Source organism: Desulfothermus naphthae, assembly GCF_054657475.1.
The window spans coordinates 920,687-978,357 of the sequence record NZ_BAAHYQ010000001.1; the positions used below are offsets into that span (position 1 = coordinate 920,687).

A 57,671-nucleotide genomic window follows, 5' to 3' on the forward strand; every position below is an offset into this window, starting at 1 on the left:
TAATGGGACTTCCTGGAACGTAGTCCTGGAATCCCAGGATAAATTTCAGGATATAGAAGTTTCTCCTTTCACATCTGGAACTGTATATGCCCTGGATGGAGGACATCTATACAAGTCCACAGACTATGGAAAAACTTGGGAAACCTTGGCTGAATTACCAAGTAGAGCAGTATCCCTTGCACTGGATAATAAAAATCCCAATATAATGATTCTAGCTGTTTCACCCTATCCTTACACAAAAATAGATGTCTATATTACCTATAATGAGGGAAAAACTTGGGAAAAATTGACTGCTTCGTCATTTAATGCATATGATTACATCAATGCTGGACAAATACTGTCCGTGGTTTCCTATAGTAAATCTGATCGGATAGTTTATCTGGCCCTTGCTCCTAATGGATTTCTACATTTATACTGGTATGGAATTGCAGAAGTTGACGAGCCTGAAGCTCTTCAAGAACAAGATAATGTACACCTATCGTGGCAGAATCCAAAAGATCCTTTTTTTGCTGGTGTCAAGATCTATTATTCAGACAATGGCGAAGACTTTAGTTTTATAGTTGACCTCAATAATGGTGAAACAGAATACACAGCAGAGTCTCACTCTTATTTTAAACTCACTTGTTATGATAAAGGAGGTAATGAATCTAAAGGAAAAATTGTTTCAACCTGGCAAGATATTACTGAAGGGGTTCAGGTAAAACGCTCTCGCACCCTTTTTGACCGGATACATCACTGCTTCTTTGTGTACCTCACACTTACCAACAACTCTGGGAAGGACTTTGATGGTCCGGTTCGCATGACACTTGCCTCAAGCACAATCCCGCTGAAAAACGATGATTCAAGCCCTGGGCTTGAGCCAGATGGCTATACCAGTGATGGGAAATCCTATTTCATTATAGTGCCAGAAGAGCAGATATGGAAGGCTGGCCAGACCCTTGAAAGGATAAGACTTGATTTTCAGTTAATGAGAAAACGGCTTGATTTTACGTTTAAATTTGAAAACCAGAGCATGCTTCAATAATGAGATAAAAAAGGGGACTTTCTAGGTCCCCTTTTGTTAAATAACAGGCCTTATGCATTTGAATGACTTTATTTGCCTCGTATGTTTAATCCCATTTTTTCTTTAAATCAGTTTACACTAATTTAGTCGATGCTTAAAAAATATATAATTTACTGAAAATACTTTACAAAATGTTTGTTATAATGTAATATAAACGACCAGAAAATGTTTAAAACAGGTAAAAAGGTGGTAGAAAAGAATAAAAAAATGGAAGGGAAATTATATGCAGACATGTATGCCAAAGCGTAGAATACCACATTTGATATGTGGAGATTTATTAGATTTTATTAATCCTGATGATCCTTTGATAATTTTATCTAAAAAAATTCCATGGAAAGAATTTGATAAAGCATTTGCGAGTAAATATAGTAAGCGGGGTCGTCCTGCCAAATCTACTAGATTGATGGTTGGACTTTTAATGTTAAAACACTTGTATAATTTAAGTGACGCAAAAGTAGTGCAGATGTGGACACAGAATCCATATTTTCAATTTTTTTGTGAAGAAAGTAGATTAAGATGGTCTTCTCCATGTGCTCCATCAAAGCTTACACATTTCCGAAAACGTATAGGAGAAGATGGTGTAAAGAAAATATTTGAAATATCTGCTCAATTACATAAAGACAAAATTCAGCAAAAAGAGATAGTTGTAGATACTACAGTTCAAGAAAAAAATATTACATTTCCAACAGATACAAAATTAATGTGTAAAATTATTTCCAAATGTAGAAAAATAGCTAAAGAAGAAGGAATAGTTTTACGTAGAAGTTTTAGAAGAGAGTTGCCTGAGTTGTTAAAAAAATAAGATTTAACAAGGGGTCAAAAGATAAGAAAAAAGTTAAAAAGGCCAGAAAAAGGATTAAGCTGGGATATTGATTAGAGAAATAAAACGTAAAGTGCCAGAAGATGTTTATCCCAAGTATGTAAAACAAATAGAACTATTTGAAAAAGTGCATTCTCAAAAGAAAAAAGATAAAAATAAAATTTATAGTCTTCATGAACCAGGAGTCTATTGCATAAGCAAAGGTAAAGAACATAAGAAATATGAATTCGGTTCAAAGGCAGCTATAGCAATGACAAAAAATAGTGGAGTAATAGTTGCTGCAGTAAATTTTGAAAGAAATCAATATGATGGTCATACATTGCCAAAAGTACTGTATCAAACAGAGGAGATAGTAGGAAAAAGACCAGAGGTGGCCATTTGTGATAGGGGATTTAAAGGTAAAAGCAAAATAGGCTCAACAAAAATTATTATCCCAAAGAGTCCTAAAAAGAAAGCAACACCCTATCAAAAATCCAAGATGCGTAAGAGATTTAGACGAAGGGCGGCGATAGAACCAGTAATAGGCCATCTAAAATCAGATTTTCGTTTAGCCAGAAACTTTCTAAAAGGGACAATAGGAGATACAATCAATTTACTGTTGGCAGCAGCAGCTTATAACTTCAAAAAGCTGATGGATCAGCTTGCCTTTTTTTTGTTTCTTTTTATTTTTCGTCCTTTTTTTACAAAAAAATATCAAAATTAAGAGCCGATGAATGAATCTTGAGCTTAATCTAAAGTGAGTATGGAAAAAATTTTAGAATAAAATTTAATAAAAGGCTTTTTTTAAGCATCGACTATTTTACCTTTGACAAATTCGCTATGAATTGAAAAAATTAATCTCTAGAAAGATAGTCAAAAAGGCAAAAGGTAAATCATTTTATGTGGTTACTAAATTTGGCTGGAAGTGGCTTTGGGCTACAATTTGTGCTAACGACTTTTTTAAAAATCCCATAATTTCAAGGTGTTTTAAAAAGGACTTAGAACATAGTGTATCACAACCATCTAATATTGAAAAGTCCTATCTCCTCATCCATCAAGGCTTAACCATCATAACTCAAGAACTTGCAATGATTTAAGCTCCTCTAAAAAACGTAAATTTTTTTCAACAAGCATTAATTGCGTTAAAATGTGCCCTTGGCCGAATTTCGTGCCGTCATCACAGCGAATAAAAATTTTCATTTCAATAATTCACTTGCAGCCTTTTGTAAAAATTTGCTCTGAAAACGCACTGTGCCTTTAACAGGATTGTAAAATAATATATTCTCTTCTACTAAGAAATGACGAACCTTTCTCCGGATTTCTTTAGCCAAAATTTCTCCATGAGAAATCTTTACTAATGCCTCCTTTACTTCATTAATATTTATTTCGTCTTTCTCTCCCTCTTCTATTGCTTCTAAAAAATTTCTAAGTTTACTTATTGTATCTTCTAATAAGCTCTCAAGTGAATCTCTTTCATTATATCTCTGTTTCTTTTTCTCAAATAACCTTACCATATCTCCAACTTTTCCTCCAATATACTCCCATACAAGTACCTTATCTTCAAATTTAAAGTCTTCGTACACTTCAAAGGCTTTCCCTTTTTCTAAGTCGTCTATTAATATATATTCTGCCCTTCCCTCAAGACGAGCATTACTATATATTTCCTCTATAAACAAACAATCACTTGTAGCGCAAAGAACATGACACAGATGAGTCTCTTTGGTTATTCTTACAGCAAAATTAAACAATCTTGCAAGAAGTGGCTGTCCCACCGCATTTATTTCATCGTTTAATACCTGTATTTCATCTAAAATTAACACTGGTATTTTTCCACCTTCAACAAGCTTCGTCATTAACCTCTCTAAATAATGAAATAAATCTATCTTCTCAGGATCTTCTCCCCCCACTTGAAGCATCCTTATAACTTCACCAGGAAGCTCTATTGCAGTGTTTATCTTCTTTGCCACTTTCTCTACATATTCAACTGCCGCTGCTACAACCGGCATTTTCTTTTTTAGTTTCCGCCATAAGGTCTTATCTCCAAGTTCAAAAAATGCCCTTGTAAATTTTGGATATCCCCCTTCAAATCCTCTAAAATTTATATAAAATATTCGATAATTTTCAGAGAGCTCTTCCGCTACTTTCATTAAAAGTGTAGTCTTACCACTATTTATTGGGCCATACACAAAATATACTAAATTCGGTTCTCCTGTTAATACTGCCTTTATCCGCCTTATATCTTCCTTACGATTGTAAAAGGGCATTTAAGATTCCTCCTAACCCTACCATTTTATATTCTAGCAAACTAAAGTTCCGAAAACCGCATGGTACTTTGTGTTATGAGTTTCTTAGTTATTGATAAATCCCATAACTTTGCCTGAAAAAAAAATTGAATGTTCACAGGTAATTTCCTAAATAGGGGATTAGCCAACACTCCATAAGGAGGAAAATTACCTGGGAACAATAACTTCATTGCTCAATTTTCAAAAAATATCAAGTTTTCCTACACATCTTCAGCAATTCTCGGTGAGGGACAAATTAGATCATTTTAGATGTTTTATCTCCTTCTTTCAGATTCAAAAAACTACCCTCTATTAAAAATTTAAGAAAATTTGATATAAAATACCACTTCTCTTCGGTAAAATATCCTCTTATAATCTCTTTTTGGACGCACTACTCCCTCAAACTTATTTCCATAAATTCAAAAAATATTCTCTCAAAACACTTTTTACTATGGAGGAGAGTAAAAAAACTTCAGATATTCCTCCCAACTCTCAAATAACAAAATCCGAAATGTCACTCGCAAATGATTCCAGTATTCTTTCCGAGAACTAAATTTCGCTCGACATTTCTGATATAATAGGTCCGTTAATTCTAATATCTGATGTACAAAAAATGCTAATAAATTTAAAAGAAAAAAAATTATTGACAAATTCTTCTTACCATGACCAAAATTATGTTCTAAGTGATAACCTTGATTCTTTAATGTATTAAACGTCTCATTCTCTATCTTCCATCTAGATCTTCCACCCCTTACTAAATGTTCTATATTATCTCTACTAAGGGTTATATCTGTTATCCAACTATTGCGATAATTAACTTTCTCTTCTCCTATAATCTTATATTCAAAATAATTTACCCAAATTGTATCATCATATCCATTTAATGGTACTTCATTTATCCATTCATATACATGTTTACGGCCTTTCTTATCCTTATATTCCATTCTCGATACATTCCCCATTCTCTTTTGTTCTGATACCCACTCCATCATCAACTTATGATCCTTAGGCTTGGCTACTAGAATATAACTCATATTTTTATCTTTTAGTTCTTGAATAAATGGCTGTTTTGAATAAAGACTATCTCCCACTATTATAATCCCTAATTTCGGATGAGCTCGTCTAATCTTATTTAATATCCTTTTCCCTGCATTTATTTCACAATCCTGCTTCTCTGTTCCATCTGTATTCCTTACTTGTTCAGGTGCTAAAACAATTACCTGTCTATGGTCTGGATGCACTAAAGCTGCTTGTAAAATCTGATGGTAATAACGAACTTTACCTCTCTTAGATCTCTTTACAAGACACCCAGGACAGCATATCTTTTCTGAACTAAAATACTCTGACCCATCTAATGTAATCAAATACTTCCCTCCCCAAAATCGATAATTCTCCAAATGTTTACCTCGTTGCAATGCCTTAAAATAATCTAAAAATACTTCCTCTAACTTATCAATATCACTATTATCTAAAACTTCCCTAATCTGGCTATCCTTAGGAATTGATTTTACTTTAAAAACTGTTTCTAAATTACTCCTATTTTGCTTCTCTTTCATCCTGCGTTGAAAAGATAATAAAGAAGGATCCTGAAAAAACATCATGGCAAAACCACTCATAAAACAATCATGGAGACTATGTTTCACCTTACTTTGATCACGCTTATCTTCTATCTCTAACACCCGACTAGACAATTTTTCCCTTAATGCTGTAAAACTTAAATGTTTTTTTATATGCATAAAATAATTCCTCTCTCTTAATTTTTTTTCTACTATAACTTCTTTGTATAATAATTACAAGGAATTATTTAAACATTAATACAATTTTTCCCCAAACCTTCAATATCCTCCTTTTCCCCATACTTTGCGAAAAATAAATATCATTTTTCTTGTATTACCCCTTAAATACTAACTCCACAAACTCACCGAGAATTGCTGACACATCTTTTGATCGTGTTATCCTTCGCTGTTACATTTTAACATCTTCTACGAAGGAGGTGTTGCTTCTTTCCTTAAATCTACGGGCTTTATTAAATGCTCTAATGGCGTTATGCGCATTTTCACTGACCCGCCTGCCAATCACCTTGACATTCTGTCTTTTTAAAGGACCTATTGATATTGTACTGCTTAGTCTAGTTATATAAAAAAAATAGGGATAGGCGAATAATGCTACACTAAAACCAATCATTTTCTTCGAATTAATGGAAATCCCTTCTTCAATCTCAAGTATAAGTTCTTATTCTATCTATTTCCTTTGTCTTTGGAAAATTTGTTCTTTAGATTTAAAAAGTTAAGTTTATTTTTTGAGAAATTATTTTTTTTGTCTTAACATTTTAAATATATTGAATTTATTTTTTAAAAAATAAATTTATGAGCTGTTAATTGCAAAAAACTATTGAAAAACTAAAAATAAACACCTATATTTTGATTAAATAATAAAAAGGAAGAGATTTAATATAAAAAAATGTTAAAATATGCCTATTTGACAAGGTATTATAGTTTGTGTATTAGCATAAATATCTTTATCTAAAAAATTCAATTCAGGAAGGTGAGGTTATGAGTTATTTAAAGGTTCATGATCCTGAGATATGGAAGGCTATATCCCTTGAAGAAAAAAGGCAGAGGGAAACAATTGAATTAATTGCCTCTGAGAATTTTACATCGCCAGGGGTTAGGGAGGCAGCAGGAAGTTGTCTTACCCATAAATATGCTGAAGGTTATCCAGGTAAAAGATATTACGGTGGTTGTTTTAATGTTGATATTGCTGAAGATCTTGCAAGGGAGAGGGCCAAGACATTATTTGAAGCAGAATATGCCAATGTCCAACCCCATTCAGGATCACAGGCAAATATGGCTGTCTATGCTGCATTACTTAAACCAGGGGATACTATATTAGGAATGAATCTTGCGCACGGTGGACACCTGTCCCATGGAAGCAAGGTCAATTTTTCAGGCAAACTCTATAGAAGTTTTTCATATGGTGTGGATAGAGATTCACAACTTATAGACTTTGAACAGGTTAGAGCCCTGGCCAAAAAACATAGACCAAAACTCATAATCGCTGGAGCATCCACTTATCCAAGACAAATAGATTTTCAAAAATTTAGAGAGATTGCAGATGATGTAGGTGCATATCTTATGGTGGATATGGCCCACATTGCAGGAATTGTGGGCGCAGGGCTACATCCAAATCCAGTAAAACACGCCCATGTTGTCACATCCACTACCCATAAATCCCTTAGGGGACCAAGAGGTGGTTTTATCTTATCTTCTGCAGCTCTAGGAGAAAAGCTGGACTCTCAAATTTTTCCAGGTATTCAGGGAGGCCCTTTAATGCACATTATAGCGGCCAAGGCCGTTGCATTTAAAGAGGCATTGTCAAAAGATTTTAAAGATTATCAAAAACAGGTGTTGAAAAATGCAAAAGCTATGGCTGATGCTTTGATCAGCGAAGGATTCAATCTGGTAACAGGAGGAACAGATAATCATCTTGTTTTAATTGATTTGAGAAATAAAGGTCTAACAGGAAAAGAAGCAGAAGAATGTCTTGAAAAGGTGGGTATAACTGTAAATAAAAATGCTGTTCCCTTTGAAGATAAACCTGCCACAATAACATCTGGTATCAGGATAGGCTCCCCTGTAGTCACCACCAGAGGTATGATGGAAGAAGATGTATATAAAGTAATGGATTTTTTGATAGAGGCCTTAAAATTTAAAGACAATGAAACAGTGCTTGCAAAGATAAGAAAAGAGGTAAGAAAATTTGCCTTGCAATTTCCAATATTTGTGCCTTCCCCAAAGTATTTAACTAAAAAAAACCCCCAACAACAAATAGCTATGGTCTAAAGGAAAAAGAGGGGAAATCCCCTCTTTTTCCTTTTATTTCAGTATATTATTGCTTAGTTTGTTTTGTCTTTTCCATATAACGCAAAAATTCATTATCAGAAGACATAACCAATTTAGTATTACCATCAAATCCTTTTATATAGGCATCAAAGGACCTTAACAAATCAAAAAATTTAGGATCTTTTTTATATGCCTCGGCATATATTTTAGTTGCCAGGGCATCACCTTCGCCCATTAATATCTGGGCCTTTTTATTTGCCTCTGCAAGTATCACAGCCCTGTCTTTGTTAGCCTTTGCCCTGATTATTGCAGCTTGTTCAGCCCCTTCAGACCTATACTGTTTTGCCTCTCTTTCCCTTTCGGACCTCATCCTGGCATATATTGCCTTCTGGTTTTCTGGAGGAAGGTCTGTTCTCTTTATTCTTACATCTATCACCTCAACTCCATACTTTTTGAGTTCTTTTTTTACATTTCTTGTGACATTGGCCATTATTTCATTTCTCTTTGAAGAAACAATATCAATAAGGTTATATCTACCTAAAGCCACTCTTAATTCAGAATAAACAATGTCGTCTAATCTTGCCAATCCTCTGGATATGGTCCTGGCTGTCCTGTAAAATAATAAAGGGTCATAAATCCTCCACCTTGTATAATTATCAACCACAAGGGTCTTTTTATCCTTTGTGATTACTTCTGCTGGAGGTGAATCATATTCTAAAATTCTGTAATCATATTTTTGCACCTGTTGGATGACAGGAATTTTAAAGTGAATACCTGGCCCTATCACATCCCCAATAGGCTTTCCAAGTTGTAATACAATTGCCCTTTGGGTCTCATCAACAAGGTAAAAGGGCTGGGAAAGACCAAGGATAAGAATAATGAAAATCAAATAAAATCCAATATTCTTATTCATTTTTTGCTCCTTTAGGTGTTATTTTTTTTGTCTTTTTATTTGTCTTTTTAACAGGCTTTTTTTCCACAAAGGTCTTTTTGTCAAGAGACAGAAGTGGTATAACCTTTTTCCCTACGTTCTTTGAAATTATAACCTTGTCTTTTACTTTTCTTAAAATTTGTTCCATAGTTTCCAGATACAACCTTTTTTTAGTTACATAAGGAGCCTTTTTATACTCCTTTAAAATTTTCAAAAATCTATTAGCCTCACCCTGTGCCATTCTTATTTTAGTTTCTTTATATGCCTCAGCCTTATTTACTATTTCAGCAGCCTGTCCTCTGGCCTTTGGTATTATTTCATTCCTGTATGCCATTGCCTGATTTATCAACCTGCTTTTATCTTCTCTGGCAGAGGCAACGTCCTTAAATGCATCTAGCACCTGTTTTGGTGGGTGCACGTCCTGAAGCTTTACAGCTACTATCTGTATCCCACTATGATAACTATCAAGTATTTGCTGTAACAACTTCTGGGTTTTATTTTGAATAGCAAATTTTTCAGTTGTGAGTACTGCATTAATCTGATTATTTCCTATAATTGCCCTCATTGCCGCTTCTGCTGCGTCTTTTACTGTTTTTAAGGGATTGCTTATATTAAATAAATATGAATATGCATCTTTAATCCTGTATTGAACAATAAACTGCACATCTACTATATTCTCATCTCCTGTTAACATCAAAGATTCTTTGGGCACTGCTCTGTAATTATTAATACCAGTCCCCAAGGTCACGCTCCTAAAACCTATTTCCACCCTTTTTATTTGAGTTACACTTGGAGTCAAAACTGTTTCTATTGGATATGGTAAGTGGTAATGGGGGCCTGGACCAGTAATTCTATTAAAGGCCCCAAATCTCTTAATTACTCCAACTTCATCTGGATTTACTATATAAAATCCACTTGCAAGCCAAAGTAGCACCACTATTCCTATCAAAATTTGAGGACCTTTACCCTTAAGATTGTCTCCAAAGGGCAACTTCTCTTTTAACTTTGAAATATCGGGTAAAGGTGGTTTATTGGACCTTGAAAATTTCTCTCTTCTCTCTTCTAGCTTATCCCAATCCCAATTCACAACATCCTCCTTTTATGGATTAAACCGTTTTTTTAATCTAATACCACGATTTCCGCTTAAATTTCTTTAAAATTATGGCAAAACCGAGGTTTGTGGTCAATCAATTTTTGGTGAAATAATCAAATTATCCATCTTGCCTAAATTACAAATAAAGATTAAATTAAAAAAAATAAAATGGATAGTAAAAAAATAAAAGGAGGCGCAAAGTGAAACAAATAACTCAAGATGTTTTTAGGGCTTACGACATAAGGGGTATTGTTGACAAGGACTTTGATGAAGAATGGGTAGAAGTATTAGGGCAAGCATGTGGTACATATTTTCAAGAAAAAGGATACAATAAGTGTGTTGTGGGGAGAGATTGTAGACACAGCTCCCCTGCATATCAAAGGGCAATGGTTAAAGGTCTGATCTCAACAGGAATAGATGTTGTAATACTTCCAATGGTCCCAACTCCAGTTTTTTATTTTTCTGTAAAACATCTAAATTTAAATGCTGGAGTAATGATCACTGCATCTCATAATCCTCCAGAGTTTAATGGGTTTAAGGTATGGGCAGGACTGGACACCATCCACACCACGGAAATACAAAATCTCTACAAAATAATGAAAGATGGTAAATTTAAAAAAGGTGAAGGTTTTGCCAGTGAATTTGACCCAATACCAATATACCTCGATGAATTAACAAAGGGAATCAAAATAGAAAATAAAGTAAAAGTAGTTGTAGATGGCGGTAATGGCACATCTGGTAACATCTGCAAAGAGCTCTTGATGCGTCTTGGTTGCGACGTACATTGCCTATATTGCGACCCAGACCCAGATTTTCCTAATCACCATCCAGATCCAACGGTTCTTGAAAATATAAAAGATTTAAGACAAAAGGTGATTGGTACAAAATCCCATCTTGGAGTAGGTTTTGATGGAGACGGTGACAGGATTGGGGTTGTTGACGAAAATGGTAATGTCCTTTATGGAGATCAAGTCCTGGCTATTTTTGCAAGGGAGGTCTTAAAGGAAAATCCAGGTGCAAAGATAATTGGAGAAGTAAAGTGCTCTCACCTACTTTACAGAGATATTCAAAATCATGGTGGAACTCCAATTATGTGGAAGACAGGGCATTCACTCATAAAGGCCAAGATGAGGGAAGAAGGGGCATTACTTGCAGGAGAAATGAGTGGACACATGTTTTTTGCTGATAGATACTATGGATATGACGATGCCATATATGCAGCTGCCAGGTTAATAGAAATCATCTCCAAAAATCCTGAAAAAAAACTGAGCACTTATCTCAGTGATTGGCCAAAGACCTACAATACTCCAGAAATCAGGATGGATTGTCCAGAAAAAATAAAATTTAAAGTAGTAGAAAAGGCAAAAGAGTATTTTAAAAATCATGCTCAAGGAGGGGAAGTCATTGATGTTGACGGAATAAGAATTAATTTTAAAGATGGATGGGGACTTATTAGGGCGTCAAATACCCAGCCAGTATTGGTTTTAAGGTTCGAGGCTGAAAGTCCAGAAAGGCTTAAGAAAATCCAGGAGTTTTTTGAAACTCCCCTAAAAAAATGGATATCAGAACTAAATGGTTAGGATAAAAAGATATCACAAAGACTCATCACCCCTTGTTTCTATGCTCAGAACCACAGGGGTGGTGCTAGTCTTTTTTGTCACAGGACTTATTTTTTGGAAAAACTATGAGTCCACTTTAGAAAAAATAACCAGTAGACAAAGGGTCTATGACCAGACCAAAACTCTGTCAAAATCCCAGAGGAAGATTTTATTGAATTTTGCCAGATATTTAAAAGACTTATATGGAATAGAGCTAAAAGTAAATATAAACAAAAAACACATCATAAAACCAGACAATCTCTCAAAGACCCTTTTTATTGGCATTTGTCCTCCAAAAAAAAAGGCTGTAATACATTTCCCTATTCTCTTAAAAAAATCACTTCCCCAAGAGTTTACAAATTATATGGAAACAGAGTATTGTAAGACATATTTATCAAAGGATACATGGCCAATTGGTCTTATTAATGGTGTGAAATTAATTTATGATCAATTGAATAATTTGAGCAATGAATAAAAATAATAAATTACCTGAGGTTTGCATCTACACAGACGGTGCATGCATTGGAAATCCAGGCCCAGGGGGCTGGGCTGCAATTTTAAAATCTGGCCCTCATTCCAAAAAAATATCAGGAGGAGAAAAATATACAACGAATAACAGGATGGAATTAACTGCAATAATAAAGGGATTAGAGGCCCTTAAAAAAAGGTGTAGTGTTAAAATATATACAGATTCAAAATATATCCATGATGCCATAAATAAAAAATGGATAGAAAAATGGATTAAATCCAATTGGTTGAATGCTGCAAAAAAACCAGTAAAAAATAGGGAACTCTGGGAGAGATTAATTGAACTTTTAAATAACCATGAGGTAAAAATTTTCTGGGTCAAGGGACATAGTGGACATACAGAAAATGAAAGATGTGATTTTCTCGCCAGACAAGAAGCAAATAAAAGAAAATAGCCATGCATAAATTAAAGTTAGACGAACTTGAAAAAATTATAAAATACAAATTCAATAATAAAGAGTTGCTTATAACTGCACTTAGCCACTCTTCTTATGCCAATGAAAATCCAAATTTTAGGGAAAACAACGAACGACTGGAATTCCTTGGAGATGCAGTACTTGAACTCTTGGTCTCTGAAGAACTATATAAAAGATTCCCAAATGCACGAGAAGGGGAACTAACCAGCACAAGGGCCTATTTGGTAAATGAAGCCTTTCTCGCCAAAATGGCCAGGGAAATTAAACTCAATCACTTTTTATTGCTTGGAAAAGGGGAAGAAAATCAAGGAGGTAGAGAGAGGGAAGCCAATTTGTGCGATGCCTTTGAGGCACTTATTGGAGCAGTTTTTTTAGATGGAGGATATGAAAAGGCAAAAAATTTTGTTAAAAATTTATTTAAAGACAAATGGCCTGCAAATTGTGTTGAAAAAGTAAAAAAAGACTACAAGAGCAAGCTACAAGAAATCACTCAGAGGATATTTAAGGAACGTCCAAAATATGTATTAATAGATAGTTTTGGTCCTGAACACGCAAAGTCATACACTGTAAAGGTTATTCTCCCTAACCAGTGGAGTTTTGAGGCAACATCAACTAGTATAAAAAAGGCTGAACAGCTTGCTGCAAAAAAGGCCACGCATGCAATAAATTTAAGTAAGTAACTTAAAATGCTTATATCATATAAATACAAATTCATATTTGTTCATATTGCAAAAACTGGGGGAACAAGTATAAGATCAGTTCTAACACCTTTTTTGCTGAGAGATCCATTTAGATGGGTGCAGTATATATTTAATCGTATTAGTGATATAACAAATCACAAAATAGGAGTTAAGTTCCCCAGACATGCAAAGATAATTGCAGCTTACGAAATACTTCCAGGGGAAATATTTAATTCTTTTTTTAAATTTGCATTTGTTAGAAATCCCTGGGACTTACAGGTAAGCTCTTATCACCATATAAAAAGGGAGCGACCCCATTTGATTGAACACATAAAATCATTTGAAGATTTTTTAAAATTTAAATTAGAAGAACCAAGGCCGTACCACTATATCTTAGACGCATCTAAAGAGCCTCAATGGTTTTCTCTTGTGGATATCAATGGAAAATGTTTGATGGACTTTATTGGAAGATATGAAAATTTAGAAAAGGATTTTAATTCTGTCCTCAAAAAAATTGGAATAAAGAAAAAAATTAAACTACCCCACAAAAGAAAGGCAAAGGATAGAGACAAAGATTACAGAAAATATTATACAGACAAAGCAGCAGAAATAGTTGAAAAACATTTTAGGATTGATATAGAAAAGTTTGGATATAAGTTCTAATCTAAAAACTTAAATCAAACAAGGAGGATTAAAGGATGTTTAGCGGCATAATGTTACTTTTGGGATTAATGTGTGTTGGACTTTTCCTATATCTTTTGCAAAAAGAAGATGGTTACACAGACGAGCAATGATTGATAATAATACCCAGAAAGCAGACCTATTTGAATCCCTTCGCCACAGGATGGTGGAAGAACAAATTATAAGGAGGGGAGTGACAAATCCCCTTGTAATAGCTGCCATGAAAAAGGTGCCCAGGCACCTTTTTGTGCCAAAAGATCTTATCCATAAAGCATATGAGGATAGACCACTGCCAATTGGACATGAGCAAACCATCTCTCAGCCCTATATTGTTGCATATATGACCCAGGCCTTGAGATTAGTTGGAGGAGAAAAGGTATTAGAGATTGGAACAGGATGTGGATATCAGGCTGCTGTATTGGCAGAAATAGCAAAGGAAGTTTATACAATAGAAAGGATTGCTGAACTGGCAGAAAAGGCAAAAAATACCCTTAAGTCTCTAAACTATAATAATGTGCATGTAGTAGTAGGGGACGGGACATTAGGTCTAGAGGAATTTGCTCCATATAATGCAATAATAGTCACTGCAGGTGGTCCAAAAATACCTAAAACACTTATTGAACAATTAAAAGTCGGTGGCTCACTGGTTATGCCTGTTGGAGAATATAAATATGGACAAACACTTACCAGGATAACCAAGGGTGTTAAAGGAAAAATAAATGAGGAAAAATTAATAGATGTGCTCTTTGTTCCTTTGATTGGAGATGAGGGATGGAAACAATAAAACAAATCTCCTCTCTTCCTCAATCTTGTGGAGTCTATTTATTTAAAAATAGCCACGACAAAGTAATCTACGTTGGAAAGGCGAAAAATATAAAAAAAAGGGTATCTCAATATTTTAGAAGCTATGTCACTTCAGATAAAACCCAGCTTTTAGTCTCAGAAATTAGCAATATTGACTTTATTTGCACCTCTACAGAAAAAGAGGCCCTTCTTTTAGAGTTTAACTTAATAAAAAAATACAGACCTAAATACAACATCCTGCTTCGGGATGATAAAGCTTATCTATTATTTAAAATAGATTTAAACCATCCATATCCCAGGATTCAAATAACTCGTAAGATTGTTAAAAAGAATAATTGCAAATATTTCGGACCATATACATCTGCAAAAGCTGCCAGACAAACTTATAAACTCCTAAATAAAATCTTTCCAATTAGAAAATGTAAAGATAGTATCTTCAAAAACAGAACAAGACCATGTCTCCAATACCATATTAAAAGATGTCTTGCTCCTTGTTGTTTGAAGGTGTCAAAAAAAGAATATATGGAGTTAATTCATGAAGTAGAGTTGTTTTTAAAGGGCAAAAATCAAAAACTTATCTCAAAACTTGAAAAAGAAATGTGGAATGCATCAGATAAATTGGAATTTGAAAAGGCAGCACAAATAAGAAACAAAATATTTGAAATAAAAAAGACCCTTGAGCAACAAAGGGTTATACTGCCTACAAATGGAGACATGGATGTATTTTCAATTGATATAAATGAGCAACTGGTGGGTGTTGGAATACTAATTCTAAGGGAAGGACGTTTAGTTGAGCAAAAAAACTTTCACTTTAGCCATGAAAAAATAAGACCCTTTGGGTTAGATAGAGAAGATGTTTTAAAAGAGATATTAAATGCTGTAATCTTTCAATTTTATACCATAAATCCCTATGTGCCAGACAAAATCTTGCTACCAATAAATCACGATTTAGACCCTCAGGTTTTGGATTTTTTACAGGTAAAAAAAGGCAAAAAAATTCAGGTGATCTCACCTACCACCAGTACACACAAAGATCTTCTTAGACTGGCAAGTTTGAACATATTTAAAGAAAACCTTCCCAAACAGATGAGGGAATTAATAGGTTTATCAAAATTACTAAAAATGGACAATATACCAAAACGAATAGAGGTGATTGATGCATCCCATATTATGGGTAAGCATACAATGGTGGGGATGATAGTATATGAACAGGGAGAGCTAAAAAAACATGAATATAGAATTTTTAAATTTGAAGATTTAGATGAGACACGGGATGATTATTTAACCTTACATCTCTGGACTCAAAAAAGATTTAAGCTGGGAGCACCATGGCCAGATTTGCTGATTATAGACGGCGGAAAGGGACAATTAAATGCAGTGAAACAGGGCTTTGAAAAATTGTTTAATGGTCCTGTTCCTTTCAAATTAATCTCAATAGCCAAGCCTAGACAAAACATGGATAGTGACAAAATATATATAATGGAAAGAAAAAATCCATTAATATTGCCAAAAAATTCAAAAGAACTTTTATTTATCCAATTTTTAAGGGACAATGTTCACAGGTTTACTATATCAAAAACCAGGGCTAAAGCCAGAAAAACAACAATTCAAAGCGATTTAACTAAGATAAAGGGCATAGGGCCAAAGACTTTTAAATTGCTAATGTCTCACTTTAACTCCCTAGATAATATTTTAAATGTTACTTGCGATGAGCTAAAAAAAATTCCAACTATTGGTAATTCACGTTCAAAACAAATATACCAGGGGTTGCAAAAGGTAAAAGAAGAGGTTAAAAGTCTTGAAAAATAATTATTTATATCTTTAAGGATAGAAAATATGGACATTAAACTGGCAAAACCTTTTATTGAAGCTACTGTTAATGTGTTATCTACCATGGCCATGATTAAACCAAAGGCAAAGAGGCCCTATATTAAAGATCATAATAAAGCATTAGGTGATGTATCTGGGATTGTTGGTTTTACAGCCAATGGGGGGAAAAAAGGAGTTATGAGTGTTTCTTTTTCAAAGAAATGTGCTATCCAGATAGTAAAAAATTTACTGAGAGATGATATTGAAAATATTATAGAAGATGTTCAGGATGCGGTGGGAGAAATAACCAACATGATTTCTGGTCAGGCTAGGACAAATTTGGCTGAAATGGGTATTACATTGGAAGGAGCTACTCCAACAGTGATAATGGGTGAAAATCACACTATAACACACATAACAAAGGACAAAATAATGGCAGTACCATTTACCACAGAATATGGAGACTTTGTAGTGGAATTTAGCATAAGTGGATAAAAAATTAAAAAAAGGAGACATAGACTATGTCAATTAACAAAAATATGAGGATCCTGGTAGTAGATGATTTTTCCACAATGAGGCGAATCATAAAAAACATCCTCAAACAACTGGGTTTTACTAATGTTGTAGATGCAGATGATGGTACAACTGCGTGGGAGATCTTAAACAAAGACAAAATTGACTTTATAATTTCTGACTGGAATATGCCCAAGATGTCAGGTATAGAACTCCTAAGAAAGGTTCGTGCTAGCGAAGAGTTTGCAGATATACCATTTTTAATGGTAACAGCTGAAGGTCAACAGGAAAACGTTATAGAAGCAGTTCAGGCAGGAGTTTCAAATTATATTGTAAAACCCTTTACTCCTGAAACCTTTGAACAAAAAATAAAAAAGATCTTTGAAAAAAAGAAATAAACATTTTTAAAATTTAGGGGCAATTTATAAATTGCCCCTACAAAAAATTGATACATGTAATTTAAATTTTCACCCCTTTTTCTCTTCTAATTAGCCCTTTTACATCTCTTTTTCAAAGTGTTTTAAATTGCCAAAAGTTTGACGACTTCTCTTTAAGATATTGCCCTAACAACTTCCTTTTGTTATAGACAAAGACTAGGTTTTATGTTCTAGGTTCTAGGTTCTATGTTCTACGTTCTAGGTTTTAAGTTTTAGGTATCTAAAACGTTGAACATTGAACTTAGAACGTTGAACAATGAACGTTGAACAATGAAAAAAATTAAATTTTATGGAGTTTAACCCATGGCAAAAAATACAGATCCCTCTGTTTTGAGGAAGGAAGCTCTAAAAACTGCCCTCTCTACCATAGAAAAAAAATATGGTCAGGGCTCAATTATGTATCTATCTGATGAGGCCCATCAAAAGGTACCTGTAATCCCAACAGGGTCCATAAGTCTTGACCTTGCCCTAGGTATTGGAGGAATTCCAAGGGGTAGGGTCATTGAAATATATGGGCCTGAGTCTTCGGGAAAGACTACTCTGGCCCTGCAAATTTTAGCAGAGGCACAAAAAAAAGGCGGTATAGGCGCATTTATAGATGCAGAACATGCACTTGATGTGACTTATGCTAAAAGAATAGGAGTAAATACAGAAGAGCTGCTCATTTCACAACCTGATTATGGTGAACAGGCCCTGGAGATATGTGACTTGTTGGTTAGATCAGGCGCTGTAGATGTAATTGTAATTGATTCAGTTGCAGCCTTAATCCCTCAGGCCGAATTAGAAGGAAATATGGGTGAGTCTCAGGTAGGGAGCCAGGCCAGACTCATGTCCCATGCAATGAGAAAATTGACAGGCTCAATCCATAGGTCTAAAACAGCAGTTATTTTTATAAATCAAATAAGGATGAAGATTGGCATGGGCGGATTTGGATATGGCTCTCCAGAGACCACTACTGGTGGTAATGCCCTAAAATTTTATTCTTCTGTGAGGATGGATATTAGAAAGATACAGACCTTAAAGGATAAAGACGAGGTCTACGGAAACAGGGTAAAGGTAAAGGTAGTAAAAAACAAGCTCGCACCTCCTTTTAGGGAGGCTGTATTTGATATATTGTACGGTCTTGGAATTTCAAAAGAAGGAGAGCTAATAGACCTTGGTGTAGAACACGGAATCATTGAAAAAAGTGGCTCATGGTATGCCTTTGGCAATGAAAGACTTGGTCAGGGAAAGGAAAATGTAAGGGCATATCTTCAGGAAAACAAAGATATTAGACAGAAAATAGAAGATGCCTTAAGAACAGCCCTTGGACTTGTTGAGCCAGATGAACAAAAAAAGGTAGAAGAGAAACCTAACGATAAGGGTTAACCAAAGAAGTGTTATTTGAAAAAAGTAAATTTTTTGGATTTTTGGTTAAAAACATAAGGAGTAGGGGCATTGATTACGTCAAAGGAAATACGCAAGAGTTTTTTGGATTTTTTTAAAAAACATGGACATACAGTGGTGCCATCATCGTCGCTGGTTCCAGTAGATGATCCAACGCTTTTGTTTACAAATGCAGGCATGGTGCAGTTTAAAAAGGTCTTTTTAGGGCAGGAAAAACGGCCATACAAAAGAGCCACATCAGCTCAAAAATGTTTAAGGGTAGGTGGAAAACACAATGACTTGGAAAATGTTGGAAGAACCAGAAGACATCACACCTTTTTTGAGATGCTGGGAAACTTTTCCTTTGGAGACTATTTTAAAGAACAGGCAATCTGGTTTGCCTGGACTTTTCTAACTAAAGAGCTAGGGCTGCCTAAAGAAAGGCTGTATGTTACAGTATACAAAGACGACGATGAAGCAGCAAACCTATGGAAAAAAATAGCAGATATTCCAGATTCAAGGATATATAGACTGGGAGAAAAAGATAATTTCTGGGCAATGGGAGAAACTGGTCCATGTGGACCTTGTTCTGAAATATTGGTTGATCAAGGACAAGACATGGCCTGTGGCCCTAATTGTGAGATAGGGGTGTGTGATTGTGACAGATATCTTGAGGTGTGGAATTTGGTATTTATGCAATATAACAGGGATGAGGATGGAAATCTTACGCCCTTGCCAAAACCCAGCATAGATACAGGTATGGGACTTGAGCGAATAAGCGCAATTTGTCAGGGAGTACATTCAAATTTTGATACAGATCTATTCAAAGGACTTATAGAATTTACCTGTTCCCTGGCAAATGTCTCTTACGGTGAGAATGAAGATATTGACACAGCCCTGAGGGTCATATCAGACCATACAAGGGCAATCTCATTTATGGTGGCAGATGGTATTTTGCCGTCAAATGAAGGAAGAGGATATATCTTAAGGAGACTTATTAGGCGTGCTTTTAGATTTGGAAGATTTTTAAAACTAAATGATCCATTCCTGGCCAAGGTAGCTGAAAAATTGACCCATGAGATGGGAGATGTATATCCAGAAATTAAAGAACACTTAGATTTTACTAAAAAAGTAGTTACTTCTGAAGAAGAAAATTTTAGTAAGACCTTAGATAGAGGTCTTGGTCTACTTCAAGAGGAACTCAATAAATTAAAGGCTAAGGGAATTTCAAAAGTCCCTGGCTCTGTCGTGTTTAAACTTTATGATACTTATGGTTTTCCAATTGACATTGTGAGGGACATAGGAGAAAAACAGGGTTTTTTTGTGGATGAAGAGGGTTTTGAAAATTATATGAAGGAACAAAGAGAAAGGTCTAAGGCAAGCTGGGCAGGTGTTTCACAAAAAGACTTTGGCTCTCTTTTTGATGCAGTAATAGCTAAAGGAATATCATGTAATTTCACAGGCTATGAAAAATTAAAAGATATGGGCCAGGTGATATCTATTTTGTCTTTAGAAGGAGAAGAGAAAAATAGTTTAAATCAAAAGGAAGAAGGCTTTGTAATCTTTGATAAAACTCCATTTTATGGAGAGTCTGGAGGACAGGTGGGTGATAGGGGAAAAATTTTAGGTGATGGATTTGAGGCAGAAGTTGTAGATACGTTAAAACCTACTCAGGATATAATTGTACATAAGGTTTTAGTTAAAAAGGGAAAGATTTCAGTATCAGATTCTGCAGAACTCATAGTAAATAGTGAGCTTAGAAAAGCAACTGCCAGAAATCACACATGTACCCACCTTTTGCACGCTGCTTTGAGGTCAGTTTTAGGAGAGCATGTAAAGCAGTCTGGTTCATATGTTGCTCCAGATAGATTGCGCTTTGATTTTTCTCATATTAAGGCTCTGACTAGAGAAGAGATTTCAAAGATAGAAGAACTGGTAAATAAATGGATTATGGATAATAGAGAGGTAGTTGTTAATATCATGCCCTATGATGAAGCAAAGAAAATAGGAGCCATTGGTCTTTTTGAAGAAAAGTACGGGGCAAATGTAAGGGTAGTGGAAGTTGAAGGGGTTTCCAAAGAGCTCTGTGGAGGTACTCATCTAAATGCTACTGGAGAGGCTGGAAGTTTTTACATTGTCCATGAAACATCTGTTGCAGCAGGTATTAGGAGGATAGAAGCAGTAGTAGGTACAAATGCACTTTTATATGTAAAAAATTTAAGGGATATATTGGGATTCCTTTCAGAATCATTAAAGGCCCCTTACGATAAATTAAAGGACAAGGTAATTGGTCTCCAAGAGGAGATAAAAAAACTTACAAAACAAAAGGAAGAATTAGCCAAAAAAACTTTATTTGCAGGAAGTGGTGATATCTTAGATGAAGTAGAACAGGTTAATGGAATTAATGTCCTTATCAAGGAGCTAGATATATCTGATGTTAAAACCATGAGAAATATTATGGATGGCATAAGAGATAGACTCAAATCAGGTATAGCGCTCCTATGTTCAAAGGATGGAAAAAAGGTTACTTTGTTACTATATGTGAGCAGGGATCTCCATGATAGATTCACAGCAAAGAATCTTATTAAGGAAATAGCAAAGGAAGTAAAAGGTGGAGGAGGGGGAAGAGAGGACCTTGCACAGGCTGGCGGAAGTTTTCCAGAAGGTTTTGAAAATGCCAAGGCTAAACTCAAAAAATTGATAGGATAGATAAGTTTAAGTGAAGGAACAAAAGTGTATGAGAAATTTTGTGGGAATTAAATTCAGGGACTATGGTCAGGTCTATTTTTTTGTAAACGACCATTTTGAACTTAAAAAAGGTGACAAGGTAGTTGTATCAACTGAAGAAGGTGTTGGACTAGGTGTTGTATGTGTTGTATCAAATAAGCCTCCTAAAAATATTGATTTATCTGAAATAAAGCCAATTGATAGATTAGCCACAAAAGATGACCTGGTTAAAGAACAGGAAAATAAGATTTTAAGCAAAGAGGCCTTTGATTTTTGTAAAAGAAATATAGAAAAGCTTGGTCTTGAGATGAAATTAGTGGATGTAGAGGTGAGGTTTGATAGGAGCAAGATTATATTTTATTTTACAGCGCCTACAAGGGTTGATTTTAGGGAACTAGTTAAGATTTTGGTGAGAAAATATCATACCAGGATTGAACTTAGACAAATTGGTGTAAGACATGAGGCACAGATGGTAGGGGGGGTTGGCACCTGTGGTAGAATTTGTTGTTGTAGATTGTTTTTAAAAAAATTTGAACCAGTTACCATCAAAATGGCCAAGGAACAACAGCTTTTTTTAAATCCTTCAAAGATTTCCGGTACCTGCGGTCGTCTTTTGTGTTGTCTGAATTTTGAAAGGGAACTCTATACTGATTTTCAAAAAAAGGCTCCAAAAATAGGTAGAAAATATGACACTCGGCTGGGGGAAGTGAAAATCCTCAGGGCCAATATATTCAGGGATTCATTAATTGTGGATACAGGCGCAGGTGTTGAAAGAGAAATTTCTTTAACTGAATGGTTTGAGATTACTGAAGGAAAAGGGGACCTTTCCCATTATAAATATCTTTTTGCACCAAGGAGCAGTAGTGATGTAAAAATATCTTCAATTAGTCTGTCACAGAGTTTTTCCTATGGAGATATTGAAGAGTTTAAAAAATTATCAGAAGAGGAGGATTACAACTTTTCAATTGAAGAGATTAATGGAATAAGGGGTAAGAAAAGAGAGCAGGGTCAAAAATATAAAGAAAAGAAGGGACAAAAAAGGTAAATCAGGGGGATATAGAAGTGAAAAAGACATTTTATGTGACAACTCCAATATATTATGTAAATGCTAAGCCACATCTTGGACATGCTTATACTACAATTTTTGCTGACACAATTTGTAGATTCCATAAACTCATGGGAGAAGAGACCTTTTTTTTAACAGGCACTGATGAACATGGCGACAAAATAGTTCAGGCAGCAGAAAGTCAAGGCAAAAATCCTCAAGAATATGTGGATGAGATAAGTAGTTTATTTAAAAATCTTTGGCCTAAACTTGATATTGAGAATGACAAATTTATCAGAACCACGGACCCCTATCACAAAGAGTGCGTACAAAGGTTTCTGCAAATAGTATATGATAAAGGGGATATATATTTTGGAGAATATGGTGGTTATTATTGTTTTGGATGCGAGAGGTTTTATACAGAAAAAGAACTTGTGGATGGAATGTGTCCAGATCACAAAAAGCCCCCTACTTACATCCATGAAGAAAACTATTTCTTTAAAATGAGTAAATATCAGGATTGGTTAAGAGAATATATCAATAATAATCCAGACTTTATTCAGCCTGAAGCATACAGGAAAGAAGTTTTATCCATGTTAAAAGAACCGATTGGTGATCTATGTATTTCAAGGCCTAAAAAGAGACTCACATGGGGCATAGAAATGCCCTTTGACAAAAATTTTGTAACCTATGTGTGGTTCGATGCATTAATTAATTATTTAAGCGCAATTGGCTGGCCAGATTCAGAAGAATTTAAAAAGTTTTGGCCTGCGTATCATATAATTGCAAAAGATATCTTAAAACCACATGCGATTTTTTGGCCAACAATGTTAAAATCTGCTGGCCTTGAAATTTATAAAGGACTAAGAGTCCATGGTTACTGGAAAGTAGATGAGACAAAGATGTCAAAAAGCCTTGGAAATGTTGTAGATCCGCTCTCTCTAAAAGATAAATATGGAGTAGATGGGTTTAGATATTTTCTTATGAGGGAGATGCATTTTGGTCATGATGGAAATTTTTCTGAAAAAAATATGATTGAAAGGTTTAATGCAGATCTTGCAAATGATATAGGAAATCTATTTAATAGAACCCTATCCATGATTAATAAATATTTTAAAGGTAAATTGAAATCCCAGATAAATATTGAAGATATTGATAGAGAACTAATCCTCACTGGAAAAAGGTCTTTAAATGACTATATAACATCTTTTGAATCATTTAATAGTGCTGAAGGATTGGAAAACTTAATGGTGTTTGTGAGAGCAGTAAATAAATACATAGATAGTGTTGCACCCTGGACCCTTTTTAAAAATAAAGATTTTGATAGACTGAACACAGTATTGTGGGTTGTGTTAATTTGTCTCAGAAAAATAGCCCTGGCACTTTGGCCTGTTATGCCATCTAGCAGTGAAAAGATGTTAAATGCTATTGGGCTTTCTTTAGATGTTAAAAATTTTGATTTTAAGAAGGAAGTTGAAGATTTTAATACATGGGAAATTCCAGATAACCTGCCAAAAAATTTAAACCTTTTTCCACGAAAAGAAATATTTAAAGAAGAGACTCAAAAAAAAGAAGCTCAAGGCTCAAAAAATAAGGAGTTGGAGAATTATATTGATTTTGATGTTTTTCAAAAAGTGGATTTAAGGGTTGGAAGGGTTGTGGATGCGGCAAAACATCCAAATGCAGATAAGCTTTTGTGTCTTAAAGTAGATCTTGGAGAGCAAAAACCTAGGTCAGTGGTTGCAGGGATAGCTAAATATTATAAACCTGATGAACTCATTGGGAAAAACGTTGTAATGGTGGCCAACTTAAAGCCCAGAAAATTAAGAGGAGAGATTTCAGAGGGCATGGTGTTGGCTGTGCACAAAAAAGATGGTTTGCAAGTGTTAGCTATTAATGGAGAAATTGATCCTGGGAGTAAGATCAGCTAATGAGACAGAGGACTGAGAGACGAATTAAAAAAATAATCTCTGTGTTATCAAAGAGGCAGAAGGACCTTACCCTTATAATTGATAATATACACGATCCCCATAATGTATCTGCAATACTCAGAAGTTGTGATGCCTTTGGGGTCCATAAAATACATCTTTACTACACAACTGAACAATTTCCTGAGCTTGGTAAAAAGAGTTCTGCCTCAGCAAGAAAATGGGTGGAGAGGGAAAAACATACAGATGCAAAAAACATGATAGAATCATTAATCCGAGAGGGGTTTAGAATTATCAGAACAGGATTTAGTGAAAAGGCAAAATCCATTTTGGAATATGATTTAACTCAACCTGTTGCAATAATCCTTGGAAATGAACATAGAGGGCTCAGTCCAGAGCTGATAGAGTTAGTTGATGATGAACTGTATATCCCAATGCAGGGGATGGTGGAGAGTTTAAATGTTTCAGTTGCAGCAGCAATCATTTTATATGAAAGCTGGAGACAAAGATGGGTTAAGGGCATGTATGATAGGCCTTCCTTTGATGATAAAACCCTCTCCAAATTAATAGAAATTTGGCTTAATAAGTGAGGATAAAGTTATGTCAGGAAATACTTTTGGCAGGGTTTTTAGATTAACTACCTTTGGGGAATCTCATGGAATCGGGCTTGGTGGTGTGATAGATGGTTGTCCACCAGGCATTAAGCTGAGTGAAGAGGATATACAAAAAGAGCTTGAAAAAAGGCGGCCAGGTAAAAATATAGGGAGTACTGCTCGTTCAGAAAAGGATAAAGTGCAGCTTTTATCTGGAATATTTGAAGGATACACCACAGGTACTCCCATTGGTTTTTTTATTAAAAATGAAGACCAGAGGCCAAAGGATTATTCCCATATAAAAGATATATTCAGACCTGGACATGCAGATTTTACCTATGAGGCAAAATATGGGATTAGAGATTATAGGGGAGGTGGTAGGTCCTCTGGAAGAGAGACTGTATCTAGAGTGGTTGGTGGTGCAATTGCTCAAAAATTTTTAAAGACAAAAGGGATTGATTTTTTTGCATACACAAAAGAATTAGGGGGCATTGCAGCTGAAGTGATATCCCCCAAAACAGCAGAAGAACTTCCTTTTTTTGCCCCTGACCCATCAGTTGTGGAATTATGGAAAGAACGGATAGAGGAGATTAAAAAACAAGGGGATTCAATTGGTGGTATTGTAGAAGTCCAGGTATCAGGGGTCCCGCCAGGACTGGGTGAGCCAGTATTTGATAAACTGGATGCAAGACTTGCCTACGCAGTTATGAGTGTTGGGGCAGTTAAGGCAGTTGAGATAGGAGCAGGCATTGAAGCAGCACACCTAACAGGTAGCCAGAATAATGATTATTTTACAAAAGATGGTTTTACATCCAATAATGCAGGTGGTATTTTAGGAGGCATCTCCAGTGGCCAGATAATAATAGTTAGGGCAGCTGTAAAACCAATTCCTTCTATTTCTATTCCGCAAAAGACCATAAACAAAAGAGGCCAGGAGGTCTCTCTTCAAATAAAGGGAAGACACGATGTGTCTGCTATCCCAAGAATAGTTCCAGTCATAAAGGCCATGGTAGCACTCACAATTGCTGATATGTATCTTTTGCAGTTTGGTTATGAAAGGGCCAGCATAGAAATGGGCGATTAACCAACCTGACATGGATATCAATATAAAATCACCTTATAAAACAATTTTGTCCTTGGCCTGGCCACAACTTCTTATGATGTTTTTTCATTTCTGGATAGGCTTTCTGGATGTATATGTGGCCGGCCTAATAGATAAATCTGTTCAAGCAGCACTTGGAATAGTTACTCAGATTTTATTTTTTCTTTTAATTGTAGCTATTTCCTTTGCAAATGGAGCTGTTTCAACTATTAGCCAATCAATTGGTGCAAATAGAGAGATTAGGGCAAAGAGATATGCAAGTCTCTCTATAATTATTGCAATATTTTCTGGTGTTATTTTGTGTTTTTTTGGATTTTTATTTAGAGATAAACTCACCTTACTCCTTGGTACACCAAAAGAAATATTTTATATATGTAGATATTTTTTAAAGGTATATGCCTTGCTTATTCCAGTATATTATTTGTTTATTGTTTCTAATGCCATATTCAGGGCAAGGAAAAATGTGTATGTGCCTTTAATTAGTATAATGATTGTGACTGTTTTAAATGGAATACTAAATTTTTCTCTTTGTTTTGGTTATTTCAACTTTCCAAAAATGGGTTTTAAAGGTCTTCCATGGGCAACCTTTATATCGGTCTCTGCGGGCTTTTTCCTAAATCTCATAGTCCTTTTAAGGGATAGATGGATTTCAAAAAAATTTATTCCGCCTTTTAAATGGATAAAAAAATTTTTCCCATATTTATGGAAGGTGAGTTGGCCAATTGGATTAAATCAATTGTTATGGCATTTTGCATACGTTATCTTGTTCTCCATAACTGCAACATTACCAAATAAAAATCTCATTGCACTTGCAGCTTTTACTGCTGGTGTTAGAATTGAATCGCTTTTATTTTTACCTGCATTTGCTTTTAACATGACTGCATCGATCCTGGTGGGACATTTTCTTGGACAAGGAGATTTTAAAGAGGCAAAGGAAGTTTCAAGAAAGATCTGGATGTTGGGACTTACATCCATCACATTTATGAGCATAATATTATGGTTTTTTATACATCCTGTATCTGCTATATTAAGTGATGATATAGGTGTTCAAATTGAAGTGGTAAATTATTTAAAATATAATATTATGGCCATCCCTTTTACTGTAACTACAATGATCTTTGGTGGTACCTTTATTGGTGCAGGGGCTACTAAACTAAATATGATATGTGTTGGTGGGTCAGTCTGGATTATCAGGGTGCCCCTTGCCTATCTCTTAGGGCATATAATTTTAAAAGAGCCAACAGGTATCTGGATATCCATGTTTTTTTCTCAGGTAGTACAAGCAATATTTATGACAGGTCTGTTTTTTAAAAATCAGCAATTCTCGGTGAGTTTGTGGAGTTAGTATTTAAGGGGTAATACAAGAAAAATGATATTTATTTTTCGCAAAGTATGGGGAAAAGGAGGATATTGAAGGTTTGGGGAAAAATTGTATTAATGTTTAAATAATTCCTTGTAATTATTATACAAAGAAGTTATAGTAGAAAAAAAATTAAGAGAGAGGAATTATTTTATGCATATAAAAAAACATTTAAGTTTTACAGCATTAAGGGAAAAATTGTCTAGTCGGGTGTTAGAGATAGAAGATAAGCGTGATCAAAGTAAGGTGAAACATAGTCTCCATGATTGTTTTATGAGTGGTTTTGCCATGATGTTTTTTCAGGATCCTTCTTTATTATCTTTTCAACGCAGGATGAAAGAGAAGCAAAATAGGAGTAATTTAGAAACAGTTTTTAAAGTAAAATCAATTCCTAAGGATAGCCAGATTAGGGAAGTTTTAGATAATAGTGATATTGATAAGTTAGAGGAAGTATTTTTAGATTATTTTAAGGCATTGCAACGAGGTAAACATTTGGAGAATTATCGATTTTGGGGAGGGAAGTATTTGATTACATTAGATGGGTCAGAGTATTTTAGTTCAGAAAAGATATGCTGTCCTGGGTGTCTTGTAAAGAGATCTAAGAGAGGTAAAGTTCGTTATTACCATCAGATTTTACAAGCAGCTTTAGTGCATCCAGACCATAGACAGGTAATTGTTTTAGCACCTGAACAAGTAAGGAATACAGATGGAACAGAGAAGCAGGATTGTGAAATAAATGCAGGGAAAAGGATATTAAATAAGATTAGACGAGCTCATCCGAAATTAGGGATTATAATAGTGGGAGATAGTCTTTATTCAAAACAGCCATTTATTCAAGAACTAAAAGATAAAAATATGAGTTATATTCTAGTAGCCAAGCCTAAGGATCATAAGTTGATGATGGAGTGGGTATCAGAACAAAAGAGAATGGGGAATGTATCGAGAATGGAATATAAGGATAAGAAAGGCCGTAAACATGTATATGAATGGATAAATGAAGTACCATTAAATGGATATGATGATACAATTTGGGTAAATTATTTTGAATATAAGATTATAGGAGAAGAGAAAGTTAATTATCGCAATAGTTGGATAACAGATATAACCCTTAGTAGAGATAATATAGAACATTTAGTAAGGGGTGGAAGATCTAGATGGAAGATAGAGAATGAGACGTTTAATACATTAAAGAATCAAGGTTATCACTTAGAACATAATTTTGGTCATGGTAAGAAGAATTTGTCAATAATTTTTTTTCTTTTAAATTTATTAGCATTTTTTGTACATCAGATATTAGAATTAACGGACCTATTATATCAGAAATGTCGAGCGAAATTTAGTTCTCGGAAAGAATACTGGAATCATTTGCGAGTGACATTTCGGATTTTGTTATTTGAGAGTTGGGAGGAATATCTGAAGTTTTTTTACTCTCCTCCATAGTAAAAAGTGTTTTGAGAGAATATTTTTTGAATTTATGGAAATAAGTTTGAGGGAGTAGTGCGTCCAAAAAGAGATTATAAGAGGATATTTTACCGAAGAGAAGTGGTATTTTATATCAAATTTTCTTAAATTTTTAATAGAGGGTAGTTTTTTGAATCTGAAAGAAGGAGATAAAACATCTAAAATGATCTAATTTGTCCCTCACCGAGAATTGCTGTTTAAAAATATATGGAGTGGATATTCAATGAAAAAAGAAATATCTTATGGTAAAATTTAGAGAGACAAAAATAGAAAATAAACATAACTTCATAAATATCTATAATAAATATCTTTATAAGCTTTTAAATTGAACTTGATTGGTTTTAGAAGGCGATTATTGTTAAAATGCTATACCAATTTTCTAAACTTCGACGCCAATTCCTTTACACCACCGTCAATATTACGGCTGTTGAATCACTTAAAGCTCGTGCCATTACTGCATTACAACGACTTACCACACCTGAGAAAAAGATTGTGCGGGTACGTGTATCTTCTATTCTGGGCAATATCCTGGAAACACCGGAGGACTTAGAAGAAGGTATTAAACGACTTAAGGAAGAACTGAATAAGCTCTTAGCGAAAGGCGTAAGGGTTGTTTTGGAGTAAAGTAATCAGTCTTAAATTTGACAGTCTTTTTAAAATAGGTTATCTTACGAGAGATTGAAAATTTAGGAGGCTTTGCCTCCAAAGGAGGAGATAATATGCGGCCAATTTCGTCTCCAGCCACTTTCAAAGACAGTTATATCGCCGAGGTTAAAGAAGAACTTGCTAAGGAAGGAATACAAATTTTCAGGGTGAGGAGATCTGTTACCGACAAGAGATCAAGGAAACTTAGGGCTCCAAAGCACATCAAACTTGTCCTTCGTGAGGCTATTCTGGCTCTCCTAAAAGAGAAAAAAACTCCTACTTATAAAGAAATCAAACAAAAAGCTCTTGAAATATATAAAGAAAAGAAACAACAAGAAGAATCTCTAATAGATAAATATTATGGTTTATGGAAAATTGAAGACGAAAAATTGATACATGAAATTGCTTTAAATGAAGAGATTTATTATGAGTCTTAATCTCAAACAATTTTATGGCCGAAAGATTCTGGTAGATAGTAATGCCTTTATCTATTTCCTCACCGGTCAAAGTCTTCTAGTCAAAGAAATTTTCCGCGCCTCCGTAAAAGGAAACCTCAAGCTTCTTATTACCGTAAGAATTCTTGATGAAGTCCTTTTTAAAATGTGCCTTTTATTGGCCAAGAACCGATATGGATTTACCAAAGATACATTAAAGAAGTTCAAAAGAAAGCCACACTTAATAATGGAATTAGCCGAAGATTGTCAAAAAATTATCAAAATGTGCGAAGATTTTAAGTTTTCAATATTAGACTTTACCTTCAAAGATTTACAGAAATTACCTAAAATAATGCACGATTACGGGCTAATAGGTAACGATGCTTTAATTGTAGGTCTAATGCAAAAGATGAATTTAAAATATCTTCTTTCGGCCGACAAAGATTTTGATGCCGTTCCATGGATTAAGAGGATAAACCCTTTGAAAGAAGAGGATGCCTGATGACTCCCAACCTCACCGATGCCATAAAAAAAATGACACTTACAGCCAGGGATTTGCTTACCCGGGAGGCAAGTGAACAACAGGAAGGCATTTATGGTTTTTTAAGGGATGGGACTCTAATTTTGTTCTAATAAAAGAACCAGATGAGGAAATTCGCAACAGTGTTGGACTATATTTTCGCCTGGTAAAGGAAAAAGACGGAGAGGCCAAGAGAAGGGCCTTTGAGAAGGCACTTGAGGAATTAAGGGAAATTATGAAGAATAAATGAGGTGTCAAAATGAATATTCAATCAATAAGACTCAAAAATTTTATGCTGTTTGAAGATCTTGCATTTCAGCCTGCAAGAATCAACCTTTTTATCGGAGCAAATGATACCGGAAAAACAATTATACTTAAACTAATTTACGCTGTAATGAGAGCCTATCAGGAATTTAAAGAAAAAGAAAAAAAGAATTTTGCAGATATTTTATCTAATAAAATCCTGTGGACCTTTATGCCTAATAGCTTGGGAAACCTTGTCAAAAAAGGAAATGAAAAGACTGAAGTGTTTTTTGATACAAGTTTGTTTAAGCTTCGGTTTTCTTTTACAAGAAAAGCAAAGGCTGAAATAAAAGATTTACAAATAGAAGAATATCAATTTTACACCTACAATACTCTTTTTATTCCACCTAAGGAAATAATTCCTATAATTGAAGCAATCCGTGTGGGGAGAGAGGAAAAAGAAAAATACTGGTTTGATGATACATACTACACTCTTGTGCAAGCCATTTCTTCTTCTCCATCTCGTGGTAAATTAAACAAAATATCCGCAGAAATGCTAAAAGTCATCAAGGGAGTAATACATTGTGATATAAAAAAGAAAGGTGAAACTTTTTACCTAAAAAGGGACAGAAATTTATACGAAATTAACCTTGTCGCAGAAGGTTTAAGAAAAATAGGCATGATAGAATGGTTGATAAGAAATAGGAGCCTTGAAGCAAGCACTTTGTTAATTATGGATGAGCCTGAATCTGGATTAAATCCGGCTTCTATAGTAACACTTGCTGAAGTTATTTACAAGCTGTCTCAAAATGTGTTTAGAAGTGTGTTTGGAGGTCATGTGTTTGTTGCTACGCATAATTTTTTCTTTCTTAAAAAAACTCATATTCTCGCCAAAAAAGATGGCAATAAAGACGCAAAAATATTTGCTTTAGAAAACAAAGACGGCAAAATCATTAAAATAGAAGCCTTACTTAAAGAGCAAATTCCTACAAACAAAATTTTAGAAGTTGCTATGGATTTATACAGTGAAGAAGTAAAAGCCGTAGTGGAGGATATACTGAAATGAGACTTGAAGAAAAAGGAGTAGCGTTGAATATCCCAGATAATTTGAAATGGGAAAAAATAGATGAAATGGGGTTTTACAGAAATATTAGCCACCTTGGGCTTAAGGCTGTTGATTTTGTTTTTTATGGACGGGAAAGGTTGGTTTTTCTTGAAATCAAAAATTTTAAGCCCAATTTAGAAGATATTAGAGATGAAAATCTGCGAAAAGAAAAAAGAAGGGAAATAATAAAAGGATTTAGCCCAGAAAAAATTAACATTCAACTGGCTAACAAATTGGTTTCTTCTATTTATATCATATTCGGCAAAAAGCTAAGAAAACCCAAGAAAATTATATTTTGTGCCCTTCTTATTTTGCCACAAGACTTGGAATGCTACCAGCCTTTTATCAATACCAGTTTGGGTAACCTGAAGACAGAGGATGAAAATCTTTTGAAGGTTAGTGTTTTAGTTTTGAATAATGTTGAGCTGGTTGAAAGGAGAATAATAAATAGTTTACTTTTGCCTGATAAAGGAAAAAGACGACGAGGTTAAATGGCAAGTTTTTGAGATAGCTTAAGGAAGATATCAGTTAACTGAGTGTTGTATTGGATCACGCTGGGCTTGAAGCGGTGTTTGAAGTTGCAAAAATTCATATTTAGCCGTATAATATACAAAAATATATCCGTCTAGGAAAAAGACCATGAATACCAAATTGACCTTACGTTTAGATGAAGATTTAATCAAAAAGGCTAAAACTTATGCGGCTAAAAGAGGAAAGTCGGTTTCTAGTTTAGTAGCTAATTATTTTTCTTTGCTTCAGGTAGAGAGAGAAAAAAAAGAAGAATTACCTCCTAAGCTAGCTTCTTTGAAGGGGATATTGAAAGATAAGAAAGTTAATGAAGATGATTACAAGAAGTATCTTGAATCAAAATACTTATGAGAATTCTTTTTGACACCAATGTAATTCTTGATGTTCTGCTTGAGCGAGAACCTTTTGTTAAGGATGCCCTTTATCTTCTGGCTAAGGTAGAACGTTCCGAAATAAACGGCTTTATCTGTGCGACTACCGTTACTACCATCTACTATTTAGTAAATAAAGCCCTGGGACAAAAGGAAGCTACTCGCCATATTAGAACCTTGCTTTCCATATTTGAGATTGCGCCTGTAAACCGGGCTGTCATTGAAGAAGCACTAAATTTAAAATTTTCTGATTTTGAAGATGCGGTGTTGTATGTATCAGCTTTAACAGTAGGGGTAGATTGCATAGTTACCAGAAACTGCTCTGATTTTAAAAGACCTAAAATACCTGTTTATGCTCCAGATGAACTGGTAAAAGTGATAGAAAGTATTAAAACATAGAGAAAATGTCATGAACAAAAAACACAATTGCGTCCCTAATGTTTACCTTTATCGGCAGAGGGATTTCGACGCCATTCCCGGAAGTCCGTTGGTGTATTGGATTATGCCGGGCGGTGAATGTCAGTAAAGATGTCACCAAAAGTTATTTTATTTTTTCCCATCAAGCAACCTTTTTAAGATGTTGTTTAGTTCCTGGATTGAGATCAACACTTAAAATAGGATCCCAATTCCGGATGTTTCCAGACCACCGCTCTGGATGTTTAGAACGGGCTTTTTTGTATACCTCTTTACGCTTGGCTAAAATCTCAATATCCAAGCCTAAGTGTCTCTGCTCAGGCGTAACAAACTTAATTTTGCTGTGATAATGTTTAAAATTATACCAATTAACAAATTCAAGACACCAATTCCTGGCTTCTTCCAGACTAGAAAATCTACATGGATACTCAGGACAATATTTTACTGTTTTAAAAAGGGACTCTATGTATGGATTATCATCACTAACATGAGGGCGACTAAAAGATGGCACTATCCCTAAATTCTGCATAGTAGCTAACATGCTTGAGCCTTTCATAGGCTTACCATTGTCTGAATGAATCACAAGCCCTTGTCCTGTAATATTTTCACAAAGCAAAGCTCTATTTAGTACTTTTGTTGCCAAGTCACTTTTTTGTTCTGAATATACCTCCCATCCTACTATCTTACGGCTATAAATATCTATGTACATGTATAAATAAAAAAACATGCCTTGGATTAATGTAGGAAGATAAGTGATATCCCAACTCCAAATCTGATTCGGCCCTGAAGCTCTATAATGTTTAGGTTTGGAATATGTCTTGGGTTTAGACCTTTGCCTGTGTGTCAATTGACCTGCTTCTCTGAGTACACGGTAAAAAGTACTTTCTGATGCAATATATTGCCCTCTGTCAGCTAACATGGGTACAATCTTATTGGGGGATAACTCTTTGAAGGTCTCTGAATTACAAATAGATAAGATCTTTTTTCTTTCTTGCTCAGACAACTTGTTAGCTGGCTTCCTGGGGACATCTTTTCTCTTATCTTCCAAAGTCCCTGCACTCTTCCATCGTTGGTAAGTCCTTATTGAAATCCCAATAAGATCACATGCTTTTTTCAAACTACACCCCTCTTTTTTGGCTTGTGTTATAGCTTTGTAAGCATATTCTTTTTGTTGTAACTCTATCTTTCGTCCTCTTGCTCCTCCAAGAAATTTTCCCATTTTTTTTTAAGCACCAATAAAGCCGTTGTCTCTGCTATAGTCTTGTCCTTTCGCCGTATTTCCCTTTCTAACTTGCAAATCTTCTGTTTTAATCTTTTCTCTTTTTTCTTGAATTCCTTATTAGAACGGTTATCAATATTTTCCAGACAGGCCTGTTTCCATTTCTCCAATGTACTCGGATATATGCCTTTTTCCCTACAAAACCTGGACACCTCAATCTCACTCATTGAGGCACATTGAAAAAGTAAATTAAGTTTTTCTTCAGCTGAAAATTTTTTATTCATTGTTTTTCCTTTTTGAGCGTTAATTTTCCATGTCATCACTGTACTATAGGGGATATTATTCTCTCTTGCAATAGCAGCAACTGTTTTTGAAGTGGTTAAAATTTGCTTAAGCACACTTTCTTTAACATCTTCAGGATAAAACATAATAAAAGACTCCTTTTCGCCCAGGTTAAAATTTTCCCTTCCCCCTAGGGGGAAGGATGATAAGATAGGAGCTCAAGAAAAGAACCCCCTTTCTTATCTCACTAAGGCGACATCTTTCCTGAGACATTGGGCGGGCCTAAGGCTGATGTTAAGAAATGGAGGTATAAAAAATGAAAAGGAAAATTTTAAAAAACAAGCCTCTTGTGGAAGCAATATTTGAAATAAGATGGGAACTCCAAGAGCCGGCACCAGGGATGAAGATTGACCCACATTATAAAATTCTGATCGGAAGAATATACGATAGAGTAAAAGACGAATATCCGTTCCACGAACAATTGCCTACTGCAACTATGCCGGACGAAATAGCAGGATATATTGTCCAGCACCGCTTCAGGAAAGATAAATGGCCTCTCATTCAAGTAGGACCTGGAATTCTTACTCTAAATGATACCGAGGGATATATATGGGAAGATTTTAAGAGAAGAATACATCATATATTACATGTGCTTCTTGAGGCATGTCCAGATGCAGAACGTAATTTAAAGATTAACTCATTATTGCTAAGATATATTGATGCTGTTGACTTTAATTATGAAGAAGATAATATTTTTTCATTTTTAGCTGAAAATTTGAAGGTAAATATAACTATATACGAAAAACTTTTTGAAGAGACAGGAGTTAGTAATTCACCATTAGGTTTTGATTTAAGATTTTCTTTTCCTGCTACAAGACCAAAAGGAGCAGTACATTTAAGATTTGCTCGGGAAAAAATTAAAAATATTGATGCCTTAATATGGGAAACTCATGTTCAATCAATTGACAATGATGCTCCTAAGGACCTAGAAGATATTAAAAAATGGGTTGGTGAAGCTCATAATTTAACAGATGATTGTTTTTTTTAAATGATAGAAGGAGAATTATTAAGGAGGTTTGAATAATGCAAAGGTTAACATTTCAAGAAGTCACAAATCGCTGTTACCCAGTTGGTGGATTTTATAGTCCAAGCACAAGCATGGAAGAAGAAATGTCAGAGGTTTTTGAATACATAATGTCTAATTTAGCTAAAATATCTTTCAGAAAGAAATTTTATCCTAATTTAGTCCCTTTATTAAGAATAGATTGGTCAACTGTTTGTCCAAATTTTGAGATTAAAAATGAAACTTTTGTTTCAGAAACTTTTGAAGATACCTTCTATGAAGAAATTGTAGAACATGATGTGGTTGTCTGTATGCCACTGAAGAAGAGATATACAGTGGAAATAAATATAAAGACAATTAGGAAGGGAGAACCAAAAATAGTTGAGCCTGAAGAAATCTTATAGGGTAAAAAAATGGAAAAGTATCCATGGTACGAAATAGTAAGATTTGATGAACCACTTTTGCAAGGTGATTTTATAGGTTCTTGTCCTGTCATTATTCCTCTTTCTCTGATAGCTATAGGGGAAGTAAAGGTAGATGTTATTGAATATGATGTAATAATTATGAGTCAATCATGTGATTTAGCCCATGGAAAACTTGATTTAGTCCTGGTTTGTCCTGTTTGGCCTTAAATGAATTTGAAAAAATAAATGATTTTTTCAAAAGTAAAAAAGGGAAGGAAGCACTAAGGCGAGGTAATGTTCCGGGATATCATTTATTGAATAAGTGTGAAATAGAAGGGTTTGAATCAGGCTATTTAGTTGTTGATTTTCGTAATGTTTATGGTGTTCCTTTTGATTTTATTGTAGAATTAGCTAAAAAAAGAGGTAAAAGGCTGCGTTTATTACCACCTTATAGAGAGCATTTGTCTCAGGCTTTTGCAAGATTTTTTATGAGGGCTAGATTACCTGTTGACATCCCTCCTTTTAAATAAAACTACATGGAAAGATGAAGTATGAAAAAGATCAATAAACATGGAAAAACATGGAAAAATGTGGAATTCCACAAAAATTTCACAAAAAAGTTTTGTGGATAACGCTTGAACAAAAAACACAATCCCATCCCGAATATTTATCTTTGTCAGCAGGGGAATAAAGCTTAGGTAAATTTTATGAATTATGAAGGATGGAGAGGAATAAATACAAAAATATAAACTGAATATAAAAGGTGGTCTTAACAATGGAAGAAAAAAGACCTTTATTACACAATGCTATTGCTTCTATTCAATTAGGGGTAGAAGATTATTTAAAATCTGAAGAAGATGAGAAAAGAGTATTGTCTGCAATTAGAAATATTTATGCAGGAGTTCTTTTGCTTTTTAAAGAAAAATTATCTTTATTGTCTCCTGAAAATTCAAATGAAGTTCTTATAAAGAAGGATTTTGACTTCAAATTGATTGAAGATAAGGTTTATGTAGTTGGGAAGGGAGAAAAGACTGTTAATTTTCACGATATCAAAAATTTTTTTAAAAAATTCAATATTAAAGTCAGTTGGAAACGATTAGAAAAAGTAAGACAAATAAGAAATAAAGTTGAGCATTATTATATTGACTCAAATGTTTTAATAAGAGAAGTAATTTGGGAATTGTTTCCTGTCATTAGAGATTTTCTTAAAGAACATTTAGGATATGAGCCTATAGAGATTTTAGGAAAGATGGCCTGGAAGACATTGTTAGAAGTAGAAGAAATATACAATAAAGAAAAAAATGAATGTATAAATGCATGGGATAAAGTTGATTTAGATGATTTATTGAAAGATATTTTTTTACAAGAATTAACGTGTCCCGAATGTTTTTCTTCATTGATTAAGCCTATTGGACAGATTGACGATATTTTAACTGCATCGTTTTTCTGTGTTTCATGTGGTTCAAAATTTCAAATTAATGAAGACGATATTGAAGAAATTCTGCAAAATTTTTATAGTTTTGAAATTTATTACTCAATGAAGAATGGAAGTGATTCTCCTGTTGAAACTTGTAGTGAATGCGGACGTAACGCTGTTTTGTTGATTGATGATGAAAATTGGCGTTGTACTATCTGTGGACAAGAATTTAATCAAAGATGTAGTAGATGTGGTTCTCTTTTTTATTCAAACGAATGGACACCTGAATGTTCTGATTGTATGAATTATTTTCTGTATAAAGATTAAAAAAAATTAATTGTTAAGTTAGCTAACTTCACAAAAAAGTAAGCATATGGATATGACAAACCACAACCCCATCCTAAATGTTTACCTTTACCGTCAAAAAGACTTTGATGCCATTCCCGGAAGCCCGTGGGTTTACTGGATTACACCTGGAATTAAGCGGGTGTTTGAGGAGCTGCCAAAGCTGGAAGAGGTGGCAAAGCCTGTTGTTGGTCTTCAAACCGGGGACAATTTTCGTTTCCTACGGTTCTGGTGGGAGGTGGGTATTGAACATATTGCTTTCGGTTGCAAAAGTCGAAAAGAAGCCATTGCCACCGGGAAAAAGTGGTTTCCCTATATGAAGGGCGGGGAATTTAAACGCTGGTGGGGTAATCAGGAATATGTGGTGAATTGGTGGAAGGATGGGGCGGAATTGCTGGCGTTTAGGCCAAGAGCTGTTATTCGTAATCCAGCCTTTTACTTCCGCCAAGGGGTGACGTGGACAGATCTTACAAGTGGGCGCTTTAGTGCCCGGCTTTCTCCTGGTGGGTTTATTTTTGATGTTTCCGGCTCTTGTTGTTTCCCTGAGGATGTAGAGTTTGTACTTGGTTTAATGAATTCTACTTTTGCTCAATATGTACTGAAACTTATAAATTCTACAGTTCATGTTCAAGTCGGCGATCTTGCCCGCCTGCCCATTCCCCGCAAATCAAGTCCCCGCCTGCGCGAGTTAGTGGAAAAGGCCATTAAGCTGGCAAAAAAAGATGCAGAAGAAGACGAAACCACCTGGGATTTTATAGCTCCGCCGGATTGGGCAGGAGGTAAGGATGAAGGCAGAAGGAGGAAAGCGGAAGGCGGAAGGATGAAGGCGGAAGGATGAAGATGGGAAAGAAAGGGGAAGATTTAAAGGAAAGGACGAAAAGGTTTGCCCTTCGCGTTATTAGATTATATGCGGCTTTACCAAAAGATAAAATTACTCAAGTAATAGGAACTCAACTCTTACGCTCTGGAACGTCAATAGGTGCTCACTATAGAGAGGGATTGAGAGCTAGATCGGATGCTGAATTTACTAGCAAAATAGAAGTGGCTTTGCAGGAACTAGAGGAAAGTATTTATTCCTTCCTGGAAGGCAGAACCCAAGAAATGTTGGGATGCCTTAGAGCGAGGTGACTACGATTTGTCCCACATGGCATTGGATTACTGGCCTGAGCGGGTAAAAGAGAAATGCAAGACGAACAAATCCTACGCCATTGCACATGGGCTGGTTGACGAGAAAGAGCTTTTGAAAGAGAATAGTTTGCGGAAAGGAAAAAAGAGGAAAAAAACTTTAGAAGGATATTTGATTAAAGATGAGTGAAGAAGCTGAAACTGAAAGGAGGCAAATTGTGCCGTGTGATAATTATAATGGCTCATAATCTTGCGCGAGGCAAATAATATAAAAATGTGATGGGAATTCAATTGTTATATTTGCATCTAAAAAATTAGATGCTTGATGCATCTTGTCTATAAATATAAGGCTGTAGGAGTAAAAATGAAAATTACAATAAGAAATTTAGCTAGAATAACAGAGGCCAATGTTGAGCTGAAGCCTTTGACTGTTTTTATTGGCAAAAATAATACCAATAAAAGCTATGTAGCTCATGTATTTTATGCATTATTTGATATGGTAAAAAAAAATTTAGGAAGCCTTTTTAGCTTTTCAGAAAAAAAAGAAATTGTTGATAGATTTAATATCTTTTTTAAGAAAGAAAAAATTTCAGGACATTTCCTTTATAGCTTAAAAAAAGAAAAAAAGGTTTTACAAAAGCTTTTAAGTTTATTTAATACCATATGGCAGCGTACTTTCCCAGATTATATAAAAAATCCTCACCTAAATACAACTATTGAAATTGATGAAAGTGAATTACTTAATCATATCTTTGAAGAGATGGATTGCCGACTTATTTTATATGATGAAAAAGATACGGCTGAGGTATTTGTATCTACATCATCTTTTCGTAAAAGAAATGTTTATTTAGGTTTATCTAGACTAAAAGAAAATGAGAAAGGAATCTTAGCAGATTTTTTGGTGAATATTGTTCAGGGATTAATAGGTTCTTATTTTAAGGTTTCATACCCTTTTTTTTATTTTCCTGCAGCTAGGACAGGGTTTTCTTTAGCGCTGGATGATATTCGGAGCGGAGCATTTGAAAAATATAGTGGCATGCCAATCACCAGATTAAGTAAGCCCACCATAGATTTTATTAAACAGTATGATGATATTAAACATGAGAGACTATTGTTTAATCCAGGAGGACAATCTAAAGAGGTAAAAGAAATTTTATTGTTTTTTGAAAAACAATTATTAGATGGTAAAATTTTATTAGAAACAACCTCAATAGAAAATTATATTTTGAGGAAATTTGTTTACCGTCCACGTGGATTTAAAGATACACCTTTAGAATTTCATTGTGTTTCATCAATGGTAACAGAATTAGCTCCTATTTATTCTGTTTTAAAAGTTTTAGGTGATATAAAAGATACTTTTTTAATTATTGAAGAACCAGAAGCTCATTTACATCCTTATGCACAACTTGAAATAGTAAAGTTGTTAGGAATGTTAGTAAGAAAGGGTGCAAGAGTTTTAATCACTACACACAGTGATTACGTTCTAAATTTTATTAATATTTTAATAAGAAGTTCTCAATTATCTGATGAAGAAAGAAAAAAATTAAACTTTAGAAGAAAAAAACAGGATTTAAGTCAATGTTTCTTAAAACCTGAAGAAGTTAGATGTTATTTCTTTAAAGAAAAGAAAAAAGAAGTTGAATTAAAGAATATTGAAATTACAGAACATGGAATAGATACTGAAACTTTTGAAGAAGTTTTAGATGAAATAGTGGGCATTTCAGAAAAAATTGATAATATTTTGTTTCAGAGGATAAAATCTAATGTGTCAAAATAAATTGCAACAACTATTAATTCAAAAAGAACACTGTAAAGAAGATAAATGTCGAATAGAGATAGACTTAAAAGATGTGGAAATTTTTGATACAGAAAATGAAAAAGGGAGGAAATTACTAAAAAAATATGGATATATAAAATATTGTGACTGTATTATTTTTATAAAAAATGAAGTATTACTGGTTGTTGAAATTCTATGTGGATCTCTGAATGAAAAGGAATTAACAGATAAAGAAAAACAAGTTAGCACATGGAAGATGATTTTACAAAAAGAGAAAATAAAATTTAATATTTTTTGTTTTATTGTCTATTTAAAACGTTCTATGAAAAAAATTTTTTTTGAAAAAAAAAAATTGAGCTTACGCAATAAAGGAATTTTACTGGAACAATTTAAACGAACCAAAAATCCTTCTATTAAACTCAGTGAACTTTTGCAGTAAGTTTTTGCATCTAAATTCAGGGAGCATTAAAAAAAATATGAGCAAAGTTACAGATGAACTTTTAAATCTTCTTAAAAAACAGATTCAGGACTACGGAATAGTTGTCTGGTATGACCCGGAGGGACATTATACAAATTTGATAGGAAACCTTAAGCTCCCAGACACAAAAATAATAAAATACCAGGGCAGTTTTTTTAAGCTGCGCTATGATATAGAACTCTATCTTGAATTTGTGGATGAAAATGGAAATATCTGTGCAAATCCAGAAGTTCCGCCAAAAATTCTTGTCTATGTTCCTTTAAGTCGTCGGGACACAGACTATGCTTTAATTGAGGTTGAGTCTTATGGCACAGTAATGGAGCCAGGAGCCTCGCATTGGCAGCGTAATACAAGGCTTAAGGTCATTGCTGAAAGGGTGTTTAAAAAAATAAGACCAGATCAAGTCTCTGATATATCAAAAAAAGTAGAAAAAAACATTTATACTCTTGAAGACCTTGATAGACTTTCAGAGCAAGATGGAGACCTGGGAAATTTAAAACTTATTTTTCAAACTTCTGTTCCAGAAGAGATATTGCTAAAATTTTTATGTTTAAAAAAATTTGATAGGAAAATTACAGACAAACATGCCTTACCAGAGCTTGGTAATTTAATTGAAACAGTAACAGGTTTTCATTTTGATTCTAATCAATCTTTATTGAAGTTTAAAGAAGAACTGGCTCGATATTTATTACTTACAGAGTTTGTTCTGAAAATAAAGGATTTGCAATCCGTTCCTGAAACACTTGATTTTATACCTATTCCTGAATCTTCTGCACAACAAAAGTTTATCTTTTGAGGGCGGGAAGACCCCGTTCGTAAGGGAGGGGATGAAAGCCCAGAGGTGCATTAGCCCAAGTTTGTCACTTTTTTTTGTAAGATATTGTAATTATTGAATTCAATCATCTTTTTCTTCACTACAAATTTATCAATTAATTTTTAAAATGCTAGATAAAGGCTTTAAAGGAAGTTCCAGGGCATTATATATCTCCAGTTGAAAAGATTCTAATTCTGTTATTTGTCTCAGATGGATTGTTTTACCTTCCTGGGTTATCATAGTGGTGGTTACTCTAATTATGGTACTTAACTCTCTTCTTATTGTTTCCCATAATTTTGAAATCCCTCTTTGTCTCAATCTCCTTTGAATAACACAAAGCAGATGATAAGCTAATATGGTTAAAAAAATATGACCTGTTATTCGTTTATCTATTCTATGATAGATTGGTCTTAATTTTAGTTCACTCTTTAAGCTCCTGAATGATGCTTCTACATTTGAAAGAAGATTGTAAATCTCCCATAATTCCTTATTACTTAGCTCTGTCCTGGAAGTTCTAAGTTTGTACGCTCCTGAAAATCTTACATGAAGTTTGTCTTTATCTCTTACTCTCCAGCAAATATCCACTGCTTTGCCATTCTCTTCCTTTACTTTAATCTCATAAAATTGCGACACACTGCTGTATTTCTCTTTTATTCTTCCTATCCTCTCCAGTACCTTCGGATAACTTTTGATTCCTACTTTTCTTGTAAGAGATTGCTTGAGCCTTTGTAAATCTTTTTCCAGGCGCAGTTGAATACGATTTTTTATTGCCTCTTCCTTTTTGGCCCTACCGCTACTTTTACAATATAAAAATACCTCTTCAGGCTCTTCTACTCGTATCGCATATACTTTGCCACTATTACTCTCATGAACTATACTTTCTTCACCTGAGGGAAGTTCTTTTACTCGTCGTCTGTCTACACATATATAATCAAGTCCTTTGGCTCTGATTAGTTTTAAATTCTCTTCTGTGGCTATACCTGCATCTATAACTACTGTAAGCTTGCCTGTAAGCGATCTTGGAGAATTTATAAAAAAATCATCTAAAATCTTCTCCAGTGTTGAGGCTTCCGACACATTACCAGGAAAAATCCTGCTGGCCTTGGGAAAACCATCTTCATCAAGTATTATACCTACTGTCACTAATGGCCTATCATTTCGTTTCTCCTTAGATAGACCTCTCTTTGACAATTCTGAGCTTGTAACCTTCCCCTCAAAATATGTATTAGTCAGATCATATAAAATAAGCTGTTCTCCAAGACCAAAAAGTTCTCTTTCTCTTTTTACCACCTTCTCTTCTATAGCTTCTTTATTGGCTATCAGCTTGTCCAGAGTCCTATATAAACTGGATAGCGATACCACTTTTGCATCAATATTCATTACCTCATCAAGCCCACTTAACCGGTGAAACCATTTATGAATTTCCCTCTCACTCCCACAATTTATCAGACTCCCAACTATAAGAACTTTTGCTCTATCTATATCCTTTCTATTAAAACCTATTTCCTTTAAAATTTTTGTAATCATAAGTTTATCATATGCCCAGGCCCCTACAACTTCTGCTCCAACACATCTGACATCTTCGTTTTTTACTGAAGCAACATCAACCATCTTCCAATGAGCCTCATGTTTTGTTTTCTCCTCACTCTTTTGAAGAGCTTTTTTTCTTATTAAACCTGCAAAACGTCTTGCAGGTTTTTCAATTTTTTCAGGGACTTTTAATAACGACAATTGTCCTTTTAATAATTCCTCAATTCTATTAGCAAGAAATTTTAACTCCTCCCTGGACAGATCCAGTTTTCCAAGGTTTAAAATAGTTCTCTGCCTGGGACCATCAGGGGTTCTGTAAGATTCTACTAATTGATGGTAGAAATAAGTTTTTCCAGATTTGGGATCGGTTTTTCTAACTTTGCGGATAAACATAGGTAAGGATTATATCAAATCGGTTTTTCTTTGTCAAGATGCGAAATATTTTTTCTACCACTACATTCAGTTTTTAAAAAATTTAATTCAATAATTCCAACAGATTATAGCATTTTGCATCACAAAATCAACCAAATTTTTTATAAAAATCTTATTATTTTGACAAACTTGGGTTAGGACCTTGAAACTAAACAACTGTGAATGTAAATTACAACCGCAGAGATGAAAACAAAAAGAGCAATAGTCTTTGAATTAAACAACTTGACAGGAGAAGAACAGATAATACATGGTATAGGGTGGATCAATTAAAACGTCCAGAGCTTACACATCTCCGAAAAGGCATAGGAGAAGATGGTGTAAAGAAAATATTTGAAATATCTGCTCAATTACATAAAGACAAAATTCAGGAAAAAGAGATAGTTGTAGATACTACAGTTCAAGAAAAAAATATTACATTTCCAACAGATACAAAATTAATGTGTAAAATTATTTCCAAATGTAGAAAAATAGCTAAAGAAGAAGGAATAGTTTTACGTAGAAGTTTTCAGGTCAAAAGATAAGAAAAAAGTCAAAAAAGCGAGAAAAAGGATTAAGATTATAGTAGGGATATTGATTAGAGAAATAAAACGTAAATTGCCAGAAGATGTTTATCCCAAGTATGTAAAACAAATAGAACTTTTTGAAAAAGTGCATTCTTAAACCAGGAGTTTATTTACATAAAGGAGTTTTAAGTTCTATTTAAAGTAAGTTTGGAAAAATTTTTAAAATAAAATTCTATAAAAAGCTTTTTTAAGCATTGACTAATATAATTGATTTTTTAACCCAAGTTTGTCAAAATAATAAGATTTTTATAAAAAATTTGGTTGATTTTGTGATGCAAAATGCTATAATCTGTTGGAATTATTGAATTAAATTTTTTAAAAACTGAATGTAGTGGTAGAAAAAATATTTCGCATCTTGACAAAGAAAAACCGATTTGATATAATCCTTACCTATGTTTATCCGCAAAGTTAGAAAAACCGATCCCAAATCTGGAAAAACTTATTTCTACCATCAATTAGTAGAATCTTACAGAACCCCTGATGGTCCCAGGCAGAGAACTATTTTAAACCTTGGAAAACTGGATCTGTCCAGGGAGGAGTTAAAATTTCTTGCTAATAGAATTGAGGAATTATTAAAAGGACAATTGTCGTTATTAAAAGTCCCTGAAAAAATTGAAAAACCTGCAAGACGTTTTGCAGGTTTAATAAGAAAAAAAGCTCTTCAAAAGAGTGAGGAGAAAACAAAACATGAGGCTCATTGGAAGATGGTTGATGTTGCTTCAGTAAAAAACGAAGATGTCAGATGTGTTGGAGCAGAAGTTGTAGGGGCCTGGGCATATGATAAACTTATGATTACAAAAATTTTAAAGGAAATAGGTTTTAATAGAAAGGATATAGATAGAGCAAAAGTTCTTATAGTTGGGAGTCTGATAAATTGTGGGAGTGAGAGGGAAATTCATAAATGGTTTCACCGGTTAAGTGGGCTTGATGAGGTAATGAATATTGATGCAAAAGTGGTATCGCTATCCAGTTTATATAGGACTCTGGACAAGCTGATAGCCAATAAAGAAGCTATAGAAGAGAAGGTGGTAAAAAGAGAAAGAGAACTTTTTGGTCTTGGAGAACAGCTTATTTTATATGATCTGACTAATACATATTTTGAGGGGAAGGTTACAAGCTCAGAATTGTCAAAGAGAGGTCTATCTAAGGAGAAACGAAATGATAGGCCATTAGTGACAGTAGGTATAATACTTGATGAAGATGGTTTTCCCAAGGCCAGCAGGATTTTTCCTGGTAATGTGTCGGAAGCCTCAACACTGGAGAAGATTTTAGATGATTTTTTTATAAATTCTCCAAGATCGCTTACAGGCAAGCTTACAGTAGTTATAGATGCAGGTATAGCCACAGAAGAGAATTTAAAACTAATCAGAGCCAAAGGACTTGATTATATATGTGTAGACAGACGACGAGTAAAAGAACTTCCCTCAGGTGAAGAAAGTATAGTTCATGAGAGTAATAGTGGCAAAGTATATGCGATACGAGTAGAAGAGCCTGAAGAGGTATTTTTATATTGTAAAAGTAGCGGTAGGGCCAAAAAGGAAGAGGCAATAAAAAATCGTATTCAACTGCGCCTGGAAAAAGATTTACAAAGGCTCAAGCAATCTCTTACAAGAAAAGTAGGAATCAAAAGTTATCCGAAGGTACTGGAGAGGATAGGAAGAATAAAAGAGAAATACAGCAGTGTGTCGCAATTTTATGAGATTAAAGTAAAGGAAGAGAATGGCAAAGCAGTGGATATTTGCTGGAGAGTAAGAGATAAAGACAAACTTCATGTAAGATTTTCAGGAGCGTACAAACTTAGAACTTCCAGGACAGAGCTAAGTAATAAGGAATTATGGGAGATTTACAATCTTCTTTCAAATGTAGAAGCATCATTCAGGAGCTTAAAGAGTGAACTAAAATTAAGACCAATCTATCATAGAATAGATAAACGAATAACAGGTCATATTTTTTTAACCATATTAGCTTATCATCTGCTTTGTGTTATTCAAAGGAGATTGAGACAAAGAGGGATTTCAAAATTATGGGAAACAATAAGAAGAGAGTTAAGTACCATAATTAGAGTAACCACCACTATGATAACCCAGGAAGGTAAAACAATCCATCTGAGACAAATAACAGAATTAGAATCTTTTCAACTGGAGATATATAATGCCCTGGAACTTCCTTTAAAGCCTTTATCTAGCATTTTAAAAATTAATTGATAAATTTGTAGTGAAGAAAAAGATGATTGAATTCAATAATTACAATATCTTACAAAAAAAAGTGACAAACTTGGGTTAACTTTATCCCGACTTTGACAGTTAGAGTAGGAAATTAGTGGAATTTGGGGGTATTTTTTTATAAAAGTTTAATCAGATCAGTTACATATATTTTTTATCAAAAAATTTTGTAGTCCTAACTTTACAATATTAATACTTTTTTATTGACTAAAAATAAAGAATTTATTAACATATCTATGCAGTCTAACTAAAGGGGGGAGTATGTTCCTTAAAGTTTCTAAGGTCAAAGGCTATGAATATGTTCGCATTGTTTATTCTTATAGAACTGAAGATAATAAAGTTAGACATAAAACCGTGGCTAATCTCGGTAGGGCCGACAAGCTCCATCTTATGTTTCCTGCTTTTGAAAAATTGTTCGAACTCTATGCCCAAAATGTTTTTACTTCTATTGATAAAATTAACACTCAAGAGGCTTGTATTAAAAATTATTCTTATATTATTATTAAAGAAATCTGGAATAAATATAAATTGGGTAATTTTTTTTCGAGTCTATTAAAAAAAAGAAGAGTTGCTTTTGATTTTGTAAAAACGGTTTTTACTTTGGTGATAAACAGATTGTTAGTAAGCGAGTTATCTAAGTTAGGGTATTTTAATAATAAAGATATGTTTTTATATCTTAATGAAGAATTATCTCTTCAGGATTTATACAAAACTTTAGATATGTTAGAAGAATGCAAAGAGGAATTAGAAGAATATTTATTTCACAGGAGTTTAAAATTAATAGATAGGGAATTAAAAGTATGTTTTTTTGATGTAACTACATTATATTTTGAGAGTAAAAAAGAAGATGAATTAAGGAAATATGGTTTAAGTAAAGATCATAAAAATAATGAAGTTCAGATAGTTCTCTCATTATTGATAGATTCTGATGGATTTCCTATAAGTTTTGATATATATGAAGGAAATAAAGCAGAAAGTAAGACGTTGTTGGACAGTCTTGATAGGCTAAAAAAGAAGTATAAATTAGAAAAAATAATCGTAGTTGCCGATAGGGGTATAAGTAATTCTTTGAATTTAAAGGAGATTAAAAAAAGGGGATATGAATATATAGTAGGATATAAGTTCAAAAATACTAAAATCCAAGATAAAATATTAGATAAAGAAGGATATGAAGTTATAACATATAATGAGAAAGAAGGAGTCTATGCATATAAGGAATTTGAGGTCCTAGAAAAAAGAAAGGTAAAGACTTCAAAAAGTTATCAAGAGATTGAATTAAATCATAAAATAGTAGCTACATATTCAGATAAAAGGACATTAAAAGACAAAAAAGAAAGAGATAAATTAATTAATAAAGTTATAAAAAAGCTTCAAAAAAATAAAATAAAAGGTAAAGAAAAATATATAGAAAAATATTGTGATGGTGGCAAAGTTAGATATAGATTAAATTTAAAGAAAATAGAAGAAGATAAAAAATATGACGGATATTATACTTTGGCGTGTTCAGATGTTAATATGCCAGCACTAAAAGTGATAAAAATCCATAAGCAAATATATAACGTTGAAAGTGCTTTTAGAGAATTAAAGACTGATTTGAATATAAGGCCTATTTATCATTACACTCCTAAAAGGATAAAAGGTCATATTATAGTCTCGTTTTTAGCCTATTTTTTATTAAAACATATAGAACATAGATTAAAATACAATAAAAAAACTCAGGACATGGTAATTACTTCAGCTGGTATAATAAATGCTTTAAAAGAGATAAATGCAATAGAAACAGACATAAATGGTAAGAAATATTATCTCAAAACCAAACATAATAAATTGGCAAGTAAGATGTTTGAAATTTTTAAAATAAAAAATATGAAACACATAATGTCTGAAGAGGAAATGAAAAAATATCTCTTTCCATCACTCTAAAGGTTTGTAGGTAAAATTCCCTCATTTTTAAAATTATAACATGCTAATATAATTGATTTTTAAACTTTTTAACTATCAAAGTCGGGTGACAAACTTGGGTTAACTTTATTAATGTCAAAGTTAGGAGGGGATAAGGTATATGGATTACGAGAAAGAAAAAGCTCAGTTGCCAAAATATACTTGCAAAGATTACAGAGAAGAGATGACTTTAATAGGGCTTAGAAAAATACTTGAAAAGCAAGATTTGGAACCAGATAAAAGAAAAGAGCTAGAGAGAGAAATTGAGCAACTCGAGAAAAAAATGGGGCTTTTATAACGAATAGGAAAATATATTTTTCCACATCCAATAGCCAAGGGCATTTAGCCCATTGGCTATTTATCTTAGTAAGAGAACAGAAGATGGAGCATCACTTATTAGTGTAGTTATTTTTTCATCTGGAAAGAATTTTTTCAAAAAAGACTTTGGGCCAAGCCATATAGCTATCAAATTATCCTGAGACATCTGGTTTACAAAATTAGGGAAAACAGATGAGTTTATAACCTCCAGCCACAAAGGAATGTCCTGTTTTAGATAATACATAAAGAGATTTTTCATGGTATTTTCTACTTTCATTTTCAGGGATTCACCTTCAGCAACTCCCACGATTTTTAATTCAGCATTATAAAGTGTCACCATCTGGTTTATAAGTTCAAGAGAATTTTGGGTAATATATTCTTGATCAAGGCAACAAACAATTTGTTTTGGGGTCTTGTTTTCCTTTACAACTAATACAGAACACAGTGCCTGATTTGCTACCTTAGAAGGAACATCCATATCATCCCATTTGCACTTATTTGTCTTATTACATCCCAGCACTATAAGAGTAGATTCATCCTCATCAGCCTGATTTAAAATTTCCTGGACTGGATTTATGCCTTTTCTAATTACTATTTTTAGAGTCTTTAATCCACCTTTACCAGTTGCCACATAGACATCATCTTTAATTTGAGAAAAGGATTTAATTTCTTCCCTTGAATAGGGACATTCCCCTTTGGGATAATAGGAAGTTATTATTTCTCTAAAGTCCAAAAGAGATTTTGCCAGATCACTCTCTTCTACTTTGCCTGTTGATTTTTTAGGGTCTAATATTCCCAGCAAAGTAATATCTGACCAAGTATTTATTGCCATTTTACCTACTTCATTGACCACATAGGAACTATAAGGATTTGTATCTACAGCTACTAAAATTCTCATAAAAATCCTCCTAAAAAAAGATAAGGTTTAATCCCAGATTATTAAAACAGGAACTGGAGTAGAGGCAAGTACATCACTTGTTGGCCTCTTTCTTCCTTTTTTATTAAGCATGGATACAACCATTCCACTACTTTTAAGTCTGTCCCCAACTACCTCAGGACTTCCCTCAATTTCCAATATCTCAGAAGGAGATATACCCCTGTCCATTAATAATTCTTTGGCTAACTGGATTTTTTTGTTTTCTGAACCATCATTAATAGCAATTTCTTTATTTTCTGAAAATTTGTAATATACTAGAGAGACATTTACCTGGGCATTTTCGTACAATTTAAGGTAAAAGTGGATTAACTTTTCTATATCCATATATTCATCCAGAAGAATATGAACTTTTTCAAATGGAGTAAGGTTTTTAACAAGTAACACAGGGGTGCTTAATTTTTTCAAAAACGAACCCTTAATGAGCTCATAGAACATGCTAGAATCAAATGAAGACAAATGACCCATTACAAAAAGGTCGTAAAAACCGCCTTCCATCTCTTTTTGCAATTCTTTTTCCTTGTCTCCTACTAATATCTTGACCTTGGTTAGGCCTCTGCAGTTACCTGCTTCTGCCTTTAGGAATGTTTCTATTTCATCCTTGGTGGTATCAACAAGGGTCCTCTCCCAGGTCTTCCTCACCCATCCGGCTCCAAATTGGAAGTGTCCTTGAGTAGGTTCTTCCACATGGATGGGTTGAATAAACATTGAAACCTTTTGAGATTGTTTGCATATATATCTTAAACTTATACTAGATGCCAGGTTGTTTTCGATAAAAATTAAGACATTCATATCCACCTTCCTTTGTTTAGATTAATTTTGTGCCTTTTTTTCTTTGATTTTTTTCTCTGCCTTAGCCACAGCTTCATGTATTTCGCTAAGTCTAAAGGGCTTTGCTAAGAAGTCTAATACCCCTTTTTGAAATGATTCTTTTGCAGTGTCCATAGTGGCAAATCCAGTTATGACTATGACTTCGGTTTCAGGTCTCATTTCTTTTACTTCAGTTAAAAATTCCATTCCATCAATCCCTTCCATCTTTAAGTCTGTTATCACAATATCAAATGGTCTTTGTTTGAATCTGGTAATAGCATCAATACTCCTTGTAAATGTCTCAACATAGTATCCTTTTTTTTCCAAAGAAGGTTTAAGGCGTTTGGTTACAATTGGTTCATCATCTAGTATTAATATTGACATTTGTTCGTTATTCATAATGATATCCCCCTCTTTTTTTATAAATTAATTTCACTATTGCCTAATTTGTGTTGTAATAAAATGTTGTGAAACTCCTTGGCAAAATAATCCACTGTCTTATCATCTGTCATTTGGACATCAAGCTGTCTAGTAAAGGCAACCAAGATTCCAAGTACCATAATTTTTTCCAGTGTTTCTTCCTTTGCCATTCCCTTTAGACGTCCAACAACTAAGTCTCCTTTTATGTCTGTTAAAAAGTCCTGTTCTGTTAAAATTCGTCCTATGAGACGTGCCCTCCTTGCCCTTTTTACATTCTCTGATACGCCTCCAAAAAACCTGAAGTAAATATAGTTACTATTGGGATCATCTGATGCAATAGTATCTATCATGGTAAAATGGTATCCCAGTCTCAAACTAATATTTGCATACTCTTTTGAAACTACAGCTAGATTTTGTCCAATAAATTTTGGGTCTGCAACATCAAAGGCAAAAGTTTTATTCATGCTGGACATAAAACTTTTAAATCCAATACCAACTGGTGAAGAAGACCATACATTTTCACTACATACCCCTTTGATAAAATACTTAAGAGGCATAGAAGATAAGTTATTTACATGTAATTGTCTGGGTTTAATAATAGCATTTTCACTAATATCAATCACTATTAAGTCTAAGGGAATATCCAGCTTTAATTTTACTGCAGCACTGCTAAGTTTAGGGTCCGTATAACAATTCTGATCAATTAATTCTTGAACTGCCTTTTCGTGGATATATCTTATGATATCATGAAATGTTTTACAATTTTCAGGTCTAAAATCATTTCCTGTGGGATCCACTAAATTAAGTGGTGAAATTCTCTTATAGATCCTTTTAAGTAGTCTATATTCCTTTGTTTCTTCAAATTTTTCCTCATTAAATTCATAATAGCATAGCTCTTTTAAATAACCATTATAAATTACATTATCAGTTGCATTTAAAGTGATCTTTTGTCCATTTTTCAATATTTTAGTTGCCTTTTTAGTATTGATTATCATTGGTATTCTAAATTCCCTGGCAATTGTAGATAAGTGTCCAATGGGTGAGCCAATATCTGTGATAATGCCATTTACCTTTTTTATGACCTTGGCAAGTAAAGGGGAAGAAAAACTTGCAACCAGTATACATTCATCTGGTACGTTCTCTAAGTCTTCCACAGAAGTTATTTTATATACCTCTCCTATTGCAATGCCTTCTTGTACAATCTCTCCCTGACCTGATAATATAACTTCAAATCTTTCTTTTATTGAATCTAAATCACATTTAAATTGTATTTTTTTTTGGTCTATTGAAAGTTGCCTGCTTTGAAGAATTATAAGGTTGTTTTGCATGTCAAAAGCAAATTCTATGTCCTGGGGATGTTTAAAATATTTTTCTAACCTCATTCCTATTTGAACTAATTTTCTTATTTGTTCATTAGTAAGACATGGTTTGTCTCTATCCTTATCTGGAACGTCCATTTTTTCTATTTTACCTGTATCTAGATTTAATTGGGACATATTTTTTTTATAGATTATATCCATACCAATTAACTCATGGGGGTATGTCCTGGAAACATAGAATTTATCTCCAGCCCTTTTTCCAGAGACCAGACCTTCTCCAAGACCATAAGTAGCTGCAATTACACATCCTTCTTCCTCAGGATTAAAAGGATCTAAAGTGTACATTACTCCACTTACCTTTGCCTGGATCATCTTTTGACATCCCACTGCCATGGCAATTTCTGATTCTAGGAAACCTTTATTTCTTCTATATTCCATAGCCCTCTCTGAATAAGTACTAGCTATAACTTCTTTATATTTATCAAGAATTTCCTCAGGAGGAACACCCAGATAACTCTCATAAATACCAGCAAAGGAGTGCTCACTGTCTTCTCCAATACAGCTACTCCTAACGGCAAAATATAGAACCGTATTTTTATAACGTTTTTTTAACTTATTGATATTTTGATTTACTTCAACTATGAGTTCCTTAGGTAGTTCAATACTTAATATGAGATTTTGTATTTTTTTTGATGCACAAGATGTTTTAATATCACCTTTTTCCCATTTATTAATTATATCTGAAATTTCACCTGCTATATTTGATTCTTTAACTATCTTTAAAAAACCTTTGGTTGTGATTGCAAAACCATCTGGTATGTTTATTGTGAGTAGATTTTTTATAACTCCCAAATGGGCATTTTTGCCACCAACTGCGTCTTCATATTCGTCGTTAATTTTATCATAAGGAAGTACGTAGTTCCCTTCTGGAATTATTATATTGCCCTTTAACTCTTCTTCTATATCAGACCTGATTTTTGCATATACTGGAAGCAGTCTAGAATATTTCCCCGGAGCTATAGCTTCTAGGTGATAAATCATTTTATAAATGCTATCAGCAAGTTTAATAGAACTGGTTTCTATGTAATGTCTGTCAAAAATATATTCTCCACTTAATTTTTCTCCCATATCAGCGATGATTTCAAGGGAAAGATTATTTTCTTTAATAAGTTGCTGAAAGTGGTCGAATAATTCAGGAAAGCTAATTTTTTTGGTTCTTCTAAATAAGTTGAAGATATTTTTTAATGACCATCCCATATTCGACCACTCCCTGTTTATTAAATTTTACCAGAGACGCATAGATTTATGCATCTCTGGTAAAACTCAAGTTGATTAATGGGCTCCACCCTTATCTTTAAATATAAATCCCATTACAAAACCAGCTAATATTGCTATAATTACGGCTAAAATACCATAAATTAAACTGTGATTAAAGGCCATATCTGATATGAATTTTGGAAATCCAGTTAATTTTACTTCAAAAGAATCCTTTTCTATATTCTCTATTTGGTGCTTATTGTTCAGATTATACACAACTATTTCATATTTTCCTGGCGGCATTTTAGGAGGTATTGATATCTCGCACCTAAATTTTTTTTCATCTCCCTTTTGAATATAACGAACTCCATCTTTATTTATATGATACAATCCCTCTTTTTCTTTTAATTTTAAAAAATCTGCTAATATTTGTTCTTTTGTATCGGGAGTTGGTTCTATTTCTATTTTTGACAAGACATTTTTATATCCCAGGCCTAACTTGCTTACAACACCAGATAAATTTGATGGAAGATATAACATATACACAGAAGGGGCATGTTTAAATGTTAGGTGTGCAACGGTCATCCAGAATATACCCCATACTTTTCCTTTTTGTTTAAAATGAGCGTCCTTTTCTGTTCCTCTTATTTCAACTATGATATCCTTATCTTTAAGAACATCTCCTGATATATGTAATTTTGCCCCATTATATTGAGCCCCTATCAATATTGTCTCAGGAGAATGAGTAAATGCCAGGATATTTTTAGATGCAATTATAAAACAACCTATTAAAATTATATAAAGGTATTTTAATTTCATGATTAGTGACCTCCTGCATAGGATAACATTAGGGAAGGTTTTGCCAGTAAGCTATAGAGCATTTTAAACATAACAAGTAACACAATAGTAGCAAGAATTATCTTGAGCTGGTCTCCTTTTAGTCTTTTAGAGATCCTTGACCCAAATTGAGCGCCTATAGTTGATCCCAATAGTAAGCAAAGTGCTAATACAAAGTCTACTGTGTGGTTAGAATATGCCTGCATTATTGTTACATTGATACATGTAAACAGGATTTGAAATAGAGATGTTCCAACCACAACGTGCATGGGCATGCGGAGGAGATAAACCATTACTGGAACCATGATAAAACCACCACCAACACCCATGATTGCAGCTAAAATTCCCACAAAAGTCCCCAAAATCAATGGCATTAGGGCAGACATAGTGACACCAGATTTTTCAAAGTGGGTTTGAAAAGGCAGGGAATTCATTAGTTTTACATAAATTGATTCCTTAGGAGTTGCAGATGTTTGTTCTAACTCCTCTCCTTCTTGTTCTTTGCTTTTTTTCAGGCTTTGCAGACTTTCAATGAACATATATGTACCAACAAATCCCAACATGATAACGTATGTTAAGTTGATTAAGAAGTCGGCATTGCCAAGGGCCCTTAAAACTTTAATTATGTGGACCCCAATATCTCCTCCAATAATTCCACCAATTAATAACAATATGCCCATTTTTATGTCCACGTTTCCCAACCTGTAATGGGCAACTGTGCCTGAGGTAGAGGCCCCAACAATTTGATTTGAATCAGATGCAGCTGCTACTGTAGGTGGGATCCCAAACATGATTAGAAGTGGAGTCATTAAAAAACCACCACCTACCCCAAAAATACCTGAAAGGAGTCCTACCAGGCCTCCGAGACCCAGGATAAGAAAGACATTTATACTGTTTCCTGCAATTGGGAGATACATGTGAAACATAATTACCACCTTCCTTTATTTTTTAACAATTTCTACACTGCACAATTTTTGTTTTTTGACTGTTTTTAACAATTCTAAAACCCACTGTTTGTAAGAAGCTCTGTTTGGTATTGATAATACCAGTAAATCTATTCCATGTTCTCTAATGAACTTTGTGCATTTTTCCAAAAAATTTCCTTTCACCCGAATGTGAACATTTTTTCCCTCCTTTTGGCTTAGGTTTAACAGGTTAATAGCCTTACTACCCCTTTTAACATTGCTATTTTCAATAGAGGAAACCTCTCCCTCCTCCACATATTCAAATAAATATACCTTTGCATTAATCCTTTCAGACAGTTGCATTGCATGCACTGCGGCCCAAAGATTAGGCTCTTTAGAAAATATAGGTACAAGTATCTGTTTCATAGTCATCTATAGGCATATTTTGTTCCAATCTGTTAACTATTTGTAATTATTGCTTTATATCTGGAAAAAGAGAAAAATTTAAATTTTGTCTATGTTTCAATATGAAAAGATATTAACACTATTAACAGTAAATAAATTTTTCTACTCATGTGAAATTGTATAGAATAACAAGAAGATTATTTAAACTGGATGTTAAAGATTAAGATTTAATGTTGTATGTTTCATTTTGAAAAAGGAGGGTAGATTTTATAGGTTGTACTTTTTCATTTTTCTCCAAAGAGTGGTCCTTGGAATTTTTAAGATAGCTGCAGTTGCTTTCTTGTCATAGCCTGTAAATTCTAAGACCCTTTTTATGTGATTTTTTTCAATTTCTTCAAGTGACATCAATAACTTAGTAGATACATTTGTAAAATTTAGGTTGGTTATATCTGAGGGTAGGTGTTCTGGTTTTATCTCTTGTCCATCGCACAGGGCAACTGCCCTCTGGATTATATTTTCCAGTTCCCTTACATTTCCTGGAAAGTCGTACTTTAAGAGTAAAGATGCTGCCTTGTTTGAAATTCCCTTGATTTGTTTGTCAAATTGTTTATTATACTTTGATATAAAGTGGGAGATCAAAACTGGAATATCCTCTGGTCGTTCTTTTAATTTTGGAAGCCTAACATTCACCACATTTAGCCTGAAGTAGAGGTCTTCTCTAAAGAGTTTTTCTTTCACAAGTGTCTTTAAATCCCTATTTGTAGCTGCAATTATTCTTATATCAAGGTCAATAGGTGTATTTGATCCCAATCTATATATTCTTTTTTCTTCAATGACCTTTAAGAGCTTTACTTGTACAGATGGAGCCATTTCTCCAATTTCATCTAGGAATAAAGTTCCTTTTTGTGCAGCTTCAATCAGACCAATCCTTCTGGAATGTGCCCCTGTAAAGGCTTCTTTTTCATGTCCAAAGAGTTCATTTGTTATAAGCTCTTCAGAAAAACCACCGCAATTTATAGAAATATATGGTCCTTTGGATCTTTTGCTAAGTTTGTGTATGGCCCTGGCCACCATTTCTTTTCCTGTTCCAGTTTCTCCTTCTATTAACACATTACAGTCTAGGGGGGCGATTTTTTTTATTATATTTGTCACATCTATCATCTTTTGGCAATTTGCAATAAATCCATCCAAAGGATTCTTATCTCTTTGATTCAGTAAATTTTTTAATTGTAAATTTTCTCTTTTTAAAAGTATTTTTTCTAAGGTGTTATTTACAGTTAGGAAGAGCTTGTTTTTGTTTAAAGGCTTTTCTAGATAGTCCTTTGCACCAATTTTTATTGCTTCAACTGCTGAATCTACTGTGGCGTGTCCTGTAACAATTATAACTTCTATGTCGGATTTTAATTTTTTTAAATAAGTTAAAACGGTTATTCCATCTAAATCAGGTAGGTTCAAATCCAAAAGAAGAAGGTCAAAATCAATTTCATTAATTGATGAGAGAAATTCTTGGGCGTTGTTATATGCATAGACCTTTAAA

At 33.9% G+C, this 57,671-nt stretch carries 56 protein-coding genes and 1 pseudogene (2 of these 57 running past the window's edge); 42 read left to right on the forward strand and 15 right to left on the reverse strand.

Annotation, left to right across the window (positions count from 1 at the left end):
- The 3 genes and pseudogenes from ACYQ1E_RS04430 to ACYQ1E_RS04440 form a co-directional block, all read left to right on the forward strand.
- A protein-coding gene (locus tag ACYQ1E_RS04430) for a WD40/YVTN/BNR-like repeat-containing protein (RefSeq protein ID WP_459875749.1) crosses the window boundary here: on the forward strand, nt 1-1,024 show its final stretch. Its footprint begins 1,889 nt before the window's first position; only the last 1,024 of its 2,913 coding nucleotides appear in the window; its start codon lies off the left edge, out of view; its stop codon occupies nt 1,022-1,024.
- A gap of 274 nt (nt 1,025-1,298) precedes the next feature.
- Nucleotides 1,299-2,586: pseudogene (locus tag ACYQ1E_RS04435) on the forward strand (IS5 family transposase).
- A gap of 121 nt (nt 2,587-2,707) precedes the next feature.
- Nucleotides 2,708-2,959, forward strand: a complete 252-nt coding sequence (locus ACYQ1E_RS04440; RefSeq protein ID WP_459875752.1) for a hypothetical protein — start codon at nt 2,708-2,710, stop codon at nt 2,957-2,959.
- A gap of 99 nt (nt 2,960-3,058) precedes the next feature.
- Here the strand turns inward: ACYQ1E_RS04440 and ACYQ1E_RS04445 are convergent, their stop codons facing one another.
- Both ACYQ1E_RS04445 and ACYQ1E_RS04450 read right to left on the reverse strand, forming a co-directional pair.
- Nucleotides 3,059-4,126, reverse strand: a complete 1,068-nt coding sequence (locus ACYQ1E_RS04445; RefSeq protein ID WP_459875754.1) for an ATP-binding protein — start codon at nt 4,124-4,126, stop codon at nt 3,059-3,061.
- Between the two features lie 467 nt (nt 4,127-4,593).
- Nucleotides 4,594-5,880 (reverse strand): transposase, encoded by a 1,287-nt coding sequence (locus tag ACYQ1E_RS04450; protein ID WP_459875003.1) that lies wholly within the window; start codon nt 5,878-5,880, stop codon nt 4,594-4,596.
- Between the two features lie 816 nt (nt 5,881-6,696).
- Here ACYQ1E_RS04450 and ACYQ1E_RS04455 point away from each other — a divergent pair.
- The gene (locus ACYQ1E_RS04455; protein WP_459875756.1) at nt 6,697-7,986 is read left to right on the forward strand and encodes a serine hydroxymethyltransferase; all 1,290 of its coding nucleotides are present in this window, start codon (nt 6,697-6,699) and stop codon (nt 7,984-7,986) included.
- 46 nt (nt 7,987-8,032) lie between these two features.
- Here ACYQ1E_RS04455 and hflC read toward each other — a convergent pair whose 3' ends face one another.
- The gene (hflC, locus tag ACYQ1E_RS04460) at nt 8,033-8,899 is read right to left on the reverse strand and encodes a protease modulator HflC (protein ID WP_459875759.1); all 867 of its coding nucleotides are present in this window, start codon (nt 8,897-8,899) and stop codon (nt 8,033-8,035) included.
- On the reverse strand, nt 8,892-10,004 hold the full coding sequence (gene hflK / locus ACYQ1E_RS04465) for an FtsH protease activity modulator HflK (RefSeq protein ID WP_459875761.1): 1,113 nt from the start codon (nt 10,002-10,004) through the stop codon (nt 8,892-8,894). The genes hflC and hflK overlap by 8 nt, the downstream gene beginning before the upstream one ends.
- Nucleotides 10,005-10,210: 206 nt before the next feature.
- Here hflK and ACYQ1E_RS04470 point away from each other — a divergent pair, with 206 nt between their 5' ends.
- The 24 genes from ACYQ1E_RS04470 to ACYQ1E_RS04585 all read left to right on the forward strand — a co-directional run bounded on the left by ACYQ1E_RS04470 (nt 10,211) and on the right by ACYQ1E_RS04585 (nt 33,302).
- Entirely contained in the window at nt 10,211-11,590 is a 1,380-nt protein-coding gene (locus tag ACYQ1E_RS04470) for a phosphomannomutase/phosphoglucomutase (RefSeq protein WP_459875764.1), read from the forward strand.
- Entirely contained in the window at nt 11,583-12,083 is a 501-nt protein-coding gene (locus ACYQ1E_RS04475) for a hypothetical protein (protein ID WP_459875766.1), read from the forward strand. The genes ACYQ1E_RS04470 and ACYQ1E_RS04475 overlap by 8 nt, the downstream gene beginning before the upstream one ends.
- Nucleotides 12,076-12,531 (forward strand): ribonuclease HI, encoded by a 456-nt coding sequence (gene rnhA / locus ACYQ1E_RS04480; protein ID WP_459875769.1) that lies wholly within the window; start codon nt 12,076-12,078, stop codon nt 12,529-12,531. Before ACYQ1E_RS04475 ends, rnhA begins: the two co-directional genes overlap by 8 nt.
- A gap of 2 nt (nt 12,532-12,533) precedes the next feature.
- On the forward strand, nt 12,534-13,232 hold the full coding sequence (rnc, locus tag ACYQ1E_RS04485) for a ribonuclease III (protein ID WP_459875772.1): 699 nt from the start codon (nt 12,534-12,536) through the stop codon (nt 13,230-13,232).
- Nucleotides 13,233-13,238: 6 nt separating this feature from the next.
- Entirely contained in the window at nt 13,239-13,895 is a 657-nt protein-coding gene (locus tag ACYQ1E_RS04490; RefSeq protein ID WP_459875775.1) for a sulfotransferase family 2 domain-containing protein, read from the forward strand.
- A gap of 127 nt (nt 13,896-14,022) precedes the next feature.
- Nucleotides 14,023-14,697, forward strand: a complete 675-nt coding sequence (locus ACYQ1E_RS04495; protein WP_459875778.1) for a protein-L-isoaspartate(D-aspartate) O-methyltransferase — start codon at nt 14,023-14,025, stop codon at nt 14,695-14,697.
- Entirely contained in the window at nt 14,685-16,526 is a 1,842-nt protein-coding gene (gene uvrC, locus ACYQ1E_RS04500; protein ID WP_459875781.1) for an excinuclease ABC subunit UvrC, read from the forward strand. Before ACYQ1E_RS04495 ends, uvrC begins: the two co-directional genes overlap by 13 nt.
- A 27-nt stretch (nt 16,527-16,553) precedes the next feature.
- Nucleotides 16,554-17,021 carry a chemotaxis protein CheX gene (locus tag ACYQ1E_RS04505; RefSeq protein WP_459875784.1) on the forward strand — a complete coding sequence of 156 codons (468 nt, stop codon included), beginning with the start codon at nt 16,554-16,556 and terminating at the stop codon, nt 17,019-17,021.
- 26 nt (nt 17,022-17,047) lie between these two features.
- Complete coding sequence (locus ACYQ1E_RS04510; protein WP_459875786.1) at nt 17,048-17,437, forward strand: chemotaxis response regulator CheY; 390 nt, start codon at nt 17,048-17,050, stop codon at nt 17,435-17,437.
- A 342-nt stretch (nt 17,438-17,779) separates the two neighbouring features.
- Nucleotides 17,780-18,844 carry a recombinase RecA gene (gene recA / locus ACYQ1E_RS04515; RefSeq protein ID WP_459875789.1) on the forward strand — a complete coding sequence of 355 codons (1,065 nt, stop codon included), beginning with the start codon at nt 17,780-17,782 and terminating at the stop codon, nt 18,842-18,844.
- A 69-nt stretch (nt 18,845-18,913) separates the two neighbouring features.
- The gene (gene alaS / locus ACYQ1E_RS04520; RefSeq protein WP_459875792.1) at nt 18,914-21,550 is read left to right on the forward strand and encodes an alanine--tRNA ligase; all 2,637 of its coding nucleotides are present in this window, start codon (nt 18,914-18,916) and stop codon (nt 21,548-21,550) included.
- A gap of 28 nt (nt 21,551-21,578) precedes the next feature.
- Nucleotides 21,579-22,613 carry a PSP1 domain-containing protein gene (locus ACYQ1E_RS04525; RefSeq protein ID WP_459875794.1) on the forward strand — a complete coding sequence of 345 codons (1,035 nt, stop codon included), beginning with the start codon at nt 21,579-21,581 and terminating at the stop codon, nt 22,611-22,613.
- Between the two features lie 17 nt (nt 22,614-22,630).
- On the forward strand, nt 22,631-24,544 hold the full coding sequence (metG, locus tag ACYQ1E_RS04530) for a methionine--tRNA ligase (RefSeq protein WP_459875797.1): 1,914 nt from the start codon (nt 22,631-22,633) through the stop codon (nt 24,542-24,544).
- On the forward strand, nt 24,544-25,131 hold the full coding sequence (locus ACYQ1E_RS04535) for a TrmH family RNA methyltransferase (RefSeq protein ID WP_459875800.1): 588 nt from the start codon (nt 24,544-24,546) through the stop codon (nt 25,129-25,131). The genes metG and ACYQ1E_RS04535 overlap by 1 nt, the downstream gene beginning before the upstream one ends.
- Before the next feature lie 10 nt (nt 25,132-25,141).
- Nucleotides 25,142-26,218, forward strand: coding sequence for a chorismate synthase (gene aroC, locus ACYQ1E_RS04540; protein ID WP_459875803.1), 1,077 nt, complete (start codon nt 25,142-25,144; stop codon nt 26,216-26,218).
- Nucleotides 26,219-26,228: 10 nt separating this feature from the next.
- Nucleotides 26,229-27,581 carry an MATE family efflux transporter gene (locus ACYQ1E_RS04545; RefSeq protein ID WP_459875807.1) on the forward strand — a complete coding sequence of 451 codons (1,353 nt, stop codon included), beginning with the start codon at nt 26,229-26,231 and terminating at the stop codon, nt 27,579-27,581.
- A 168-nt stretch (nt 27,582-27,749) separates the two neighbouring features.
- Nucleotides 27,750-29,036, forward strand: coding sequence for a transposase (locus ACYQ1E_RS04550; protein WP_459875003.1), 1,287 nt, complete (start codon nt 27,750-27,752; stop codon nt 29,034-29,036).
- Between the two features lie 384 nt (nt 29,037-29,420).
- The gene (locus ACYQ1E_RS04555) at nt 29,421-29,681 is read left to right on the forward strand and encodes a hypothetical protein (protein WP_459875810.1); all 261 of its coding nucleotides are present in this window, start codon (nt 29,421-29,423) and stop codon (nt 29,679-29,681) included.
- A gap of 95 nt (nt 29,682-29,776) precedes the next feature.
- Entirely contained in the window at nt 29,777-30,139 is a 363-nt protein-coding gene (locus tag ACYQ1E_RS04560; protein ID WP_459875813.1) for a hypothetical protein, read from the forward strand.
- A complete protein-coding gene (locus ACYQ1E_RS04565) occupies nt 30,129-30,638 on the forward strand; it encodes a type II toxin-antitoxin system VapC family toxin (protein WP_459875815.1) in 510 nt (169 codons plus the stop codon). The genes ACYQ1E_RS04560 and ACYQ1E_RS04565 overlap by 11 nt, the downstream gene beginning before the upstream one ends.
- Nucleotides 30,639-30,915: 277 nt before the next feature.
- A complete protein-coding gene (locus tag ACYQ1E_RS04570; protein WP_459875817.1) occupies nt 30,916-31,965 on the forward strand; it encodes an AAA family ATPase in 1,050 nt (349 codons plus the stop codon).
- On the forward strand, nt 31,962-32,495 hold the full coding sequence (locus ACYQ1E_RS04575; RefSeq protein ID WP_459875819.1) for a hypothetical protein: 534 nt from the start codon (nt 31,962-31,964) through the stop codon (nt 32,493-32,495). The genes ACYQ1E_RS04570 and ACYQ1E_RS04575 overlap by 4 nt, the downstream gene beginning before the upstream one ends.
- 148 nt (nt 32,496-32,643) lie before the next feature.
- A complete protein-coding gene (locus tag ACYQ1E_RS04580) occupies nt 32,644-32,883 on the forward strand; it encodes a DUF6364 family protein (protein WP_459875821.1) in 240 nt (79 codons plus the stop codon).
- Nucleotides 32,880-33,302 carry a type II toxin-antitoxin system VapC family toxin gene (locus tag ACYQ1E_RS04585; protein ID WP_459875823.1) on the forward strand — a complete coding sequence of 141 codons (423 nt, stop codon included), beginning with the start codon at nt 32,880-32,882 and terminating at the stop codon, nt 33,300-33,302. The genes ACYQ1E_RS04580 and ACYQ1E_RS04585 overlap by 4 nt, the downstream gene beginning before the upstream one ends.
- Before the next feature lie 160 nt (nt 33,303-33,462).
- On the opposite strand, the gene ACYQ1E_RS04590 is transcribed toward ACYQ1E_RS04585, so the two are convergent.
- Both ACYQ1E_RS04590 and ACYQ1E_RS04595 read right to left on the reverse strand, forming a co-directional pair.
- On the reverse strand, nt 33,463-34,536 hold the full coding sequence (locus ACYQ1E_RS04590) for an IS3 family transposase (protein ID WP_459874751.1): 1,074 nt from the start codon (nt 34,534-34,536) through the stop codon (nt 33,463-33,465).
- Complete coding sequence (locus ACYQ1E_RS04595; protein ID WP_459874752.1) at nt 34,497-34,964, reverse strand: transposase; 468 nt, start codon at nt 34,962-34,964, stop codon at nt 34,497-34,499. The genes ACYQ1E_RS04590 and ACYQ1E_RS04595 overlap by 40 nt, the downstream gene beginning before the upstream one ends.
- Nucleotides 34,965-35,134: 170 nt before the next feature.
- Between ACYQ1E_RS04595 and ACYQ1E_RS04600 the strand changes: the two genes are divergently transcribed.
- The 10 genes from ACYQ1E_RS04600 (at nt 35,135) to ACYQ1E_RS04645 (ending at nt 42,223) form a co-directional block, all read left to right on the forward strand.
- Nucleotides 35,135-35,866, forward strand: a complete 732-nt coding sequence (locus tag ACYQ1E_RS04600) for a TIGR04255 family protein (RefSeq protein ID WP_459875826.1) — start codon at nt 35,135-35,137, stop codon at nt 35,864-35,866.
- 35 nt (nt 35,867-35,901) lie between these two features.
- Nucleotides 35,902-36,285, forward strand: a complete 384-nt coding sequence (locus ACYQ1E_RS04605; RefSeq protein ID WP_459875828.1) for a hypothetical protein — start codon at nt 35,902-35,904, stop codon at nt 36,283-36,285.
- Nucleotides 36,286-36,294: 9 nt separating this feature from the next.
- Nucleotides 36,295-36,513, forward strand: a complete 219-nt coding sequence (locus ACYQ1E_RS04610) for a hypothetical protein (RefSeq protein WP_459875831.1) — start codon at nt 36,295-36,297, stop codon at nt 36,511-36,513.
- A gap of 86 nt (nt 36,514-36,599) precedes the next feature.
- Entirely contained in the window at nt 36,600-36,815 is a 216-nt protein-coding gene (locus ACYQ1E_RS04615) for a hypothetical protein (protein WP_459875834.1), read from the forward strand.
- 245 nt (nt 36,816-37,060) lie between these two features.
- Nucleotides 37,061-38,029 carry a hypothetical protein gene (locus tag ACYQ1E_RS04620; RefSeq protein WP_459875837.1) on the forward strand — a complete coding sequence of 323 codons (969 nt, stop codon included), beginning with the start codon at nt 37,061-37,063 and terminating at the stop codon, nt 38,027-38,029.
- Between the two features lie 46 nt (nt 38,030-38,075).
- Nucleotides 38,076-38,885: a BREX-1 system adenine-specific DNA-methyltransferase PglX gene (locus ACYQ1E_RS04625; RefSeq protein WP_459875840.1), complete on the forward strand. Its 810-nt coding sequence runs from the start codon at nt 38,076-38,078 to the stop codon at nt 38,883-38,885.
- Between the two features lie 2 nt (nt 38,886-38,887).
- Nucleotides 38,888-39,175, forward strand: coding sequence for a four helix bundle protein (locus ACYQ1E_RS04630; RefSeq protein ID WP_459875843.1), 288 nt, complete (start codon nt 38,888-38,890; stop codon nt 39,173-39,175).
- Between the two features lie 493 nt (nt 39,176-39,668).
- Nucleotides 39,669-40,949, forward strand: coding sequence for an AAA family ATPase (locus tag ACYQ1E_RS04635; RefSeq protein ID WP_488193113.1), 1,281 nt, complete (start codon nt 39,669-39,671; stop codon nt 40,947-40,949).
- Nucleotides 40,936-41,388, forward strand: coding sequence for a hypothetical protein (locus tag ACYQ1E_RS04640; RefSeq protein WP_459875848.1), 453 nt, complete (start codon nt 40,936-40,938; stop codon nt 41,386-41,388). The genes ACYQ1E_RS04635 and ACYQ1E_RS04640 overlap by 14 nt, the downstream gene beginning before the upstream one ends.
- A gap of 37 nt (nt 41,389-41,425) precedes the next feature.
- Nucleotides 41,426-42,223: a hypothetical protein gene (locus ACYQ1E_RS04645; protein ID WP_459875851.1), complete on the forward strand. Its 798-nt coding sequence runs from the start codon at nt 41,426-41,428 to the stop codon at nt 42,221-42,223.
- A 129-nt stretch (nt 42,224-42,352) separates the two neighbouring features.
- Here the strand turns inward: ACYQ1E_RS04645 and ACYQ1E_RS04650 are convergent, their stop codons facing one another.
- Nucleotides 42,353-44,164 carry an IS1634 family transposase gene (locus tag ACYQ1E_RS04650; RefSeq protein ID WP_459874731.1) on the reverse strand — a complete coding sequence of 604 codons (1,812 nt, stop codon included), beginning with the start codon at nt 44,162-44,164 and terminating at the stop codon, nt 42,353-42,355.
- A 296-nt stretch (nt 44,165-44,460) separates the two neighbouring features.
- On the opposite strand from ACYQ1E_RS04650, the gene ACYQ1E_RS04655 reads away from it, so the two are divergent.
- The 4 genes from ACYQ1E_RS04655 (at nt 44,461) to ACYQ1E_RS04670 (ending at nt 49,227) form a co-directional block, all read left to right on the forward strand.
- Nucleotides 44,461-44,724: a hypothetical protein gene (locus tag ACYQ1E_RS04655; RefSeq protein WP_459875854.1), complete on the forward strand. Its 264-nt coding sequence runs from the start codon at nt 44,461-44,463 to the stop codon at nt 44,722-44,724.
- A 434-nt stretch (nt 44,725-45,158) separates the two neighbouring features.
- Entirely contained in the window at nt 45,159-46,970 is a 1,812-nt protein-coding gene (locus ACYQ1E_RS04660) for an IS1634 family transposase (protein WP_459874731.1), read from the forward strand.
- A gap of 279 nt (nt 46,971-47,249) precedes the next feature.
- Entirely contained in the window at nt 47,250-48,911 is a 1,662-nt protein-coding gene (locus tag ACYQ1E_RS04665; protein ID WP_459874985.1) for an IS1634 family transposase, read from the forward strand.
- A 139-nt stretch (nt 48,912-49,050) separates the two neighbouring features.
- On the forward strand, nt 49,051-49,227 hold the full coding sequence (locus tag ACYQ1E_RS04670; protein ID WP_459875857.1) for a hypothetical protein: 177 nt from the start codon (nt 49,051-49,053) through the stop codon (nt 49,225-49,227).
- Nucleotides 49,228-49,287: 60 nt separating this feature from the next.
- On the opposite strand, the gene ACYQ1E_RS04675 is transcribed toward ACYQ1E_RS04670, so the two are convergent.
- The 8 genes from ACYQ1E_RS04675 to ACYQ1E_RS04710 all read right to left on the reverse strand — a co-directional run.
- On the reverse strand, nt 49,288-50,145 hold the full coding sequence (locus ACYQ1E_RS04675; RefSeq protein ID WP_459875860.1) for a universal stress protein: 858 nt from the start codon (nt 50,143-50,145) through the stop codon (nt 49,288-49,290).
- Nucleotides 50,146-50,172: 27 nt separating this feature from the next.
- On the reverse strand, nt 50,173-50,973 hold the full coding sequence (locus tag ACYQ1E_RS04680; protein ID WP_459875863.1) for a hypothetical protein: 801 nt from the start codon (nt 50,971-50,973) through the stop codon (nt 50,173-50,175).
- Nucleotides 50,974-50,994: 21 nt separating this feature from the next.
- Nucleotides 50,995-51,390: a response regulator gene (locus tag ACYQ1E_RS04685; protein ID WP_459875866.1), complete on the reverse strand. Its 396-nt coding sequence runs from the start codon at nt 51,388-51,390 to the stop codon at nt 50,995-50,997.
- A gap of 20 nt (nt 51,391-51,410) precedes the next feature.
- A complete protein-coding gene (locus tag ACYQ1E_RS04690; RefSeq protein ID WP_459875869.1) occupies nt 51,411-53,987 on the reverse strand; it encodes a PEP/pyruvate-binding domain-containing protein in 2,577 nt (858 codons plus the stop codon).
- Between the two features lie 75 nt (nt 53,988-54,062).
- The gene (locus tag ACYQ1E_RS04695; protein ID WP_459875872.1) at nt 54,063-54,806 is read right to left on the reverse strand and encodes a TIGR02186 family protein; all 744 of its coding nucleotides are present in this window, start codon (nt 54,804-54,806) and stop codon (nt 54,063-54,065) included.
- Nucleotides 54,807-54,808: 2 nt separating this feature from the next.
- The gene (locus tag ACYQ1E_RS04700) at nt 54,809-55,759 is read right to left on the reverse strand and encodes a sulfite exporter TauE/SafE family protein (RefSeq protein ID WP_459875875.1); all 951 of its coding nucleotides are present in this window, start codon (nt 55,757-55,759) and stop codon (nt 54,809-54,811) included.
- Between the two features lie 6 nt (nt 55,760-55,765).
- Nucleotides 55,766-56,155 carry a hypothetical protein gene (locus ACYQ1E_RS04705; protein ID WP_459875878.1) on the reverse strand — a complete coding sequence of 130 codons (390 nt, stop codon included), beginning with the start codon at nt 56,153-56,155 and terminating at the stop codon, nt 55,766-55,768.
- 246 nt (nt 56,156-56,401) lie between these two features.
- A protein-coding gene (locus ACYQ1E_RS04710; RefSeq protein ID WP_459875881.1) for a sigma-54-dependent transcriptional regulator crosses the window boundary here: on the reverse strand, nt 56,402-57,671 show its 3' portion. 95 nt of this gene lie beyond the right edge of the window; only the last 1,270 of its 1,365 coding nucleotides appear in the window; its start codon lies off the right edge, out of view; it ends in the stop codon at nt 56,402-56,404.

Coding starts and splice junctions, on each gene's coding strand:
- ACYQ1E_RS04475 (WP_459875766.1), top strand. CDS start 11,583: ATGGTTAGGATAAAAAGATATCACAAAGACTCATCACCCCTTGTTTCT.
- ACYQ1E_RS04490 (WP_459875775.1), top strand. CDS start 13,239: ATGCTTATATCATATAAATACAAATTCATATTTGTTCATATTGCAAAA.
- ACYQ1E_RS04705 (WP_459875878.1), bottom strand. CDS start 56,155: ATGAAACAGATACTTGTACCTATATTTTCTAAAGAGCCTAATCTTTGG.
- ACYQ1E_RS04650 (WP_459874731.1), bottom strand. CDS start 44,164: ATGTTTATCCGCAAAGTTAGAAAAACCGATCCCAAATCTGGAAAAACT.
- ACYQ1E_RS04685 (WP_459875866.1), bottom strand. CDS start 51,390: ATGAATAACGAACAAATGTCAATATTAATACTAGATGATGAACCAATT.
- rnhA (WP_459875769.1), top strand. CDS start 12,076: ATGAATAAAAATAATAAATTACCTGAGGTTTGCATCTACACAGACGGT.
- ACYQ1E_RS04590 (WP_459874751.1), bottom strand. CDS start 34,536: ATGGGAAAATTTCTTGGAGGAGCAAGAGGACGAAAGATAGAGTTACAA.
- ACYQ1E_RS04550 (WP_459875003.1), top strand. CDS start 27,750: ATGCATATAAAAAAACATTTAAGTTTTACAGCATTAAGGGAAAAATTG.
- ACYQ1E_RS04660 (WP_459874731.1), top strand. CDS start 45,159: ATGTTTATCCGCAAAGTTAGAAAAACCGATCCCAAATCTGGAAAAACT.
- ACYQ1E_RS04525 (WP_459875794.1), top strand. CDS start 21,579: ATGAGAAATTTTGTGGGAATTAAATTCAGGGACTATGGTCAGGTCTAT.
- ACYQ1E_RS04555 (WP_459875810.1), top strand. CDS start 29,421: ATGCTATACCAATTTTCTAAACTTCGACGCCAATTCCTTTACACCACC.
- rnc (WP_459875772.1), top strand. CDS start 12,534: ATGCATAAATTAAAGTTAGACGAACTTGAAAAAATTATAAAATACAAA.
- ACYQ1E_RS04505 (WP_459875784.1), top strand. CDS start 16,554: ATGGACATTAAACTGGCAAAACCTTTTATTGAAGCTACTGTTAATGTG.
- ACYQ1E_RS04545 (WP_459875807.1), top strand. CDS start 26,229: ATGGATATCAATATAAAATCACCTTATAAAACAATTTTGTCCTTGGCC.
- ACYQ1E_RS04610 (WP_459875831.1), top strand. CDS start 36,295: ATGGAAAAGTATCCATGGTACGAAATAGTAAGATTTGATGAACCACTT.
- ACYQ1E_RS04510 (WP_459875786.1), top strand. CDS start 17,048: ATGTCAATTAACAAAAATATGAGGATCCTGGTAGTAGATGATTTTTCC.
- aroC (WP_459875803.1), top strand. CDS start 25,142: ATGTCAGGAAATACTTTTGGCAGGGTTTTTAGATTAACTACCTTTGGG.
- ACYQ1E_RS04635 (WP_488193113.1), top strand. CDS start 39,669: ATGGTAAAAAAAAATTTAGGAAGCCTTTTTAGCTTTTCAGAAAAAAAA.
- ACYQ1E_RS04640 (WP_459875848.1), top strand. CDS start 40,936: ATGTGTCAAAATAAATTGCAACAACTATTAATTCAAAAAGAACACTGT.
- ACYQ1E_RS04445 (WP_459875754.1), bottom strand. CDS start 4,126: ATGCCCTTTTACAATCGTAAGGAAGATATAAGGCGGATAAAGGCAGTA.
- ACYQ1E_RS04580 (WP_459875821.1), top strand. CDS start 32,644: ATGAATACCAAATTGACCTTACGTTTAGATGAAGATTTAATCAAAAAG.
- ACYQ1E_RS04680 (WP_459875863.1), bottom strand. CDS start 50,973: ATGAATGTCTTAATTTTTATCGAAAACAACCTGGCATCTAGTATAAGT.
- ACYQ1E_RS04665 (WP_459874985.1), top strand. CDS start 47,250: ATGTTCCTTAAAGTTTCTAAGGTCAAAGGCTATGAATATGTTCGCATT.
- ACYQ1E_RS04630 (WP_459875843.1), top strand. CDS start 38,888: ATGGGAAAGAAAGGGGAAGATTTAAAGGAAAGGACGAAAAGGTTTGCC.
- ACYQ1E_RS04645 (WP_459875851.1), top strand. CDS start 41,426: ATGAGCAAAGTTACAGATGAACTTTTAAATCTTCTTAAAAAACAGATT.
- ACYQ1E_RS04670 (WP_459875857.1), top strand. CDS start 49,051: ATGGATTACGAGAAAGAAAAAGCTCAGTTGCCAAAATATACTTGCAAA.
- ACYQ1E_RS04495 (WP_459875778.1), top strand. CDS start 14,023: ATGATTGATAATAATACCCAGAAAGCAGACCTATTTGAATCCCTTCGC.
- ACYQ1E_RS04620 (WP_459875837.1), top strand. CDS start 37,061: ATGGAAGAAAAAAGACCTTTATTACACAATGCTATTGCTTCTATTCAA.
- ACYQ1E_RS04675 (WP_459875860.1), bottom strand. CDS start 50,145: ATGAGAATTTTAGTAGCTGTAGATACAAATCCTTATAGTTCCTATGTG.
- ACYQ1E_RS04585 (WP_459875823.1), top strand. CDS start 32,880: ATGAGAATTCTTTTTGACACCAATGTAATTCTTGATGTTCTGCTTGAG.
- ACYQ1E_RS04570 (WP_459875817.1), top strand. CDS start 30,916: ATGAATATTCAATCAATAAGACTCAAAAATTTTATGCTGTTTGAAGAT.
- ACYQ1E_RS04455 (WP_459875756.1), top strand. CDS start 6,697: ATGAGTTATTTAAAGGTTCATGATCCTGAGATATGGAAGGCTATATCC.
- ACYQ1E_RS04450 (WP_459875003.1), bottom strand. CDS start 5,880: ATGCATATAAAAAAACATTTAAGTTTTACAGCATTAAGGGAAAAATTG.
- uvrC (WP_459875781.1), top strand. CDS start 14,685: ATGGAAACAATAAAACAAATCTCCTCTCTTCCTCAATCTTGTGGAGTC.
- ACYQ1E_RS04695 (WP_459875872.1), bottom strand. CDS start 54,806: ATGAAATTAAAATACCTTTATATAATTTTAATAGGTTGTTTTATAATT.
- ACYQ1E_RS04575 (WP_459875819.1), top strand. CDS start 31,962: ATGAGACTTGAAGAAAAAGGAGTAGCGTTGAATATCCCAGATAATTTG.
- ACYQ1E_RS04560 (WP_459875813.1), top strand. CDS start 29,777: ATGCGGCCAATTTCGTCTCCAGCCACTTTCAAAGACAGTTATATCGCC.
- recA (WP_459875789.1), top strand. CDS start 17,780: ATGGCAAAAAATACAGATCCCTCTGTTTTGAGGAAGGAAGCTCTAAAA.
- ACYQ1E_RS04625 (WP_459875840.1), top strand. CDS start 38,076: ATGGATATGACAAACCACAACCCCATCCTAAATGTTTACCTTTACCGT.
- ACYQ1E_RS04565 (WP_459875815.1), top strand. CDS start 30,129: ATGAGTCTTAATCTCAAACAATTTTATGGCCGAAAGATTCTGGTAGAT.
- ACYQ1E_RS04595 (WP_459874752.1), bottom strand. CDS start 34,964: ATGTTTTATCCTGAAGATGTTAAAGAAAGTGTGCTTAAGCAAATTTTA.
- ACYQ1E_RS04600 (WP_459875826.1), top strand. CDS start 35,135: ATGAAAAGGAAAATTTTAAAAAACAAGCCTCTTGTGGAAGCAATATTT.
- ACYQ1E_RS04605 (WP_459875828.1), top strand. CDS start 35,902: ATGCAAAGGTTAACATTTCAAGAAGTCACAAATCGCTGTTACCCAGTT.
- ACYQ1E_RS04535 (WP_459875800.1), top strand. CDS start 24,544: ATGAGACAGAGGACTGAGAGACGAATTAAAAAAATAATCTCTGTGTTA.
- ACYQ1E_RS04690 (WP_459875869.1), bottom strand. CDS start 53,987: ATGGGATGGTCATTAAAAAATATCTTCAACTTATTTAGAAGAACCAAA.
- hflC (WP_459875759.1), bottom strand. CDS start 8,899: ATGAATAAGAATATTGGATTTTATTTGATTTTCATTATTCTTATCCTT.